This is a genomic window from Robertmurraya sp. FSL W8-0741, assembly GCF_038004005.1.
In the GTDB taxonomy this organism is placed as follows: Bacteria; Bacillota; Bacilli; order Bacillales; family Cytobacillaceae; genus Robertmurraya; species Robertmurraya siralis.
Window position 1 is genome coordinate 1,977,472 of sequence record NZ_JBBOQG010000001.1, and the last position, 57,671, is coordinate 2,035,142.

A 57,671-nucleotide genomic window follows, 5' to 3' on the forward strand; every position below is an offset into this window, starting at 1 on the left:
AATTTCATGGGCGACAATATGCTCATTCTCTATGTTGTACTATGTATGAACTGCTTGTTATGGATCATAACAGGGAAAAAGTTAAGGCTTGTATATTTTTTGATTTCTGGATATCTTGGTTTAGTCCTTCTCACAATATCTATTTTGATCCAAATTTTTTAGGTTAATGCCTAGCTTTTTTAGAAATACAGAGATAATTCACGAATTTTCTTCATACTATCATTGTAAGCGATTGCATCGTCAGGTCAAGGGGGGAGTTTTCGTGAATTTCGAATTAACGCCTGAACAAAATATGATTCGACGTACGATTAAGGAGTTTGCGAAGGAAGAGGTTGAACCAGGGGCAATTGAACGTGATGCGAAAAGGGAATTTCCGAGAGATATTTTCAACAAACTTGGTGAAATGGGGATGATGGGCTTGCCTTTTCCCGAAGAGTATGGGGGAGGGGGAGCTGATACAATCAGCTTTGCGATTGTTACAGAGGAATTAAGCAGGGCCTGTGCATCAACAGGCATCACGTATTCTGCTCATATTTCATTAGGGGGTGCTCCACTCGCATTATTTGGAACGGAAAAGCAAAAGCAGGAATATTTAGTACCCATTTGTGAAGGCCGTTCTCTCGGGGCATTTGGGCTAACGGAGCCTAATGCAGGCTCTGATGCTGCAGGTACGGAAACAGTGGCAAAGGAAGAGAATGGCTCATTTTTCATTAATGGAAGCAAGTGTTTTATCACCAATGCCAGCTACGCAAACCATCTTGCGTTGACCGCTGTGACTGGTCAAGTAAATGGAAAAAAACAAATAAGTGCAATAATTGTTCCAACTGATACTTCAGGGTTTTCAGTTAAAAACAATTATGAAAAAATGGGCTTACACGCTTCAAATACGACAGAACTTGTTCTGGACAATGTTGAAGTTCCGACTGAAAATCTGCTTGGTAAAAAAGGTGAGGGATTTAAACAATTTCTTATTACGTTAGATGGGGGAAGAATTGGAATAGGGGCGATGGCGGTAGGAATTGCTCAAGCAGCCTATGAAAAAGCGCTGCAATATGCAAAAGAAAGACGACAATTCGGAACAACCCTTTCAAAATTTCAGGCAATTCAATTCAAGTTAGCAGATATGGCGATGAAGATTGAACTCGCTCGCAATATGGTTTATAAAGCAGCATGGTTAAAGGACGTTGGGCGCTCTTTTACAAAGGAAGCATCGATGTGCAAGCTCTATGCCTCTGAAATTTGTTGCGAGGTTGCCGACCAAGCGATACAAATTCATGGTGGCTATGGATATATGAAGGCGTACGAAGTCGAACGCTATTTTCGAGATGGAAAATTAACGGAAATTGGGGAAGGGACTTCAGAAATTCAACGGATGGTCATTGCACGCCAAATTGGCTGTTAAAGATTGATTAGAATAAAAAATAACAAAATAACAAATCATAACCGATGAAACTTCACGTTTATTAGTGAAGTTTTTGACTTTTTTTTGAACTTACTGTGATAAACTTTACTTTAGGTCTTTTCCTTCAATCATTTTTCGAGTAAAATAAAAGTTGTTTGTATTTATATTTGTCCTTTTCATAATGGCTCTGCAATAGGATTGAACGAACGCGATGAAATGATCTCATTTTTTGCTCTACGTATGTATAAAGGTTCGTTTTTTGCCTTTAGCTCATTATGGAATTGACTAAATCTATGGGACTGGCGTTTTTTACATAAGGGAGGTTTAAAAGCAATGAATCGGAATCCAATTATTCCATTTGTTTTAATTATGGTCATTGGGGTGGCTGCCATGTTCTTAATGTCTTTTAAAGGTGTTGGAGACATGAAAGAAATTGCGGCTGAGCAAGAAAAAGGCGGTGCAGAAACGGAAGACTTGGCATCTGCAACTCCGGAGGAGCTTTACCAACAAAAAGGTTGTGTTGCTTGCCATGGTGGTAATTATGAGGGTGCCACTGCCCCTGCATTAATTGGTGTTGGTGATAAATTTAGTCAAGAGGAAATTATTGAAATCTTAACGAATGGAACTCAGGGAGGTATGCCTGGAGGACTAGTTCCAGGTCAAGAAGAAGCAATGGCTGAATGGCTTGCAGGATTAGAATAAAACAAAATAGTATTATAAGGTCCTTTGCATATGTAAAGGACTTTTTCTATACTTATAAAATGGACAGCCCCTATAGTATTGAAAAAGTGGTGAAGAGATGAATATTGATAAATTATCGCAGCGTCTGCAAACTGTAGCGGAATACATACCAGAAGGGAGTCGGATTGCGGATATTGGTTCAGATCATGCCTATTTGCCATGCCATGTCGTGAAAAAAGGAATAGTCAGCTATGCCATTGCTGGCGAAGTGGTAGAAGGCCCTTTCCAGTCTGCTAAAAAGCAGGTCGAAGCTGAAGGCTTATCGGATAGGATTGATGTGCGCAAAGGAAATGGACTTGAGGTCATTTCTAACGATGAAGTCGATTGCATAACAATTGCGGGAATGGGTGGAGCGTTGATCGCAAGCATTCTTGACTCTGGTGAAGCAAAGCTTACAAATGTTAAACGACTCATACTGCAGCCAAATTTAAGTGCTAAGTCAATCAGGCTCTGGTTATTGGAACATGGTTGGCAGCTAGTGGCGGAAGAAATTTTGGAAGAAGACGGGAAAATTTATGAAATACTAGTCGCTGAAAAAGGTGAGCCCAATAAGCCTTATCATAATATGAATATTGCAGCGTCTTTATTAATGGGCCCGTTTTTAATCGAGCAAAAAAAAATGCCCTTCGTGAAAAAATGGCGGAGTGAAGTGGCCAATTGGAAAAGAATATTAGGCAGGCTTGAAGAAGCTGCCGAAAATGAAGACAATCAAAAGAAGAGAATGGAGTTAAGCAACAAGATACTGTTGGTAGAGGAGGTATTGGATTAATGAAGAATGCAAATGGCTATGAAGTGATCGAATTATTTGAACAATTTTCACCTAAAGCATATGCGATGGAGGGAGATAAGATTGGCTTGCAAGTCGGCCGTCTCAATAAACCGATTAGCAAGGTATTGGTAGCATTAGATGTGCTGGAAGAAGTTGTCGATGAAGCAATTGCTGCTAACGCTGAACTTATTATTGCCCATCATCCGATTATTTTTCGTCCACTGCAAAAAATTACAACTGAACAGACATCTGGCAGGATCATTGAAAAACTTATTAAGCATGATATTGCTGTCTATGCTGCCCATACCAATTTAGATGTGGCAAAAGGTGGGGTAAATGATCTATTGGCAGATGCGTTAGGATTAACAAATACGGAGGTTCTTGTTCCGACCTACGAAGTGAAACTGAAAAAGCTAGTTGTCTATGTCCCGGAGGAAAACGCAGAAGCACTGAAACAAGCATTAGGAAATGCGGGAGCTGGTGCGATCGGTAATTACAGTCATTGTACTTTTTCCACTAATGGAACGGGGCAATTCCTTCCTGGGGAGAATACGAATCCCCATATCGGCACGCACGGTAAGCTAGAAAGTGTGAATGAGTCTCGAGTAGAAACCATTTTCCCAGCCCATTTGGAAAAAAAGGTTCTCTCTGCTATGTTTAAAAGCCATCCTTATGAAGAGGTGGCTTACGATATTTATCCATTAGACAACAAAGGAGAGGCATTAGGGCTCGGAAGAATTGGCTATATAGATGAAATGTCATTAGAGGAATTTGCCATGCATGTTAAACAGGCATTGGGGGTAACTGGCTTGAGGGTCGTCGGAAACCTAAAAGAGCGGATAAAAAAAGTTGCTGTACTTGGTGGCGACGGCAATAAGTATTTTCGCGCTGCGAAGTTTAAAGGGGCAGATGTTTATGTTACAGGGGACATGTATTATCATGTTGCCCATGATGCAATGATGGAAGGGTTGAATATTATCGATCCAGGTCATCATATTGAAATGATTATGAAACAGGGGGTTGTCGATGTCCTGACTAAAATGTGTCAGGCCAAGGGTTTGAATGTTTCTTTTATCGCCTCTAAACCAAATACAGACCCATTTCATTTTATGTAAATATCTAGGCGCTGACGTCTCTTTGCAACGAATAAAGTGCAGGATGATGCTCAATACTTCTCGCTAAAGTAAATCCGGTCTTATTTAGCAGATGTGTAAAAAGCAATGTTGAAATGATTTATTTATGGCAATGATAAAAAAAGTATAGCCGACAGCCCGGCTATACTTTTTTTACTTTTGGCAAGATTTTACTTAAAGGCACCTTTTTTTCTACATTCCAAGTGGATTGATCGTTTGGATCGAACTGCTCAATAAATGAGATAACTTCCTTTGTTATGGGGGTCGGTGTTGATGCACCTGAAGTAACAGCGACAGTTTCTACATCTTTAATCCAGTCTATATTCAGTTCACTTACATCACCGATTCGATAAGCCTTTGTTCCAGCAATCTCCTCTGAAACCTGTGCTAATCGGTTAGAATTATTGCTCTTTGGATCGCCGACGACGATTGTTACATCAGCAGCTCCTGCCGTTTGCGCTACAGCTTCTTGTCTTACTTGAGTAGCATTACATATTTCGTTATGAAACTCAGCATGAGGGAATTTCTCCTTTAGGAGATCCATAATATGACCAACATCCCATTGGCTCATCGTCGTTTGGTTTGTGACGATCAATTTATCGTGATTGAGTTGAAGTCTATTTACATCCTCTTCTGTCTCAACGAGGTGCACGATGCCAGGAGCAACACCTAGGGCTCCTTCAGGCTCTGGATGACCTTTCTTGCCAATATAGATCACTTGAAATCCTTCTGCTTTTTTTTCTCTTATAAGATCATGAGTTCTTGTCACATCAGGACAAGTGGCATCAATCGTTACAAGCCCTTTTTCCTTGGCTAACGCCCGAACCTCAGGAGAGATTCCATGAGCGGTAAAAATAACCGTACCTTGGTCAACCTTTTCAAGAATCTCTTTACGATTGCTTCCATCTAATGTAATAATGCCTTCTTCTTCAAAAGCATCTGTGACATGCTTGTTATGAACAATCATCCCAAGAATATAGATTGGTCTGGGCAATGTTTTATCTAAAGCAGCATTTCTTGCAATGACCATAGCATCAACGACACCATAGCAGTAGCCGCGTGGAGAAATTTTAATAACTTTCATTTTGAAACCTCCTAAAAGCGAAGATTGCTCTTAATCTATTAGTCAACCTCTCACTTTTAAACAAAAAAGCAGAAATTGATTGAATGCCGTGCAATAAACACAGAAATTATTTTTAATCATTATAACGTATTCTTCTCCTACGAACCTATTATAAAGGATTATGTCTAAAACCTCAATTTGAGGAAGCTGGAAAAAAGAAATGGGAAGAGTGTTGATAGCTCCAATACTGCTGATTTAGAGGGCTTTCTGTAGTGATATGGCCGTAGAAATAGAGGGCAGTTAAATTTTAGACCTTGTCAAGGGACGTTGAGAAGCTAGAATTTAAGCATAAAGATGTTAAAAAAATCGCTGTACAGGGCAAATATCATGCAAAACTAAAGCTTTGCATGATATGGATCAAAATAGTTCTCAAAAGTCGATCATAAAAAAAGAACGCTTGTAACAGCATTCTTTCAGGAAATTATCCATCCATTAAATATATAGTTTTGGGACGGATATATTGTTTTCAGAAGAACTTCTCTTTTGATTTGTTTCTTTATGCTCTTCAGAACTTGAACTTTTTTTCTTTTTCGTTTGGCCGTTGTTTTTCTTCGTGCTTTTTTTGTCTGTCTCTTCTTTTGGAGCATCATCTTCAGTGTCGGAAGGGAGATCTCTGAAGCCTTTATACAGCTTCCATAATGAAGGTAAATTTTTGACTATTGGACCATATTGCTGAACCATTGGACCGATCTGCTGTGCAGTATTGAGCACTTTCTCAGTATTCGCAAGAAATCCCTTTAACGCATTCGGGTCGGTTAAGGTTTTTAACAAACCGCCACTGCTTCCACCACGGCTAGTGGCTTGCCCGGCTGCAGTGGAAGTGGGGAAAGAAAAAGGATTTGAGCTTGCTCTTTGACTCCCGCGATTTCCAAATATTCTGGCCAACAGTCCACCGCCACCGCCCCGTTGCGGTTGTGGCGGTCTAAATCCTATCCTATTCATGGGAGGCCCACCTCTAGGCATCATAGAACGCATGGCTGGGTTTCCAGGTGGAGGGAAAGGAGCTCTCATTCTTGGTGGCATGTTCTTCCTCCTTTCAATCTTTAGCCTTTAGACATATGCATAGATTCTCTCCTATTAAGGTATGCATTTAGGCTGGAATCGTTAAGTACTTTTGCGGATTTCTAAGGAATTTGGTATAAAGGATAAGAAAACATCCTTAATTGGCACAAATAACAATTCTCGATTATAATGGGTAGATGATGTCCGAAAACGGGCGAAGTTAATGAAGGAGTAGAACTATGGCAGAATCGAAATTTAATATATATGGATTTCAACCATTTGTGATGAAGGCTTTACAGAAGATCGGATTTCATGAACCAACCGAAATCCAACAAAGATTGATCCCTCTCGTCCAAAGAGGAGAAAGTGTTATTGGACAGTCGCAAACGGGAACGGGAAAAACCCATTCTTATATTTTACCGCTCATCGATAAAATTGATCCAACCAAAAAAGAGGTACAAGTGGTGATTACAGCACCGACGCGGGAACTTGCAAGTCAAATTTACCAAGAGATTATAAACATAACAGAATTCAGTAATGAAGAAATTTTAACACGTTTATTCATCGGCGGGACGGACAAGCAGAGAACGATCGAAAAGCTCAAGGTTCAGCCACATATTGTCGTTGGTACTCCAGGGAGGATTAATGATTTAACGAAGGAGCAGGCGCTCTTCATTCATAAATCGACTACACTTGTCATTGATGAAGCAGATTTAATGCTTGACATGGGTTTTCTTGAAGACATTGATCAATTTGCTTCAAAAATGCAAGAAAAACTGCAAATGCTCGTTTTCTCTGCAACAATCCCTGAAAAGTTAAAGCCGTTTTTGAAGAAATACTTGGAAAATCCTCAATACATTCATATTGAACCGAAACAATTAACAGCAGAAAAAATTGCTCATTATTTATTGCCCGCCCGCCATCGTAATAAAAAGGAAGTAGTTTATGATGTGTTGACGGCATATAATCCATATTTAGCGATTGTATTTACAAATACAAAAAAAATGGCTGAAGAAGTAGCATTAGCGTTAACAAATAAAGGTCTAAAAGTTGGGCGGATTCATGGCGATCTTAGCCCTAGAGAACGCAAAAAAATGATGAAACAAATTAAGGATTTAGAATTTCAATACATTGTCGCAACAGACTTAGCGGCAAGGGGAATTGATATCGAGGGAGTAAGCCATGTTATTAATTATGAGCTTCCTTCAGATTTAGACTTTTACGTCCATCGTGTAGGGAGGACTGCACGTGCGGGTTATTCAGGTGTTGCCTTAACGATTTACAGTTCGTCAGATGAGGATGCGCTTAATCGGCTAGAAAACCTTGGAATCCAGTTTAAAAACGTTGACTTAAAAGATGGGGAGATCATTGAAATTAGCGATCGCAACAAAAGAAAGAAACGGCAAAGACAGCAGGATGAGATTGATGTTATGGCGAAAGCAATTGTGAAAAAACCGAAGAAGGTAAAACCTGGTTATAAGAAAAAAATGCAATCAGAGGTTGATAAAATTAGAAAGCGTCAAAATCGCTTAAAAAGAAAATAAGTGAGTAATGTTTATGTTAAGGGAGAGATAATGATGTTGAAAATTGGATCGCATGTATCAATGAGCGGAAAAAAGATGCTTTTATCTGCAAGTGAAGAAGCTGTATCATACGGTGCTAATACTTTTATGATTTATACAGGTGCACCGCAAAATACGAGACGCAAAAAAATTGAAGATTTAAATATTGAAGCAGGACGCCAACATATGAAAGAGCACGGCATTGATGAAATCGTTGTCCACGCACCTTATATTATCAACATTGGAAATACGACCAATCCTGATACCTTTGAGCTGGGAGTCCGGTTTTTAAGAAGTGAAATTGAGCGTACAGAAGCGATTGGCGCTAAGCAAATTGTGCTCCACCCAGGTGCCCATGTCGGCGCAGGAGCGGAAGCAGGAATTCAGAAAATCATTGAAGGGTTGAATGAAGTGTTAACCGGAAGGGAATCGTTGCAAATTGCCTTAGAAACAATGGCGGGCAAAGGTTCAGAATGTGGAAGAACATTTGAAGAAATTGCAATGATTATTGACGGGGTAACTCATAATGAGCGTCTATCTGTTTGTTTCGATACTTGCCATACCCATGATGCAGGTTATAATATTGTCGAAGATTTTGATGGGGTATTGAATGAATTCGATAAAGTTATCGGCATTGATCGTTTAAAAGTGCTCCATATTAATGATAGTAAAAACGAACGTGGCGCAAGTAAGGATAGACATGAGAATATTGGATTTGGCCATATCGGATTTAAGGCATTAAACGATATTGTTCACCACCCTCAATTAATGGATATCCCAAAAATTCTTGAAACTCCTTATGTAGGTGAGGATAAAAATAATAAAAAGGCACCTTACAAGCATGAAATTGCCATGTTCCGCGAGAAAGAATTTAACAAAAGCTTGCTAGAAAATATTTTAGCCGAGTAAGTAAGATGGAGAAAGAAATCCGCTCAGGCTGCCCGCAAACGCTCGCTTTCTTTGTTGCTCGTCTTGTCCGGTGCTCATTACCCATTTTGGTAACTCCGCTCCTCCCAAGGCTTCGCGCCTCGAAAACAAACGTTTTCAATCAGCCTGAAGGGAACTGATTTTATTTATTTTTGACTTTGTCTACACTCTGAATCCGCTTCTTCTGAAGTGGATTTCTTTTTGTGTTATTTTGTAAAACTAACAAAAAGACGATTTATCTCGTTTGCTTTTTCGTTACCGACAATGTTGGCAAGTTCATTTATGAGGTTTTTCCTTTCTCCATCATTAAAAATATTAACATTTTTCCCTCTTAAATGGGCGGCGATTTGTTCAGCCTGTTCATTTGTAATGCTTATTTGAAATTGCTTACCGTATTTAAGCAACTCTCTTCCTGTAATGGAATTGATTTTATGATTAATAATTTTCTGGAAGATTTTCAAATGTCCCACACCCCTTCTTCTTTACTTTATGAGCATGGTCATTTAGTTGTGACGGACTGCATAAAGCTTTACAATAAAGATTTGATCCTGTATACTTCTAAATCGAAATGATTCTTTTTTAAATTCGAAGCTGTGAATCAGGCTGTTGAATGGCTTTCCTTCAACCTTGACTTGATTGGGAACCAACAACATTTTCATACATGGCTAATTTCAAAAAATAGGTGATATGATGAATGCCACGCAACCAATTATCGAAATAGACGATTTGTCCTTTCATTATGAAAAGGAAAATGTTTTAGAGAATATACAACTAACGATCCCTATGGGAGCTTTTTTAGCTGTAGTTGGACCGAATGGATCTGGAAAATCTACATTATTAAAATTAATTCTTGGTCTTTTGAAGCTACAAAGAGGAAGTATTCGCCTTTTTGGTGAGGACATTCACCGTTTTAAAGACTGGCAGCAAATAGGATTCGTCTCGCAAAAAGCGAATTCATTTAATAGCGGATTTCCTGCGACTGTTTATGAGGTCGTTAGTAGCGGATTAACCAAAAAGATCGGAATGTTTAAATTTTTGCGGGCTGAGGACCATCGGAAGATTAAGGCAGCGATAGACTCGGTTGGGTTAAACGAGTATCGGAATCGGAATATTGGACAGCTATCAGGTGGTCAGCAGCAAAGGGTTTTTATTGCCAGAGCATTAGTAAGTGAACCGAAACTGCTGATTCTTGATGAACCTACGGTCGGCGTAGATGCACAAAATGTTCAATCCTTTTATGAAATGCTCGCACACTTAAATAAAGAGCGAGGAATTACACTGCTGTTGGTTACCCATGATATTGGTACCATATCTGATAAAGTCTCGCATGTAGCTTGTTTAAATAAATTTTTACATTTCCATGGGAAATCCGAGGAATTTGAACAGCTGCAAATTAATGACATGTCGCAGATTTATGGTCATGATGTTCATTTGCTCTCCCATGAACATCATCATGAAGGAGTTTGAAAATGATCAAGGATATTTTTCAATTTGAATTTTTACAAAATGCCTTTCTGACGGGGATGATTATTGGCGTAATTGCACCATTGCTAGGGGTTTTTATCGTGGTTAGACGCTTATCGCTCATTGCGGATGCATTGAGTCATGTGACATTAGCTGGAATCGCGGCAAGTCTGCTCCTTGAAAAAAAATTCTTAGTGATGAGTGGTCTGAATCCACTGTATATGGGGATGGCGTTTTCTGTTACGGGTTCATTATTTATCGAAAAGCTGCGAACCGTTTATAAACATTATCAAGAGCTGGCGATACCGATCATCCTTTCAGGAGGAATTGGCTTAGGCGCAATCTTCATTTCTTTAGCAGACGGGTTTAATACGGATCTATTTGGTTATTTGTTTGGAAGTGTAAGTGCTGTAAGCAGGGCTGACTTATATACAATCTTATTCATTAGCGCATTTGTGATTATTGCAATTATACTGTTGTATAAGGAACTGTTTTTATTATCATTTGATGAAGAGCATGCGAAAGCGTCTGGCATCGCTGTTAAAAGCATTCATTTCATTTTTATTATTATGGTTGCCCTCGTAATTGCTGCATCAATGAGGATCGTTGGGATTCTTTTAGTTTCTTCTTTAATGACCCTGCCAGTTGCGGCAAGCATCCGGATTGCAAAGGGATTTAAAGAAACGATCTTTTATTCCGTATTATTTGGCGAAACATCTGTTTTGGGTGGATTACTTATTTCTTATTATTTAGACTTGGCACCGGGTGGAACTATTGTTATGATCGCAGTAGTAATATTAGTTGTCACGATCGGCTTAAAGAAAATAAGCTCATCTAGACCTGTTAATAATGGGGTGAAATCATGAATGTAAGTGAAGCGTTGCAATTATTGAAAGAAAAAGGGTACAAGCATACTGGCAAACGGGAAGAGATGCTCGAATTGTTTTCAAATAGCGAAAAATACTTAACGGCAAAGGATGTTCTTGATCAAATGAAGGATGATTATCCTGGCCTGAGTTTTGATACAATATACCGCAATCTTTCAATGTTTGTTGAATTAGGGATCTTTGAAATGACAGAATTATCAGGTGAAAAGCATTTTCGGTTTACTTGCTCTCACCAGACTCATCACCATCATTTTATTTGCTTGGATTGTGGCAAAACGAAAGAAATTGAAACGTGTCCAATGCAAAGTTTAAGTGAAAATTTACAAGGATTTGATATATCAGGTCACAAATTTGAAATTTATGGACGCTGTCCTGAATGCAATGCATAGAGTCTTATTCGTAGGCTCTATGCTTTTTTTACCCTTGCTGGATCCATCTCTTTACCCATGCTTTTGCTTCAAACCAATGATAAATTCTAATGACACCTTGGGGGAGTGGTTGTTGATTGTACGGGGTGTCGAAGAGAAGAACAGGGATTTTGCATTCTTGATGAACAATCACTGCATTATCATGTTTGTCTTCAATAAACAAATCAAGCTGGTAATTTTTAATCAATTCGACCTTATTATGCGAACCGGTTAACTCAATATGATGAAAGGGTAAACCCTCTTTTTTAAACCAATTCTCGGTAATCGCTAATAAATGGGTACTGCGGGCACTAATAAAATAGAGCTCATGCAACTTTTCCCATTCGAGCAAAACGTCTTTTACATGCTCCGCTAAAGGTGATTCTTCATATACTTTTGCTTCAATATTGAGCCACCATTGTGCAAATTCTGAGGCTGGGATGTCAACTAAAAGAGATAGATCGTAATCGACTATGTCTTCTAACGATAATGATAAACCAAAATCTTTGTTCATATACGGGAGGATCGTCTCTGGACGAGTAACGGTCCCATCTATATCGATGCCTAATCTTTTCTTCATCTTCGCTCTCCTTTGTCAATGCTCACATCATCATTTTAACAATTTCAGCTGAAATTATGTAGCGCAATTTTACATCCTTCTTTGACAGACTTTAACACTTTTAAAATGACTCGCTCTGAAAAATAATATAAATGCTCCTATAAAGAAAGCGAGGGATTTTAAATATGGCAGATCAAGAACGCAAGGTCCCCGTCACTAATTTGCGAAAGGATGACTGGGGATTAGAATCGTATGAACAAACAAAGACTGCAGATTATTTAGAGGAAACCTCAGCTGAAATGGCTGCTCCAGTAACTTTTGACAGAGAAAATAAGGAAGAGCGGGATGCTGATGCAGGTGCGGGGGGAACAGGACTGGGCTTTGCCGCGATCATCCTCTCGATCTTATCTTTATTTGTTTCTCCGATTTTGTTTGGGGCAGTAGGCATCGTGCTTGGATTTATTGCACGTCGCAGAGGAGCACAAAGTCTCGGTAGCTGGGCGATTGGGATCGGGGCTGTATCTATTATTTTAGGGATGTTTATTCTTCCGTTTTTTTAAGCTTTTCAAGCTAGGAGCACTTGAAAGCTATAAAAAATACGAGGCTCGGCATACAGCCAAGCCTCGTATTTTTATTGAGCAGTTTCCACTTTTGCTTCTGCTTCTTTTTTAGCAAAATATTCGGCCGCAATTTGATCAATTTCTTTTTTCAATTCCTCAACCATTGTTTCCTCGGGAACTTTACGAACAATTTTTCCTTTGCGGAAGAGGAGTCCTTCGCCACGGGCACCTGCAATACCAATATCTGCTTCCCGGGCCTCACCTGGACCATTTACCGCACAACCAAGCACCGCTACTTTTATAGGGGCTTTAATCGTTGAAATATATTCTTCAACTTCATTTGCGATGCTTATTAGATCGATTTCGATTCGACCGCATGTCGGACAGGAAATTAAAGTTGCTGCATTTGAAGATAGTCCAAATGATTTGAGAAGCTCTCTAGCCACTTTAACTTCTTCAACAGGATCGGCACTTAAAGAAATCCGTAATGTATTTCCAATTCCTTTGCTGAGGATTGCACCTAAGCCAGCAGCACTCTTTACTGTGCCGGCGAATAATGTTCCGGATTCTGTTATTCCTAAATGTAATGGGTAATCAAAGGCTTTTGCCGCTTTTTCATATGCTTCGATCGCTAAATTTACATCAGACGCTTTCATGGAAACGATAATATCATGGAAATCGAGATCTTCTAAAATTTTAATATGGTGAAGGGCGCTTTCCACCATGCCATCAGCAGTCGGATAACCATATTTTTCAATTATGCGTTTTTCAAGGGAGCCAGCATTAACTCCAATGCGAATAGGAATTCCTTTTGCTTTAGCGGCTTTCACAACAGCTTCTACTTTTTCTCTCTTACCGATATTGCCTGGGTTAATGCGGATTTTGTCGGCTCCTCCTTCGATTGCTTTAAGTGCCAGCTTGTAGTCAAAATGTATATCGACTACTAAAGGGATATTAATTCTTTTCTTAATTTCAGCGATGGCATCAGCGGCCCGCTCATCTGGACATGCAACCCTGACAATTTGACAACCAGCTTCCTCTAATCGATTGATTTGTTCTACAGTAGCATCCACATCATGCGTTTTGGTTGTTGTCATACTTTGGATGACAAGTTCATTATTGCCTCCAATTGTTAAATTACCAACTTTGACAGGACGGGTTTTTGTACGATGTATAATTTCACTCAAAAGTGATTCTCTCCTTTTTTTAAAAGAAATAAGCACCTGAATCAAATCCGTTAAGTAGGACAATACGAAGTTGATTCATCTATCATTATAATGCTAATATGAGTTAATTGTATCAGTGAAGGGTTTACCTTGACAAGAAACTTACTGGTTTAAATGGATTATTCATATATTTTACTATAATCTGGAAATTTGTAAACTTTACCAATTTGTATTTTATTCGCTTCAGTTCCATTATTGAGGATGCGAAAATCCTTTGTTATTTCATCTATCGGAACAGGGATTGGACCATTTAATTGTTTTTCGATAATGGACAGGACTGTTTCCCCGCTTTGCACTTCTTTATCAAAGTAACTGATACTGGATTGCCAATTTGTAGGCATTTCACTTTGAGCACTCGTATTTGTTTCAATTGCCATAGGGAGTGTTCCTTTACTCAAGTCATAGTAAATGGAAAAAATAGTTGCGACGATTAAAAGTAGGATGAATAGGCGTTTCATTGGTCTAACTCCTTTATCGGGTTTTTTCCATATATATGCTCGTCCAATTTATAATAGTACAAAAATGGAAGTAACAGGTATTTGGCATTATTATTTGAAGTTTATTTGTCTGTGGAAGAACTATTGAAACAGGATTCATGTTCCATCCCGTCATTCTAACCTTTCTTTTTTAGGATGAAGATGTGCAGTTAAGAAAACTGTTAATTGCACATTGAGTTTTCAATGATGTTTTTGCAAGGATAAGGGAATGAATTTTAAAGTTTCGCTTATAGAAGAAGAGTGCGCGGTGCCCTGCCCTGTATGTCGTTTGAGGAAGCGTATAAAGAGACTGTTTCGATTTTTATGAACTCTCTAAAATGACAAAAGACAGTGAGAGTCATCTCGCTGTCTTTTGCTGAAAATCAAAAACGCATTTATAGTTCTGCTTCTTTTGCAGAAGGAACTTCTTTTAATGCTAGGAACAATACAAGTACAGAGACGAGCCAATTTAACCAAAAGCCATATGGAACAACTGTACGGAAGATATCCATAATCATGAAAAATACTGTAGGCAGAACAATACTATAGGCAGCCATTCGCCATATATGACGATACTTGAGCTCCTCGCCTTTTCTATAAATCATGACTCCGATTAGGGCCAAAACGGAAATTCCAATAAATTTCATCGCGCTTGCAAAGAGATAAATAAAGATGATTAAAATGGGGATGGCAATAGCTAAAAGAGAGTCCAGGGAATTGACAAAACTGGCTATATCACTCTTTGTTAAAGCGATGTCCATTGATGAATAAGAAAAATGATCATTAGCACTGCCTGGGATGATAATGGCAAAGTCATTTTTTAAAAGAGCAATGGAATTAATGGAAAGATCTAAATCATTTAATTCAATTTCTCCAGTTGAGTCGAAAATAACGGTCAAATCTGGATGTTCAATTTTGACAGGAGCGTCATGATCAGAAATTAATTCACCATCCGCAATGGTGAAATCTGGTATGTCCTTATCGATCGATTGTTGCATGACATTAAATCCATTCACAATATCCGTACTAATCTGTATAGAAGTAGGAATAATGGAAATAAGGACGAGCAAAAAGACAAATAAAATCGTTTTGCCTATTCCTTGGTGTCGCCATGATGCAATGCTTTTTGGAGAGTATATGCTCAAGATGAGCTGCTTAAAAATATTCATGTGAAACCACCTTTTAGTTATTCTTTATTCATTTTAGCCTGTGCTAAACCCCAATACAAGATATTCGTATAAGCTTTTTTGTATAAACGATATTAACAACTGCTAATAAGGCTCTGATGTCTGAAAGGGGAGGAGAAGTTCTCATGATTTATCAGTCAAGCGCTCTTTTAAGTATCCACTAATGTAAAGAGAACCTTTTTCTTTCCTTATAGCTTTGATAAAACGATTTTTAGCTCATTTCGTTCGAAATTTGGTTTCACACGAAATGATCTAAAAATCGCCAAAAATACGTAATATTCCCTTTTGAATAATATTATAATAATTATTGTTTGTAATTTGTTTGTAATATAACGTTGATTTATTAAGGGATTGTAAATTTACATCATAAATTATTTACATTGTTACAAACGATAACGCATAATAGGAGAGTCGGTTTTGTAAATATACTCATTAACGAGCACTTAAGCGGTTCAAATACTGATGACAGAGATAAAATTTGGAAAGTGAATCGAGTTCGTTCTTACTCTGAAGCGTATTTTTATGAGATTGATGCGAGAACTTTTTTATTACTTTTTCTTTATTTCATGTAATAGGGGTTGAAGAGTTTGGAGTTTGATGTTCAACAGATGATATTTGAGTTTCTTGGTGGACTAGGGATTTTCTTGTTTGGCATAAAGTATATGGGCGATGGTCTGCAAAAATCTGCTGGGGACAAGCTTAGAGATATATTAGATCGATTCACGACCAACCCTTTAATGGGAGTGCTGGCTGGGATTATTGTTACTGGATTAATACAATCGAGTAGTGGAACGACCGTTATTACAATTGGTTTGGTTAGTGCTGGCTTTATGACTTTACGTCAGGCAATTGGAGTGATCATGGGTGCCAATATTGGAACGACCATAACGGCTTTTATTATTGGCATTGATGTTGGCGCATATGCCTTACCTATTATTGCTCTAGGATCTATATTATTATTTTTCTTTAAAAATAAAAAGGTACACAGTATAGGACAAATTGTTTTCGGTTTTGGTGCCTTATTCTTTGGACTTGAGCTGATGAGTAGCGGAATGAAACCGTTAAGTGGTTTAGAGACCTTTCATGAATTAACAGTAAGCATGAGTTCTAATCCAATTCTTGGAGTTATAATTGGAACCGTCTTTACTGTGATTGTCCAAAGTTCTAGTGCTACAATAGGCATTTTGCAAGGCTTATTTGCTGAAGGTTTAATTGATCTTAATGCTGCGCTGCCAGTATTATTCGGAGATAATATTGGAACAACAATAACAGCTGTTCTAGCATCGATTGGAGCTTCTGTAGCAGCAAAACGCGCCGCAGCAACCCATGTGTTATTTAACTTAATCGGTGCAACGATTTTTATGATATTTATCACTCCTTTTACAATCCTAATTGAATTTTTGCAAGATAAGCTACATCTTAATCCGGAAATGACAATTGCTTTTGCACATGGTATTTTTAATACAACGAATACATTGATTCAATTCCCGTTTATTGCGGTTCTTGCCGTGATTGTGACAAAATTGATTCCAGGTGAGGATTCTGTCTTTGAGTATAAAGCGAAGCATTTAGATCCGGTTTTCATAGAGCAGTCCCCTTCCATTGCGTTGGGACAAGCGAAAGAAGAGGTCCTGAGAATGGGGCAATTTGCTGTGCTAGGATTGACAGAGACGAATAATTATATGAAAACGAAAGCGCAAAAACACTCAGATACAGCAGCTCAGCTTGAAGATGCGATAAACAATTTAGATAGAAAGATAACGGAATACTTAGTGGCATTATCATCTAGCTCTTTATCAGAAACAGAATCAAATGAGCATTCTACTTTAGTTGATACCATTCGTGATATTGAAAGAATTGGTGATCATTATGAAAACGTGCTTGAATTAGTTGAATATCAATTAGCCAATAAAGTAAAAATAACTAAACCGGCGATGGATGAGCTTGAGGAAATGTTCCAATTAACGATCTCTACTGTTAAGGAAGCAGTCAATGCCTTAGATCATAATGATAAAGAACAGGCACGAAACGTCATTAAGAAGGAAGAGCAGATTGACAAGATGGAAAGAAAATTGCGCAAGCAGCATATTCTTCGCTTAAGCGGCGGGGAATGCAGCGCCCAAGCAGGTATTGTGTTTGTTGATATAATTAGCAATCTTGAAAGAATCGGCGATCATGCTGTAAATATCGCTGAAGCTGTGTTAGGAGAAAGACATTAAATTATGAAAAACTCGCTCTTTTTGGCGAGTTTTTCTGATCTCGTTTATAATTTATGTGAATGATGGAAAGGAATTGATAAAATGGATATTTTGTACTGGATTATTATTATTGCGCTTTTTGTCATTTCATTTATTGGATTGATTTATCCGATTGTTCCAAGTGTTTTGTTTATTCTTGGAGGATATCTTTTATATGGATTTTTCTTTAGTTTTGAACCATTTAATTGGTTTTTTTGGATTATTCAGGGTTTATTCATTCTATTATTATTTGTCGCTGATTTCGTCGCCAATTTGCTGGGAATAAAAAAATACGGAGGTTCAAAAGCTGGAATTTGGGGCAGTACCATTGGAATATTGATCGGTCCATTTGTTATTCCTTTTCTTGGGATTATTATCGGTCCTTTTTTAGGGGCCGTCATGGCGGAATGGATGATTAATAAAAAAGGGTTTAAAGAGGGGCTAACGATTGGATTTGGTTCTGTCATCGGTTTTATTAGCAGTGTTGTAACAAAAGGATTAATTCAAGTGTTGATGATCATTTATTTCTTTGTCATTGTGTAAAAAACAATACTAGCTCAATTTTTTATGGGGCCAGTATTGTTTTTCTTGCAAGCTGGTTTTAATATCTCGGGCTCTAAACTTATCAAGCAATTGAAAGGAAATTCAGTGCGAACAATGTTTCGAGGTAGTTGCCGTTTTGTTAATTTATCCCGCAAATTTCAAACGGACAGTTTTGACAATCCACGCTTTCTTTTAAATAATTAATGTTTTTAATAATGAGCTTTTGCTGATTATAAGAGATGATATCTTTTTCACGAAGCTCTTTTAACATCCTTTGTATAACTTCTCTCGTTCCATAAGTAAAATTGGCAAGCTCCTGGTGTGTCAGCGGTAAATCAATCAGTATTCCCTCATCCGTCATAACGCCATAGCTATTGCATAAACGAATGAGAATGGAATAGAGTCCGCCCTTTTTCCCATTCATCATCAGATCCTGGCATTTCATTTGCGCTTTCAAATAACGGGTGCTTAACCATGAGGATAAGGCATTTAAAAGATTTTGATTGCTATGCACAAATTCTTCGAAATCGGCACGTTTAATCATAAGCATTTCACAGTCTGTAAAAGTTTTTGCGTAAAAATGATATTTGGCTTGTGGTTTGAATAGTTGATATTCAATAATTAATTCTTCTCCTGATAAAATTTTCAGGATGAATTCTTTTCCTTTCATATGAACACGGCCAAGGGCAACGCTGCCACGCAGTAATATAAAAATATAATCAACTGAATCTCTTTCATTAAAGAGGATGGTTCCAGCTTTATATTTTTGAATGGTTTCTTTATCAATAAATTCTTGTATGAGGAGGCTATACAGAGAAACGGTGGACTCTTTCATACGATCTCACTCCTATGTTCAAAATTTTCGATAGAAAGGTTATCGTAAATAGTATAATGAAAATGACCTTTCTTTCTTTTTAAGGGACACCTCGATTTCGAAAGAATACCTTTTAACAGGTTGAAATATGCCAAATCAATTTGGTCGAAGCAGATTGTATAAAAAACATTGTGATATTCTTCACTTTAGAAAAATTTATCGATACTGTCAATATCGTCAGGAAGCTGAAATCTCTATTAATACAGTGATTATGACTTAAAACGTTGATATATAAGGAAATAGAGACTCTTGACAAATTATCGAACTTTGTGATAAATAGTGTTGAATTTAAGAAGGAAAAAAGAACCTGCATGTGGAATACTATCAGTTGAATAGGAAATAATAGTTATGTTACCTAAGTCATTATGTTTGAAAGGAATTTCTAACTTTGGTAATCTTAATTTAAACACATTAGGAATATTCTTAATATAGAAAAGGGAATATTTCTAAAATCATTTCTATTACATAGGGAGGAATTAACAATGGCTTTTGAATTACCACAATTACCTTATGCTTATGATGCACTTGAACCGCATATTGACAAAGAAACGATGAACATTCACCACACAAAGCATCACAACACATATGTTACAAATTTAAATAATGCGTTGGAAGGTAATGAGGAGCTTCTTTCTAAGTCGGTTGAAGAAGTTGTTTCAAATCTTGATGCGGTACCGGAAGCTGCACGCACAGCAGTACGTAATAACGGTGGCGGTCATGCTAACCATTCGTTATTCTGGACCATCCTTTCACCAAATGGTGGAGGTGCACCTACTGGAGAATTAGCGGATGCAATAACTGCTAAATTTGGAAGCTTTGATAATTTCAAGGCCGAATTCACAAAAGCAGCAACAACACGATTCGGTTCTGGTTGGGCTTGGTTAGTTGTAAATAATGGAGAATTAGAAGTAACAAGTACGCCAAACCAAGACTCTCCATTAATGGAAGGCAAAACACCTGTACTTGGACTTGATGTTTGGGAGCATGCCTACTATTTAAATTATCAAAACCGCCGTCCTGACTACATCGGTGCTTTTTGGAATGTAGTTAATTGGGATGAAGTGGCTAAGCGTTACAGCGCAGCGAAATAATTACTACTGCAAAAAAAGCAGGGGATTTTCCCTCTGCTTTTTTTGATCTTGATTATTGTGTATAATCATGCTCCTTTTGTTAGAAACTACCCCTTAGATATAAAGGGGAGAATTAAATGAGTAAAATAAATAAACTGCTTGGTGATGTAGAACTAACAAGAGATCTGTCTTTATTACTAATGATTGGCGGATTATATTCCCTCAGCATTGCTCTATCCAATACATTCGTGAATATATATTTATGGAAGCAATCAGGTGAATTTCGCGATTTGGGAATGTATAATCTGGCTGTCGTTGTATTACAACCGATTACATTTATTCTTGCGGGAAGGTGGGCTAAGAAAATTGACAGAGTGATTGTGCTAAGGATCGGCGTCATTTTTTTAGCTCTCTTTTATTTGACCGTTTTAATTATCGGCACCGCTGCTTCTAAATATTTATTACTGCTTGGCGGTTTATTAGGTGTTGGATACGGGTTCTACTGGCTTGCTTACAATGTACTTACCTTTGAAATTACGGAGCCGGAAACGAGGGACTTTTTTAATGGCTTCCTCGGAATTTTGTCTTCTGTTGGCGGGATGATTGGACCGATAGCAGCAGGTTTTATTATTGCAAAGATGGAAAAGTTTATTGGTTATTCAATCGTATTTGGAATTTCATTAGGCTTGTTTTTTTTAGCTGTGATTCTAAGTTTTTCTCTGAAAAGGAGACCGGCAAAAGGAAAATATTATTTTATTCGAATCTTGCAAGAAAGAAAACAGAACAAAAATTGGCAATTGATCAATCATGCCCATTTCTTTCAAGGTTTTAGAGAAGGTACGTTTGCTTTCATTATTTCCGTGTTTGTCTTTATTGCTACTGGCAGTGAGCTATCGTTAGGAACCTTTGGGTTGATTAATTCGGGAGTTGCTTTTGTCGCCTATTACTTCGTTTCTAGAATGATAAAAAAAGAAATGAGGAAAAGAGCAATATTAATCGGAGGCATTATTTTATATTTATCCATTTTTATCATTGTCTTCGATCCAACCTATATGAAGCTGCTGATTTATGCTGGAGTAATTGCTGTCGCCTATCCGCTCCTACTGGTGCCATATATGTCGATGACATACGATGTCATTGGCCGTGGTTGGAAAGCAGCGGAGATGAGAATAGAATATATTGTCGTAAAAGAGATATTTTTAAATGCTGGCAGAGTCATTTCGATTTTATTATTCCTGCTGGGAATAGCATTTTATGATCCGGAAAAGGTGATCCCGCTCCTATTATTGCTGCTTGGAGCAGGACACACATTGATCTATTTTTTTATTCGAAAAATAAAACTTGCTTAATGAAGGGAAGGGGGCAATTAACCTCTCCCTTTTATTATGTTTCAATGTGCGGATGTTTCAGGGAAAAGGACTTTTGTTTAGATGAAATGTTAGAAGAATCGCGATCTTCTACCTGTTCAATAAAAACCGAAGCAAATTCTGTTAAAACATAAAATGCTCCTTCATGGAGTTGTGTAAAAAGGAAAAATCTTTTATTGCATAAGAATAGAAATTTCAAGGCCTTTCAATTACAATTAAACTATTGTATAAAGCAACTAGGAAGTAGGTTTGACAAAATGGTTCAAAATAAAAAAAAGAAGAAAAAGAAAATTATTCCAGTTCGGTTGAATTTGTTGTTTTTTGTTGTCTTTTTTCTATTTTCTATTTTGATTCTCCGTCTTGGGGTGGTCCAAATAGTGTATGGGGATGACTATAAACGCGAAATCGAAAGAACGGAGGATATTACGGTAAACAATCCGGTTCCAAGAGGGAAAATGTACGATCGAAATGGTCATGTAATTGTAGATAACACTCCGAAAAATGCAATTACCTATACGAATTTTGGAGCAAGTCAAAGTGAAATGCTTGAAGTGGCAGAGAGGCTAGCTCAATTGATCGAATTGAAGCCTGATAAGGTGCAAGAGAGGGATAAAAAGGATTATTGGATAATCAAAAATCCTGATCGTGCTGCTGAAAAAGTATCTGAGGAAGAACATGAGGCATTAAAAGAAGAGCTTGAAACTAAAGAATATAATAGTAAAGTATACAGCCTTCAGCTTGAACGGATTACAGATGAAGAACTTGAAGAGCTAACGGAAGATGATTTAGAAATTTTAGCGATTTATCGAGCGTTTAGTAGTGGTTATGCTTTGACACCGCAGATTGTCAAAAATGAAGATGTAACGCAAAAAGAATTTGCTCTTGTCAGTGAAAATTTGCAATACCTTCCTGGTGTTGATACGACGACAGATTGGGAACGTTCTTATGCATTTGGAAATACATTGAGGACAGTGCTAGGAAAAGTAACGGACTCAAATGAAGGAATCCCGAAAGAAGAGCTTGATTATTACTTAGCGAGAGATTATAACCGAAACGACCGAGTTGGCAAAAGTTATATTGAAAAGCAATATGAGGATGTGCTCCACGGTCAAAAGGCGAAAGTAAAGAATATTACCGATAAAGCAGGGAAAGTGATTGAAACCGAGGTGATTTCCGAAGGTCAACGAGGAAAGGACCTTGTTCTAACCATCGATATGGATCTTCAGCTGGAGGTTGAAAAAATCATTGAAGAAGAACTAAGGGCTGCGAAAAAATCACCAAGAACAGGATTATTAGATCGGGCATTTGTCGTTCTGATGGATCCAAATACTGGTGATATTATAACGATGGCTGGCAAACAGCTTGTTCGAGACAAGGAAACAGGTAAAACCGAAATGCAAGACTTTGCATTAGGAACGATTACGACTTCCTACAATGTTGGCTCAACGGTGAAGGGGGCAACGATCCTTACTGGTTATCAAACGGGAGCGATCAGACCTGGAACCGTATTTTACGATGCACCATTGAAAATTGCTCAAACACCTGAAATGAGTTCTTGGAAGAATTTTGGAAATACAAATGATATCCGTGCTTTAAGAGTTTCGTCCAATGTTTATATGTTCAAGACAGCTATTGAAATTGGTGATGGCCGTTATCAATACGAAAAGCCGCTACCAATCAATACGGAAGCTTTTGATACGATTCGTGAATCTTTTGCCCAATTTGGACTTGGAACAAGGACAGGCATTGATTTGCCAAATGAAGCAACTGGCTATAAAGGGCCTTTAAAAGACCCTGGATTATTGCTCTTTTTATCAATTGGACAGTATGATACGTATACTCCAATGCAATTGGCACAATATGTGTCAACGATTGCCAATGGGGGAAATCGAATTCAACCGCGCATCGTTAAAGAAATTCGTGCGCCATTAATGGAGACAAACGAGCTAGGGCCTGTAATTGAAGAAATAAAACCAACTGTTCTCAATCGGATTAAGCTTGAGAACGGCTGGATGGAAAATGTGCATGAAGGATTTCGTCAAGTTACCCAGCATCCTGAAGGAACTGCGTATGGAAAATTTCATGATGCTTACTATTCACCCGCTGGAAAGACGGGAACGGCACAAGCCTTTTATGATGGTCCTGAAAGAAGCAAATATGCTGAGCCACCAGAAGTGATGAATTTGAGCTTTGTCGGCTATGCTCCTCATAATAATCCAGAAGTGGCCATTTCTGTTGTCGTTCCGTGGGCATATCAGGGAAGAAGCGGAGGACACTCTGCCAATACGATTATTGGACGCAGAGCTTTGGATGCCTATTTTGACTTAAAGAAAACGAGAGAAGAAGCGAAGCTTCACAATACATCCATTGTTGAACAAGAGAATGCAGATGATGATCAGGAACAAACGGAAGAAGAATAACTGTTGCACAAGAAGCTGTGTCAAAAGGTCGTTAAAACGACTTTTTGATGCAGCTTCTCTTTTTTATTTCAAAAATGAAGAGGCTTTATTTGATAATGTCGGGCAAATGGGGAAACCAATGATAAGTCTTTTAATAGAGAGCGGAGGGATGTTCATTTATATTTGAATTGCGCCAGGAACATATTGTCTTTAATCAAATAGTGTGTCCACAAAAATCGACTTTTACTTACATTTACTGCATATTTACACAAGCTTTACAATTTATTAAAACCCTTTTTACAGTCAAACGTTATGCTAATATGCGTAGGACAAAACCACCAATACTCTTAGGGGGAATTAAAGAAATGAAAAGTCTTAAAAAACTAGGTTTATTTTTAATCCTAGCAGCATTTATCGTTGTAGCGACAGCATGTGGTGGCTCAGATGATGCTGATGAAACAGAAGGCAACGAAAACAGCAGTACTGGAAATGAAACTCCAACTGAAGAAGTAGCAGATGAAGGACTTGAAGGTAGCGTTGTTATCGATGGTTCAGGTACTGTCTACCCATTCATGGCAAAAATGGCTGAGAACTATATGACAAACGAACAAGAAGGCGTTTCAGTAGAAGTAGGCCGTGCTGGAACTTCTGCAGGATTTAAAAAATTCTTAGTTGATCAAGGCGGAACAGATTTCAATGATGCCTCTCGTCAAATCAAAGACGAAGAACAAGCAACAGCTGATGAATTAGGAATTGAAGTTCAAGAAATTAAGGTAGCTTTAGACGGTTTAACATTCGTCATTAATCCAGAAAATGATTGGGCAAAAGAATTAACAAAAGATGAGCTTATCAAAATTTTCTTGGATAGCGAAGGAATTAAAAACTGGTCTGACGTTCGTCCTGATTTTCCAAATGAACCAATTTCTAAAATGGGTCCAAACGAGAACCATGGAACTTACGAATTCTTCTGGGAAAAAATTCTTGAAGAGCAAGATTTAGATGCGGACACAAATCTTCAACAAGAATATTCAATTTTAGTTGATCTTGTTTCCAAGGATAAAAATGCTATTGCGTTCTTCGGGTATGGATATTATGAAAACAACAAAGATAAACTGCAAGCAGTACAAGTTGACTTTGGAAATGGTCCTGTTGAACCGAATTTAGATACAATTGGTGAAAGTGAAGACTTTGCTTATAGCCCATTCACACGTCCAGTATTCACATACTTGAATGTAAACATGGCAAAAGAAAAGCCACAAGTATTAGACTTTGCTATCTATGCTGTTGAAAATGCTCAAACTGTTGCAGCAGAAACAGGATTCGCACCATTGACAGATGATGAAGTTAAAGCTTCACTTGATGCGTTAAATGCATTAAAATAATTCATTTTTGAAAGATGAGATGGGGAATTTCCCCTCTCGTCTTTCAGGTTTATATAAATGCCTTCTTGTATATAAATAGGGTCAAATTCTGGAAGGGGAACGTTACGTTGGAAAAGTCGATTGGTCAAGTAAGAAAGATGATCGAAGAAAATAAGAAAACTGCATCTTTAACGAATGTGGTAGAAAAAGTAATCCCGAAAACATTATTTGTTATTGCTGTAATTTCCATTTTAACGACATTGGGTATTTTAGTAACGCTATTGTCTGAAACTGTTGCGTTTTTTAAAGAGATCTCATTCATTGAATTTTTTACAGGTACAGTATTAAAGCCTCTAGGGCAGAATGCGCAGTTCGGTGTTCTCCCTTTACTTACAGGTACATTAATCTCCTCAGCTATAGCGATGGTCGTTGCAATACCGATTGGCTTAATGACAGCCGTTTATTTAAGTGAATATGCATCTGAGAAAGTACGGAAGGTTGTAAAGCCGATTTTGGAAATCCTTGCAGGAATTCCAACGATTGTATACGGCTTTTTTGCGCTTACATTTGTTACTCCTATCTTAAGATCTTTAATTCCAAGTTTAGAACCAACAAATATTTTGAGTCCTGGTATTGTCATGGGAATTATGATCATCCCGATGGTAGCATCACTTTCAGAGGATGCGCTTGGTGCAGTTCCGAACTCGATGAGGGAAGGTGCTCTTGCACTTGGAGCAACGAAATTAGAAGTAACATGGAAGGTAATTGTTCCCGCGGCAATTTCAGGGATTGTAGCATCATTTGTTTTAGCTATTTCCCGAGCAATTGGAGAAACGATGATTGTGACAATTGCAAGTGGTAGTTCGAAAAACTTTACCTTCGATATTACACAGTCTATGCAGACGATGACCGCTTATATTGTAGAGGTAACTGGTGGAGATGCTCCGGCAGGTTCAACACTCTACTATAGTTTATATGCAGTTGCGATGACGTTATTTGTTTTCACCCTTGTGATGAACCTAATTGCCCAATATATCTCTCGTAAATTTAGGGAGGAATACTAAACATGAAATATTTTGACTCAGGACAAATACAGAAAAAATTAGGTTCCCGTTTACTTTTGAATCAGGTTGCCAAAAGATTATTCTTCCTAGCCACTTTAGTAGGGCTAGTAGTCCTTGTCATCCTAATTTATCGCGTTTTTTCAGATAGTCTTGGATGGATTGATTTTGAATTTCTTTCAAATAAGCTCTCAACAGATCCGCAGAAGGCAGGAATTCTTGGGGCAATAAGCGGAACCTTCTGGCTCATGGTCGTTGTTGCACCCGTTACTTTTTTTCTTGGAGTTGGAACGGCTATTTATCTAGAGGAGTTTGCTAAAAAAGGGCGCTTCCAGTCGTTTATTCAAACGAATATTTCCAATCTTGCTGGTGTGCCGTCAATTGTTTTTGGTTTGTTAGGCTTAACCGTTTTTGTAAGAGGACTAGGTTTAGGTGCGGTTGTCTTGGCCGGTGGACTTACAATGGCATTGCTTGTTCTTCCGATTGTTGTCGTTAGTGCGCAAGAGGCGATTCGAGCGGTTCCTCAATATTTGCGGGATGCTTCATATGGGATGGGAGCCACGAAATGGCAAACGATCAAAAATGTCGTTTTGCCGGCAGCAATTCCAGGGATTTTGACAGGAATTATTTTAGCATTATCGCGGGCCATTGGCGAAACAGCTCCATTAGTTGTGTTAGGTATTCCAGCTCTTTTAATCCCGCTTCCAGAAGGAATATTCGATAAATTTACAGTAATGCCATTGCAAATTTATTACTGGACAATAGATGCTGCACTAGTGACGGAATATGCAAATTTAGCTGCTGCTTCAATCGTTGTTTTATTGTTCATCTTATTTTTAATGAATTCGGTAGCAGTTTTTATCCGCAATAAATATCAGAAGAGATATTGATGAAGGGAGTGAAAAGAATGGCAGTGATGACAAAAGTGAAGAAGAACTTTGTGAGTCCAGCAAATATAGGAACTCTTGAGCCTGCCCAAAAGAGTAAAAAGGTTGCCTTTCAAACAAAGGAGCTCAATCTTTGGTACGGCGAAGATCACGCATTAAAGAACATTAATCTTGATATTTTTGAAAATGAAGTGACGGCTATTATCGGACCGTCCGGATGTGGAAAATCCACCTTCATCAAGACGTTGAATCGTATGGTTGAATTAATTCCTGTTGTAAAAATTTCAGGAGACATCTTATATCGGGAAAAAAGTATTTTGAATAAATCTTATAAGGTTGAGGATTTACGTACACGCGTTGGAATGGTCTTTCAAAAACCAAACCCTTTTCCAAAGTCGATTTATGAAAACATTGCATACGGCCCTAAAATCCATGGAATTCGAAATAAAAAGATTTTAGATGAAATTGTTGAAAAAAGCTTGCGTGGTGCAGCAATTTGGGATGAAGTGAAAGATAGACTGCACGAAAATGCATATGGATTATCTGGTGGGCAACAACAGCGAATTTGTATTGCACGCTGTTTAGCAATTGAGCCAGACGTTATTTTAATGGATGAGCCGACTTCTGCACTTGATCCAATCTCGACTTTGAAAATTGAAGAACTTGTTCAGGAACTAAAGAAAGATTTTAGCATTATTATCGTTACTCATAATATGCAGCAGGCTGCCCGTATTTCTGATAAAACAGCATTCTTTTTAAATGGAGAAGTAATTGAATTTGATGCAACAGATAAAATCTTTTCTACCCCTTCAGATAAACGTACAGAAGATTATATAACTGGGCGATTTGGATAAATTGCATTGGAGAGGATGTAGGTTTCATGGTCGTAAGAGAACAGTTTCAGCTTGATCTGAATGAATTACAAGCGAAACTCCTTGAGCTTGGGAGACTGGCAAATCAAGCTTTGGAGAATTCAATCGAGGCCCTGGAGACGTGTAACCTTGAAAAGGCTCTTAAGGTCATTGATGATGATTCAGAGGCGGATGCTTTGTATGAGGAAATTAATGATTTTGCCATCCTATTAATAGCAAAGCAGGCTCCCGTGGCAATCGATTTACGACGGATCATTGTCGCCATAAAGATTGCTACTGATATTGAAAGAATTGGTGATTTTGCCGTCAATATTGCGAAATCAACGATCCGAATTGGAAATGAAGAACATGTGCGCACATTTCAGCAGGTAAAGAAAATGTATAGTATTACAAGAGAGATGCTAAACCTATCACTTCAGGCTTTTGGTAACGAAGATGTTGTCAGTGCGAAAAAGGTTGCAGATATGGATGATGAAGTGGATGAATTATATGGTTCGTCCATCCGCGAGCTTCTAGAGTTACATCGTTCGCATCCTGATAACATTAGTCAAATTACCCAATTATCGTTTGTTTGTCGCTACTTAGAGCGAGCGGCGGACCATGTGACAAACATAGCAGAGAGCATTTTCTACCTCGTCAAAGGGAGACATTATGATTTAAATGCATGAAATGAAGAAAGATGGGAGTAAACAGGCTTCCTTCTCAGACTGGAGACAAACTCGATGAAACCAAGTTTGCCTCTAGTCTTTTTTGCCGTTGAGGAAATATGGATTTCATAGTTTATATAACTATGGAGAAGAGGCTGAACTACCTTCGTCACACAAATGAAATATTCGCATGCCGTAAAGAATCGCTTGAACGAGTCTTTGCTGATGCAAAAGAATGCGATGGACTACCTTATGGGATTAAAAACAAGTTCATACAGGCAACGCTTACTTTTAGTGCCATGAACTTAAATAAATTGGCTAATTGGACTTGGCAATTTGCTTGAGTACGACTCAAACTAGTTGAGTGGAGTGGAAGGTGCTTGCTTCTTCGGGGATTTGCGGTCAGGTAAGACCCGAAGGAGCGACTGAGAGGCCACTGAAAAACTCAGTAAAAATGGGGAGTTGTCCATTATACTGACTTTTTTAGTGGTATTAATGGAGAGGAAGAATTCGGACAGAATGGGGAAAGCGAGAAAGATATTTGTCCGAATGAGAGGTGTATTCGGACAGAATGGGGAAAGCAAGGAAGAGATTTGTCCGAATGAGAGGAGTATTCGGACAGAACGGGGAAAGCGAGAAAGACATTTGTCCGAATGAGAAGTGTATTCGGACAGAATGGGGAAAGCGAGGAAGAGATTTATCCGAATGAGAGGTGTATTCGGACAGAATGGGGAAAGCGAGAAAGATATTTGTCCGAATAAGAGGTGTATTCGGACAGAACAACGCGTGAAACTTTTAAGGTCAAGTCCGAATAAGCTCCCAATTCGACTAACCAGAATAAATGAAGTCTGCAGGAGTCCAATATTTAAAACAATCTGCCATAAACAAACGTCATTTGCGTTCTCCCTCGACAGAACTGAGGACAGCAGTTCTAGAAATTCTGCAAAAATAGACGGCTGAAAACTTTTCAAGTGGCTCAAACGACTGCTTCGGAGGCTCACCGCCCACCGGAAAGCAAGCGCCTGGGGCGGAAATCAACGTATATTAAGCGCAATTCCATCCAAAAATGCCAAGAGGCATCGAGAAGTAGTAATCTCGATGCCTTTGGTGACAAAATATGAAGGTAGCAAAATGCTTCTCTATTTTCTTATTTGTTTTTTGTGATGATTTTACTGATCTCCTCATAGGTCATTTCGCTGTTGAGCTCAAAGCTTCCAATCTGAACCTTCGTATGGTAGCCATGCTCGATTAAATACTGTTCAAATTCGCCAGCGTTTTCGATGATTTGCTCTTTAGCAAGAATATCTGCTATTTTCTTTGTGCTCATGTTTAGCTTAATCTCTAATGTGATTTGCTTTTTTTCTTCAATGGGAGTTTCTTTATTTGTCTTGGTTTCTTTCGCTGGAGGCTCCATTTGCTTATTCTCTAAATCGTTAAATTCTTCTTTAGTCAAAACAATAAATCCCGCCTCTGTTATTCTTTCTTTTGAACTATTTATAGGTATTTCCGGTTCACGTTCTAAAACAGTGAAATGGAGCAGAACAACAGCGAGAATAATCCCAAGTGCAAAAGCTCGCAGTGTATGTTTATTCATATCTCACACCTGCTGATAGTTCATTAATAATATCTTTCACATCCTCTTTTGTTAACGAGGATTGCTTGGCGATTTGGGCAACGGATACCCCTTGTTGTGCTAGTGACCAAACTTGATTTTTAATGATCGCATGGATCTCCTTTTTAGGTTCTGGAAATGAAGAAACAGTTTGAAAATCCCGATCGTCGATGAGCAATTCTTCCTCCAATACTTTGATTTTTCTTTTCAATTGATAAATTTCTTGAATTTGCTGCATTGAAAATTGATCAAGTTCATTTTTTATCTCTTTATAGGGGTCTTTTATAAAGAATGAAATAATAAATAGCAAAATAGATAATCCAAGTAAACCAGGTACTATATATTCCATTGTCTTTCACCTCTTTATGTTGGTCAGTTCGTACGAAGACCATTTTACCATTTAAATCGACGTTTTTCGATGGTATTGACGAAAGAAACTAATAATTGCTATTTTACAGGGAAAATTGCAGATTTATAACGAGTGAAAGTGGTCTCCAAATGAAAACAAAAAATGACAAAATGCGTTTATTGTGGGCTCCCGCTATCAGTGCTAACATAAAGGAGAGCTCATTGAAATGTTTTTTTCTGACATTATTGAATATTTAGGCTTTGTTATATGTCGGTATTGATTTTGGCTTACGTCCTTCAGTTATGCAGAAAGATATGTGAAACCAAGGTTTCACATGAAATAAGCAAAAAAGTTTTCTCAACAATATGGTTTAACAAAGCCAATATCTAAAAAATTCATAAGAAATCATGATGATCGCAAATATGCAATTGGGAATATCAAAATAAATATGATGAGAAGGGGAAGTAATGGAAGCAAATATAACACTTAATACAATAACCAGTACTGAACGTGAAAATAATGTTTATAGTGGATTGATGGCGACACCTGGCATTTGGATCGGTGGGAAAATATATTGGCTTAGGGATAGTCGGGAAAAGCTTATTTCTGAAGAGAATATATCAGTCATTGTGAAAGAACGTTCCATACATTCAAAAACGAAAATTCATGAGATGTTTATAAAAAATCATGGGGACGAAATAAGGGATATTAAGGTGCTCTTTGTTCACCACTATCCGGAAATCTCAAAAGAGGTTCTTACCTTTGTTGCTCCGGTGGAAAAAGCGATATTTCATATAATGAATCCACTGCTTTATTTAGTCAATGGATACTGTCAAGGCAAGACGATGGATCAAGCTACAGTACAACCGATGTGGAAGGTTAATACAGAAAATATATGGCAATCGCTTGGAAGAGGGGTTCTTCAGTACCAGCCAATGGCTAAAGGGATGATGGCGAGTATTTTTTCATTGGATGGAACGATCGCCGTTAATGAAACCTGCAAGGCAAGTTCTTGGACGGTAGTAGGGGAAAGTAAAAAAGAAGCGCTGCAGCTTAATCAAGCAATAAAAAAAGCTTTGCTGTTTATATGAACAAGAAGAAAAAACGCACTAGCATTTCCTTGCAAAAAGTGATATTATAGAAAAGTCGTATGTGGAACAACAGTTAGATAGTAGTTTGGAGGGAAATTCATGCGTGTAAACATTACTTTAGCTTGCACTGAATGTGGAGAGCGTAACTATATTTCGAAAAAGAACAAGCGCAACAATCCAGATCGTCTTGAGCTAAAAAAATATTGCCCAAGAGACAAAAGAAGCACAACACATCGTGAAACAAAGTAAACAGTGGGAATCTATTTCCTGCTGTTTTTTTATGATTTAGGAAAGGATGTTCATTCTTTTATTTCGTACATCTATGACTGATACAAGCCGCTTATATAATTTCTTAATAAACTACTTGTGGAGGCAAAGCATGGAAGAGAAAACAAAACTGCGAAAATCTTTACAAGCACAGTTACAAAAAATGTCTAAACCTGAATATGAGCATCTCTCGTACAAGATTGCACAAAATTTATTTTCGACTTCGCTCTGGCAGGAGGCCAAAGTGATTGGCATTACAATCTCTCGAGCACCTGAAGTCGATACATATCAAATTATTCGAAAAGCCTGGGAAGAGGATAAAGTGGTTGTCGTGGCTAAATGTGAGCCCCAAAAAAGAAGGATGCATTTTCGGGTCTTGACCGCATTTGAGCAGTTAGAAAGCGTTTATTATGGGCTATACGAACCAATTGTTGAACAAACGCTAAAAGTCGAGAAGGAAAAAATTGATTTATTGATCGTACCAGGATTAGCCTTTACGAAGAGCGGATATCGCCTTGGCTTTGGCGGCGGGTACTATGACCGATTTATGGCGGATTATCAAGGAAACAATGTAGCATTGGCTTTTCCGTTGCAATTGCTTGACGCTCTTCCTATCGAGAGTCATGATATACCTGTCAGACAAATTGTGACGACAGAGGAGATTATATCTACCCATGAATAGCTTTTTCTACTTTATCATTATAATTATAGCTGTCTTCTTTGGATATGTCGGGCGTTTTTTAACCCTTTCTGGGAGTATTGCAGCAGCATTTGTTGGTATACTAACGGTGTTAGGACTACATATAGAAGGTTTGTTTCTATTAGGGTTATTTTTTGCTACTTCAAGCTATTGGTCTAAGTACAAGAAGGACCAAAAAGACCAAGTAGAAGAAAGGTTAGCAAAAGGTTCGCGCAGAGATTGGCTACAAGTCATTGCGAATGGTGGATGTGCTGCGCTAACAAGCCTTCTCTATTATATAACAGGTGAGCCGTTATATGTAATCGCTTTTTGCATCTTGATTGCAACCTCAAATTCAGACACTTGGGCTTCGGAGATCGGTACACTTAGCAAAAAACTTCCACTTAGTGTACGATCATTTCAATTGGTGCCAAAAGGCACTTCAGGAGCCATCAGTGCATTAGGAACTTTAGCTGGAATTGCAGGCTCGGCGCTCATTGCAATTGCCTCGCTATTTTTATTTGCCTTTTCCATTGAAATTGCATTTTTAGTGTTTCTGTTTGGCTTTTTTGGAAATTTACTCGATACGGGACTCGGAGCTTTATTTCAAGCAACCTATCGCTGTAATCACTGTTCGCTTGAAACGGAGAAAACCTACCATTGCGGTCAAAGGACAGAAAAAATTAGAGGGTTTTCATTATTAAATAATGATGTTGTAAATTTATTATCGAGTTTGCTAGCAGCGCTGCTGGGATGCATCGTGATCAATGAACTTTATTATTTTTGAGGAGGTTTTTTATTTTGATCGATCGTGTTAATCGAGTTGTCTTAATTGGTACTGGTGCAGTAGGTTCAAGCTACGCTTTTGCGTTAATTAATCAAGGAGTCACTGAAGAGTTAGTCCTAATTGACTTAAATAAGGAAAAGTCTGAGGGAGATGCGATGGATTTAAACCATGGAATTCCATTTGCTCCATCGCCAACAAAAATTTGGTTTGGAAACTATTCTGACTGTCAGGACGCTGACCTTGTCGTTATATGTGCAGGGGCTAATCAGAAGCCTGGAGAGACTCGCCTTGACCTCGTTGAAAAAAATACGCGAATTTTCAAAGGGATTGTGGATGAGATAGTAGCGAGTGGCTTTCAAGGTATTTTTCTTGTTGCGACAAATCCAGTTGATATTTTAACATATGCTGTTTGGAAGTTTTCGGGCTTTCCAAAAGAACGGGTCATTGGATCGGGGACGATTCTAGATACAGCAAGATTCCGTTATTTACTAGGCGATTACTTTAAAGTAGATACACGAAATGTTCACGCTTATATTATTGGAGAGCATGGAGATACGGAACTTCCTGTCTGGAGCCATGCTGATATTGCAGGAAGAAAGATATCTGATTGGATTGGTACGAAGGATGAGTATCAACAGGAGCATTTAGAGCAGCTATTTTTGAATGTGCGTGATGCTGCATATCATATTATTGAACGTAAAGGTGCTACTTACTATGGTATCGCAATGGGATTAGTTAGATTGACGAAGGCGATTCTTCAAAATGAGAGTTCAGTGCTTACTGTGTCTGCTTTTCTTAATGGTGAATACGGGCATGAAGATGTCTATATCGGTGTACCGGCAGTGGTTAATCGAAAAGGGATTCGGGAAATTGTCCAATTAGATTTAGATGAAACAGAAAAGGTAAAGTTTGCCCATTCAGTCTCAGTTTTAAAGAAAACGATGGGACCTGTTTTAAGTAACTAGATTTATTTTTTTGAGAAAGATTTGGGTGATTGACAGTCCCTGTCTTTGCTCAATTTGTAAGCTTCACAGTCAAAAAATTATTCCAGGTTTTTCGGATAAAAGCCAAGAAAATATCTCAAACTATTTCCATAGGAGGGATATAAATGGGTCGTTTAGTATCATTGCTTCTCATTGGAATCGGAGGCTACTGGGTATTTCAGAATCGCTTTCGCCTTGCCAACTTTTTACTGGGAAATAGCATGATGAGAAGGGTTTTAGTCTCGTCCTTTATGCGCATTCCCCTCGTTCGTAATCAGATGTTTAGCAGTCTATTTTCAGGCGGAGCACAAAAACAATATGGAAATAGTTAATTTAAGAGAGGCTGTATCAACAGGTCGTTGGAAACGACTTTTTGATATCAGCTTTTTCTTTTGTGTAGGTTTTTGGGTATTTTTGGTTATTGGATAGTGATTAAAAGAGGGCTTTCGCCTTTTTTGCTTTATGCCCATTCTCCTTTTCTCATTTTTTTACATGGATTTGTTATATGCAGGTGTTGTTTATTTCGTGTGAAAGCGTTGTTTCACAAAAGCTGGGTCAAAAATCGATCATCAATATTGTTGAACAAAGCAGATAAATCATGGGAAAGTGGCTGTATCTACGGTTAGATTGTCATCTTTTTAATCGCGTAAGGGGCTATTCTTATAAAATTCCACAATATTTGTTTATAATGGAGGTAATGAATGGACTCTCTGAATGAATAAGATTTGTGATGTGAAAGTAGGGGGAATTTTTGATTAATAACGAACGCTATTTATTTTGGAAACTTGCTCATGGATTTATTGTTGAGCTTGGCTATAGAATGATCAAGTTATCCAGTGATCAAAATGAACTATGGTTGGAAAAAAGAGAAAATAGACAAGCTCAAATAGTTCGCTTGCTTCATTATGATATTGATTGGAGTAACTGGTTGCAGCAGGATATTGAACGAACCGCAGTAAATGGTGAAAGAATCCGAAAACAAATGACAAGGGGCGAGCTTCAAGTTGCGAATATTTATGTTTCGTCCTATCCACCTGTTGATGATTATGAATTTCGGCTGTTAAAGCCTTACTTTGATCCGGTACAAAATAAGACGAAGGTAACGTCCTCTCTAATTGCAAATTCTAATTATATCGAGGAAATCCAGCGATTAGAAAAGCTTTTCAATATGGAGCTTAACATTTCCGAGCAAATCCCTGTGGAGGAGGAAGCGGTTGAAAAGCTGAAAAGAGAGGTTTTAAATACTGCTGTTCAACGTGAAAGACAGGAGAAAGCTCTTTTTGAACAAGGAAAACCATTTTTTACATATATGTTTATTGCGATTCAAGTCTTGATGTTTTTAGTACTTGAGGTGTTTGGTGGGAGCACCGACACAAGTACATTAATTCAATTTGGCGCAAAATTTAACCCGCTTATTTTAGAAGGAGAGTGGTGGCGTTTCCTCACGCCAATGGTTTTACATATTGGTTTTCTTCACTTAGCAATGAATACGCTGGCCTTATTCTATTTAGGGACGGCGGTGGAAAGAATATTTGGCAGGGGTCGCTTCTTGTTCATTTATATTTTAGCTGGTTTTGCCGGTACTGTTGCGAGTTTCATTTTTAGTCCTAATCTTTCTGCTGGTGCCAGTGGTGCCATTTTTGGCTGTTTTGGTGCTTTGCTTTATTTTGGCGCCACTTATCCCAAATTGTTTCTTCGAACAATGGGACTTAATATTTTTGTCGTCTTAGCGCTCAATTTATTATTTGGTTTTACTGTTCCCGGAATCGATAATGCAGGTCATATTGGTGGTCTTATCGGTGGCTTCTTAGCTTCAGGTATTGTTCATTTTCCAAAAAAGCGGAAGATTGCACTGCAAGCGATTTGTTTAGCGCTAACTCTTGTTGTAGCAGGTGGGATGCTTCGATATGGTTTTGAAAATCCAAAGCAGGTTTTAGATGAAACATCTGTATTAGTACTTGTTCAAGATTATTTCGAATCAGAAAGATTTACAGAAGCGTACCAGCTATTAAGTGATTTTCCGAATAGGGAGGAGCCGTCTGCTCAATATTATTTTTTATTGTCCTTTTCTGAAATAAAGTTGGAAAAGTTTGACGAGGCCGAAAAATCACTTTTAAAAGCAATAGAAGTAGAGCCAAATTTCCATGAAGCACACTATAATCTTGCCCTTGTTTATTTACATAAGCAGGAATTTGAAAAAGCTAAGGTTCATGCAGAAAAAGCGGTGGAAATTAACCCAACGGATGAATATCACCAGTTGTTAAATCAATTTAATTGATTTCAAATTGTCGACAAAAGGCATCGAGACTCTCGATGTCTTTTGTCAGTTCTGGATGGAATTGTGATTAAAATCCGAATGATCTCCGTTTTCGATCACTGCTTTTAATAAAGCCTAAAAGAAAAAAACGATAAAACTAAATAAATGTTAGTTCACCTTATTAATTCCTCAAGGATGGCAGAGTATTTTTTTTCCTTGGAATGTCTAAGCTGAAGAGGACATTGTTGGAAAAAGGATTTGAGGTGGATTATGGAGGAAAAAGCTAAGAAACTTGTGCATGCCAACATAGACGAAAACATCAGCTACTTAAAAGAACAATTGGGTGTTGAAAAGAGCTTCGATGTTCTGCAGCTGGATGTGGAGTATGCTGAAAGAAAAATGGCCTTTTACTTTATTGATGGATTTGTCAAAGATGATATTTTACATTTAATCATGAAATTTCTTGCAAAATTATCAAAAGAAGCACTTGAACCAAATACTTTACACAAGCTAATCAAAACGTATCTTCCCTATGTTGAAGTGGAAGTTACCGATGATTTGGATAAAGTCGTAGAGATGGTGTTGGCAGGACCTACTGCCTTGGTCGTCGATGAAATCAAACAAGTAATCTTAATTGATGCTCGTACGTATCCGGCAAGGGGCCCAGAAGAACCAGATATAGAAAGAGTTGTACGCGGCTCAAGGGATGGATATGTGGAAACGCTTGTTTTTAATACGGCCCTTACAAGAAGAAGGGTACGGGATCGCACGTTAAGAATGGAATACATGCAAATTGGCCGACGTTCTAAGACAGATATTGTCATTAGCTACATTGAAGATATTGCCGAGCCAAATATGGTGCAGGAAATAAAAGATTCACTTAGTAAAATTGATACGGACGGCGTGCCGATGGCAGAGAAAACGATAGAGGAATACATTTCAGGTCGCCATTGGAATCCCTTTCCGGTTGTTCGTTACACAGAGCGGCCGGATACAGCAGCTAGTCATCTTTATGAAGGTCATGTTTGCATCATTGTTGATGGTTCTCCTAGCGTCATTATTACTCCCTGTACGTATTGGCATCATTTGCAGCACGCCGAAGAATATCGAAACAAACCGATCATTGGTTCTTATTTAAGATTTGTCCGTTTTGCGGCTGTGTGGGCATCCATTTTTCTTCTACCCCTATGGTACTTATTTTCGATCAATCCCAGTCTTCTTCCTGATGCTCTATCCTATATCGGACCAAATGATAAAGGGGAAATTCCGCTGTTGCTTCAATTTATATTTGTTGAAATTGGCATTGACATGTTAAGAATGGCAGCGATCCATACCCCTTCAGCATTAGCGACAGCACTAGGGCTTGTGGCAGCGTTGATGATTGGACAGGTAGCCGTTGAAGTCGGTTTATTAACGAATGAGGTTATTTTATACCTATCTATTGCTGCATTGGGAACGTTTGCAACTCCGAGCTATGAAATGAGCCTTGCAAATCGGCTTGTAAGGATTTTTCTGTTGCTTGCTACCGCTGCTTTTCATTCATATGGTTTATTAATTGGTTCCGTTTTGATTGTTATATTCCTTGCTCGGATGCAATCATTTGGAATCCCATATCTCTGGCCGTTTATCCCGTTTCATTTTCGCGCGTTTGTCGATGTTATGTTTCGATCACCAATTCCGCTAAAAAATCGCAGGCCAAGTGTTTTGCATCCAAAAGATCCTGATCGTTAATATTATAGAGAACATTGAACAACTGTGTAACAATTGCTTGAGGACCTTAAAAAATTGAATTATACTTGACTCGGAAGATATAATTTAGAAATTAAAGAGGTCTAATATGAAAAGCATTTACGATATACAGCAATTTCTCAAAAGGTTTGGGACCATTATCTATGTAGGTGACCGAATTGCGACTCTGGAGCTAATGGAAGAGGAGCTAAAGGATTTATATCAGTCTCAGCTAATAGAAACGAAGGAATTTCAATCAGCGCTTCTACTATTAAGACATGAAATTCGAATGTTGAAGGAAGAAGGAACAAATCCTTCTTAAAAGTGGCTATAGATTCGTTTGTTTGCTTAGAGGCAAATTAAGCAAAGTTTTCACAAGATAAACGTCAATTAGCGCTTAAATCAACATGATTAATGTCATGCAACTATGAAGCAACAACTATTTTTACGCTGCTTCATGTTATTCGGGTACATGTTCTGTAGTTCGCTTATGTGATTCAGCGCTTCGACCTCTTTACATTCGGCAAAGGAGTTTGTGTTATGAAGAAATGGGTAGCAGGAGTAGATTTAGGTGGTACTTCAATAAAAATCGCATTTATTGATACGCTGGGAACGATTATCTCAAAGTGGCAAATTCCAACGGATAATCGGGAGAAAGGAAAGAACATTACGATCGATATTGCGAGAACGATTGAAGAGAAATTAACTGAGCTTGGTCAATCAAAGGAAATCCTCGAAGGAATCGGGATGGGAGCACCAGGACCTGTAGATTATGTGAACGGAATCCTTTACAATACGGTTAATTTAGCGTGGGAGGATCATTATCCGTTGCGGGATAAACTTGAAAAAGAGCTCTCCCTTCCTGTCTATATAGAAAATGATGCGAACTGTGCTGCACTAGGAGAAATGTGGAAGGGTGCGGGAGCTGGAGCTAAGGATTTAGTTTGTGTCACATTAGGAACAGGGGTTGGCGGCGGTATTATTACAAACGGAGAGATCGTCCAAGGGGTAAGTGGTTCTGCTGGAGAAATCGGCCATATTACGTCTGTTTCCCGTAACGGGGCTCCCTGCAATTGTGGAAAAAAAGGATGCTTGGAAACGGTCGCTTCCGCAACTGGTATCGTAAGATTGGCAACTGAAAAGCTGGAGAAAGAACGAGACAACGAAGGAAAGTTAATGAAAATATTCAAGGCAAACGGAAAAATTGCCGCGAAGGATGTTTTTGACTGTGGCCGTGAAGGAGACGAGCTGAGCCTTGAAGTGGTTGAGGAAGTAGCCTATCATCTAGGATTGGCGCTCGCCAATTTAGGGAATACCTTAAACCCTGAAAAAATAGTTATCGGTGGCGGTGTATCAAAAGCGGGAAATATTCTATTAGATAGGGTTAAGGCTTATTTCAATGAGTTCGCCTTTTCAAGAGTAAAGGAATCTACAACAATTTCGATTGCGACTCTGGAAAATGATGCTGGTATTCTTGGTGCAGGGTGGCTGGTTGTAAACCGTATGTAATAAAGCTGTTAAAGGCCATTTGCACCCTATTGGTTATCAAACGGGAAGAATAGCCTAAAATAAAGACAAATTTTGCAGAGTTTACGAGCAAAAAGTTTTCCCGTGTATTTTCTACACAAAAGAACGAATAATATGAATAAAGCAGGCTGACAAAAGTAGTGAACCATCACCTTTTGAGCCTGTTTTTTTATAATTAAATGAGCAGGAATCGGGTATTGTTCATGTTGGATAAGTTTACTAAAATGAAACTTTTTAGCCATTCAAACGTCTATAATATATGTGAGGTATTACGCATGGACATTACATAATTTTACAAAAACAATTTTAACTTTGGTTTGATCTTTTGTAAAAAAAGTATTAAGATTATCTTTGATTATCAGTAAATACCTAATATTGTAAAAATGAAAGGTTCTTGCGGTAGGGGGGGAATTATGCGCTATTTAAAAGATTCCAAAGTATCGATAACCGTGCTTGCCATTATACTTCTATGGATCAAGACATATATCGTCTATAAAACTAGTTTTGAAATAAATATTGAGAACTGGAGACAAGAATTAATTCTCTTTATCAACCCTCTTAGTTTCCTTATGTTTATATTAGGGCTTAGTTTACTAATGAAAGAGAAAATTCGCAATCGCTATATTTTAATTACAAGCTTTTTAATTTCAACCGTTTTATTCGCCAATGTCGTTTTTTACCGTTTCTTCAATGACTTTTTAACGCTTCCTGTTCTTATGCAAACAAGCAATATGTCTGATTTAGGAAGCAGTGCAGGAGAATTGATTCATTTTCGGGACTTAGCTTATTTTATTGACTTTTTCATTTTGCTCCTGGCAATAAAGTTCAAGCCTGCATTTTTGGAGAATCGCAGTTATGGAAAAGTTGGAAAAAGAGTATTTTTTTTAGTGGCAATTGCTATTTCTTTTGCTAATTTAGGTTTGGCCGAAACAGAAAGGCCACAGTTATTAACCCGTACATTTGATCGAGAAATGCTCGTTAAAAACATCGGTACGTATAATTACCATTTATATGATTTATTTTTACAATCAAAATCGTCTGCTCAACGAGCGTTAGCAGATGGAAGTGAACTTGTCGATATTGAAAACTATATCCGGGCGAATTATAAGAAGCCAGATGAAGAAATGTTTGGAATTGCAAAAGGGAAGAATGTTATTTTAATATCGATGGAATCAACGCAAAGCTTTGTCATTAATAACACGGTTAATGGGGAAGAGATCACTCCATTTTTAAATGACTTTATCAAGGAAAGCTACTACTTTGAGAACTTTTATCATCAAACTGGGCAAGGAAAAACGTCAGATTCTGAATTCCTTGTTGATAATTCCCTGTATCCTTTAGGGAGAGGTGCTGTCTTTTTTACCCACTCAGGAAATGAATTTGAGGCAAGTCCGAGCATCTTGAATGAAAATGGCTATTTTACAGCTACGCTTCATGCCAATAATAAAAGCTTTTGGAATCGTGATATCATGTATGATTCATTAGGCTATGAACGTTTTTACGAAATTAATGATTATGATGTGAATGAAGAAAACTCTGTTGGCTGGGGACTCAAAGATGATGATTTCTTTCAGCAATCAATTCAGCATTTAAAAGAGATGCCACAGCCTTATTATGCTAAATTTATCACGCTTACGAATCATTTTCCGTTCGAATTAGATGAAGAAGATAAAATGGTTCAACCATATACTTCAAATTCGAAAACATTGAATAATTATTTTCCGACCGTCCGTTATCAGGATGAAGCACTTAAAAACTTTATTCAAAGCTTAAAGGATGAAGGAATTTACGAAAATTCGATTATCATTCTTTACGGTGATCATTATGGAATTTCTGAAAATCACAATAGAGCAATGGGAGAATACTTAGGAGAAGAAGTTACCCCATTTGTAAGCGCGCAATTGCAGCGAGTACCGCTTATCATTCATATACCTGGCCATAAAGGTAAAACGATTTCGACGGTATCGGGGCAAATAGATTTAAAGCCGACGATCCTTCACTTATTAGGGATTGATACGAAAAGGGACTTCAATTTTGGAAGTGATTTGTTTTCAAAAGATAAAATGGAGTTTATCGTGCTTAGGGATGGCAGTTTTATAACTAAGGATCATGTTTATACTCGTGAAACGTGCTATGACAAAAATACAGGCGAGGTCACCGATGGGAGTGGCTGTGAGCCATATTATGAGAAAGCGAAATATGAATTAGAATATTCGGACAAGATTATTTACGGTGATTTGCTTCGTTTTTATGAAAATTTAGCAACCGACGAGAGTCAATGATAATCTATGTTGAAGTAGGGAAACACGAAAAGCCGCAATCAGAAAGTCAAATAAAAACGACTTTTTGGGTGCGGCTTTTTTATTTGGGTAAGTTTTTGTGGCGGCAACGGTATCAAGGAGAGCGCATTTTTACGGCAGCGATTGAAACTTTAGTGCTTCCGAAGAAACTTTAACATTACTTTTATTTTTAAATCAACAGCTCGTGCGAGGAAGTGAACTAAACTATACTTAAAGTTATTGGTTGTTTCCATAAAATTCTCAACGAGAAGGTGAGATCAATGAGTTGCCGCTCAGGGTTAAGAGTTAGATGCGAAAAAGGTATAAATACAAATGTTAAAGAGGCTTGTTTGGATTTTGCTGAATGGCTCCGGCTAAATATGGAATTTCCCATAAGAGTGGTAGTATATATAAAAAAGAATTACCAAATTAAAACCATTGATGGGAAAGAATGGGTTAGTGCGACCTTTTTTGCACCTTACGATAAAAGGGTTGAGCCCTACATTAGAGTTGCGACTGGAGACTATGAGGAGTTAGTGGAGGAAAGGGGCACGGAAAACGCTATTTATGCAATCCTAAATAGTATGGCGCACGAGCTTGTACACTATCGGCAATGGCTGGATGACAGGGAATTGGATGAAGGAGAGGCAGAAATTGAAGGTTCTAAATTAGTTGATAATTACTATGAAGGTAGCGTGTTTTTCGAAGAGGTAGTTCAACAAAAAAAAGTTTGGACAATCACAAACGATGAATGGGTAGCTACTGCTAACAATGATGAAGGAGAAACATTAATGCCTTTTTGGTCCGCTAAAGCAAGAGCGGAACAAATCATAAAACTTGTTCCTGCTTACCATAAATTCCGTGTACAGGAAATTACTTTAGATGATTTTTTAAATATTTGGATCAATGGTCTAAAAAAAGATAATCGTCTTGTTGGGATTAACTGGTGTGGAAAGAGATTAATAGGGCACGAGATGGATCCAAATGAAATTTTTGAGCGCATCCATGAGCAGATTAAATCAGTAAATGAACTGGGCTAATAATTTTGCATACTTGGATATACTCATAATATTGAAAATGAAAGAGTATCAAGTAGATCATTCACTTCCTTTTAGTATTCTTTCGGATAAATTAGGTGACGTAATCTACTTCTCTTTACATTAGGCCTTGTTAAACAGAATGGTTGATAAAATGATTTTTAGCTTAGTTGTAGTGAAACCAAAATTCACACGCCTTTCATTATTACTAAAAGGCTTTCTCTCCTTTCATGAAACGATAGAAGAAATCTCGCTTTTCCTTTTGAAAAAAGATAGTAGTCATAATAATCTCTTCCATTCATAATATGTATCGTATTCGCGCAATGATTCTGTGAGAGGAATGATTGAGCTAATAAGTAAGGAGGAGAAGAGAGTGCAAGTTCAAATTCGCAAAGGTGATAGTTTATGGTATTACAGCCAGCTATTTCTCATTCCGTTAAATTTGCTTACCGATTCGAATCCCAGCATTAATCCGACGGCTCTTCAAGTTGGGCAACATATTAAAATTCCCGGGTTTGTCGGTGAACCTTATACAATTAAAAGCGGCGATACTTTCTGGAAATTAGCAAAGCGGCGCAACTTGGAAGTTGATGCTCTCCTGTTACTAAATCCGAATTGTTCTCCGAATTCTTTAAAAATTGGTGATACAGTTGTTCTTCCAAGAAGAATAATCGCTCCATTAAAAGAACGGCAAATTCCTTATCATTCTGCATTGCTAAGTAATGATCTTTCAGTACTAAGCAATGTATACCCTTTTATGCAAATAAATACGATTGGCTCCAGTGTCTTAGGAAAGCCAATTACAGAGATTCGTCTCGGGAGAGGTCGGAAGAAGGTTCACTTCAACGCTTCCTTCCATGCCAATGAGTGGATCACTACACCGATTTTGCTAGACGCTCTCAATGCATTTTTATTATCTTTAACGAACAGTTCTTCCATCCGCGGCATATCTTCTTCTCCCTTATATGAGCAAGTAGAAATATCGATTGTGCCGATGGTAAATCCAGATGGAGTTGACCTTGTTTTAAATGGGCCCTCATCAGAGAAACGAGATGAACTAATTCGACTCAATAAAGGAAGCGACGATTTTTCCGGTTGGAAAGCGAATATTGCCGGAGTCGACCTTAATAATCAATTTCCGGCAAATTGGGAAATTGAAAAAGAGAGAAAGGAAGAGAAGGCACCAGCACCAAGAGACTATCCGGGTGATGCTCCTCTTACAGAGCCTGAAGCAGTAACGATGGCAAATTTAGCTACAAACCGAGGGTTTGATCGCATGCTTGCTTTACACACTCAAGGAGAAGAATTTTATTGGGGCTACGAGGGACTGGAACCACCCGAATCACAAATACTGGCACAAGAATTTGAGCGTGTGAGCGGTTATAAAGCGGTTCAGTATATTGACAGCCACGCTGGCTATAAGGATTGGTTTATTCAAGAATTTCGCAGGCCTGGTTTTACATTGGAACTGGGGCTCGGTACGAATCCACTTCCATTATCACAATATAATGAAATATATGAAGAATTTTTAGGAATATTTTTAGCAGCGTTGTATATGTAAAAGGGTGATGTTTTTGAAGGAAGTGTTATCACTTTATAGCCAATCGATTCTATTTGTGTTAAAGAATATAGAAAAAGAAAAGTCCGTTTTGGGCTTTTTTCTTTGCACTGTGTTCGAAATCAACAGGATTGTATTAACATTACAGAGACGCATAAACTAAAAAGAAAATCGTACGTAGACTGTCTAACCGAGACAAAAGTAACAAATTGTAACAATTTGAAATATAATTGAAACATTTTTACTTAAATATCGTATTATTAATGTATATCGTTTTTTGAATGGGGGGGTAGATATGTGTATATATTGGCAAAACGAGAAGTCGGCTCAAGAAGCTGCGTAATTATCCTGTTTTTCATAGTGATATTCCTATTAGTTGCTTGTCAAAGGAATGAGCAAACGAGTCCATTACCACCAGCAAAAGACGGGGTAGATATGGAAAAGGATGTGAATGGAAATCGAGATTTCTCGATAGAACCTCTTGATGTTGAGGCTGGTTCTTTTCATTCCATTGGCGGTTGGCTCAATGATGAGACCATCTTTTACATAACTGATTCGAGTACTGGTTCAAACGTGTATACACATCATCTAAACAATGGAGATAAAAAGCTGCTCTTCGAAGGCAACTCCCCCATTGTTTCTACATTAGTTAGTCCCTCAAGGGAATATTTGCTTATACACTCAGCACCATCTTCAAATGAAGCATCACTCACCATTATTAATAAGGATGGGGAAAAAATCATGGAAGAAAATCTTCCTTCTTCCGAATTGAATATTCAGTGGAACCCATATGATGAAGCTTTCATCCTTATTACAGCGTTCACAGTGGATTGGGATTTCGCTGTTTGGAATCTTAATCTGGACAATCATACGTTGTCACAGGTGGCTCTTCCACAGCCTTTTGCCTATTGGACTGAAAGGCAAAAACTTTTATATTTAAATTGGGATTTGGATAGCCCGTCCTTAGATGCCGATCTTGTCGCCTATGATTTGCAAACGGGAGAAAGCAACGAATTGTTAAGCGATGTTTTACAAATCAGTACATATCGCGATCTTATTGTAGTAGTTAAGGTGGATGAATTGGATGAAAAAAAGTCTGAGTATTTATTTCTGACAAACGAATTTGACGGAGATTTTTCCTTTTCAGCCCCCCATCTTTCTAGCTATTCAGAATGGGTTGTCCCTTTTTCTGATTATAATCGAAAGACGGATTCCTTCCTAACTTATCAGCCTTTATATTCAGTTGAAGCCGATGTTTATAACGAAGGCTTTCAACTCGTGAGATATCATCTAGATACTGGTGAAAAGGAAATTATGATGGAGGATATGGAGAATACCCCAATTGCTTGTTCTCCGAATGGAAGTAAGTGTTTAACGGGATTTTACTATGAAAAATTGCTTGATTTGGAAAATAAAAAAGTTCATTCCTTGGTGGAAAGTGAGCAATAGAAAAGATGGCAAATGAAAAAGGACTGCTCCCAGTCCTTTTTTGTTTGAATTAATGGCCAGTAGGAAATCCATTTTTCAAAATAGTCATGATCGTGAACCATCCAAAAACAAGAAATGTCCCTGCGCCAAATAATAAGCCTAGTCCATTTTTGTTTTTAAGAGCAGATAATGTGCCATATCCAGCAAGTATTGCTACTAAGCCAAAAATGATCATTAATCCCATTGTATAGCCCCCTTTAAGTTTTTAATTATCAGTTCTTAAGCTTTGTTAGATATGGATCTAACATTCATTATGATTATACCCATAATGAAAATCGTCAATCTCTATGTAAGATTTTAATATCATTGCATCCGTTTTTATTTTATAGGTTTTGTTCAAGTTTGTCGAGGTCTAATCATGACACTTCCATGAATTTTACAGAGGTTCTTGGGAAAGAGCTTGAAAACAAGCGTTGCACCAATTACGATGTTATATGTAAGATAGTAGTGTATTTTAATAAATGGAGGTGTATAGATTGAACTGGGAAAAGTTGCCACTTGGTCCGTTACAAACAAATTGTTATGTACTAGCAAACAGCAAGAAAAATTGTATCATCGTTGATCCAGGAGAAGAAGGAGTGCGGTTAACCAATCATCTTCAACAAAGAAAGCTAACACCGCAAGCGATTCTTTTAACTCATGCCCATTTTGATCATATTGGGGCAGTTGATTATATACGAAATGCTTACAATATTCCCGTCTATCTACATAATAAAGAAAAGAACTGGCTTATCGATCCCACTTTAAATGGCTCCCATTTATTTATGATGGGGGAAATTAAGATTAAGGAAGCAGATCATCATTTCAGTTCAGAATGTGAAATGACAGTAGGGGATTTTATATTTGAAGTGTTTGAAACACCAGGACATTCACCTGGCAGTGTTTCTTTCTATTTTAAGGATGATGGAGTGGTTGTGTCAGGAGATGCTCTTTTTCAGGGCAGCATCGGAAGAACGGATCTTCCGGGCGGGGATCATACGCAATTAATGAAAAGTATTCATGACAAATTACTCGTTTTACCTGAAGAAACTCAAGTGCTTCCAGGACATGGGCAGCCTACGACGATTGGGGAAGAAATGGATAGCAATCCATTCCTTAATGGTTTTTAAAGACAATTACCTCTTTTTTTGCGATAAGAAAAGCCCTTCTCAAAGGAGAAGGGCTTTTCTAGGGGATGTTCTATTCATTCAATGGGAGGGGATAAGTTTTAGCTACTATTAAAAGGATATTATAAAGTTTTCACTGTGTCAATAGTGTAAAACGAAAGGGGGAAAACGATGCTCTCATATGTAAAAGAATTAATTAAAGCTCGACCGGAGCAGATGATTACCTATGCGGAGTTGATCGGAGAAGCGCTCTATCATCCACAATGGGGCTATTATATGAAACAAGGTGAAAAAGTTGGTAAAAAGGGAGACTTTATTACAACGAGTAATGTTTCCGATATATACGGCCGCATTATGGCAAAATGGTTCTTGAAGCTGAAAGCAGAACGGCAGTTGCCTGGAGTTGTATGTGAGCTCGGAGCTGGAAACGGTCGTTTTGCAGCGGCTTTTATTGCGGAATGGAATAAAAGCTGTGATGAGCACTTGTCATATTATGTTGTAGAGACAAGCCCCTATCATCGAAAACTTCAAAAAGAACTACTTGGTACAAGTATCCAGCAGGTTGAAAGTATAGATGCCCTAAAGCCTTTTAACGGTTTCATTTTTTCAAATGAATTATTCGATGCCCTTCCTGTTCATGTTGTCGAGTGTCATCATGATCTTCTTTTTGAAGTGATGATCACGGTTGAAAACGATCAATTAATGGAAAAACGAATTCCTTTAAATAATAACGAGATTGGAATGTTTATGAAGCAAAGTAAGCTCAAGCTAAATCATAAGCAAAGAATTGAAATACCTTTAGCAATGGGAAGAATGATTGCTCGCATGGCAGATGTAGTTGAGAGCGGCTGGTTTGTGACAGTGGACTACGGCTATAGTGATGAAGAATGGGGAGAGGCGTTTCATCGTGAGGGAAGCTTAAGAGGATATTATCAGCATGAACAAATACGAGATGTTTTGAAATTTATTGGTGAGATGGATATTACAAGTCATGTTCATTTCGATTCACTAATACGAATTGGCGAAAAACATGGATTGGAATTTGTCAGTAAGCAAAGACAGGACCAGTTTTTAATATCGATTGGGATTCTTCAGGAGTTGGAGAATCATGTTGATCCTAATCCTTTTTCAGAAGTTAGCCGCCGCAATCGTGCCATTAGGAGCCTCATTATGCCTTCAGGAATGAGTGCCTATTTTCACGTTGTAGTACAAAAAAAAGGTATATAAAAAAGCGATGGTATTCCATCGCTTTTTTATATTAAATATGAGATAAGTGCCTGCTTCGCTTTTAGTGGCCCGCTCCAGGAGTCATTAGGAATGTCGTATAGTAGGTAAATCCTACAAAAAAGACAGTTAAGTATGCCCCAAAAATATAAATATACATACGCTCAGTTAGTTTTAGGTAGCTTAACAATACGAAAAATCCTGTTTGACCAAAGAAAATTAGAGATGTTATGTACATATCGCCCAAGAAAAACATAACGGCAAAGATGCCAGTCCAGAATCCCATTACTCTGTACATACGATCCATAGATATATCCTCCCTTTTCCTATAAGTCCATCACTACCATATTATAAGTAAACGGCAATGAAAAGTAAATATTAGTTTGTTTCAAAAAAGTGAACGCATACATGTATGTAGCAAAATCTAGCTTCAGCAAAAAATGTCAGAAGGCTAGATTTTGTTGGGTTTGAATATAGTGCACCTATGATTCATCTTGTGGTGGAACATTGAAAAGGATACTCCTAGTTTGAAACTAATGCATGATAAGAGCAGGAGTTGCATCCGTGCAGCATATTTTCTTTTTCTATTAATTCTACTGAGTCAAAAAGAGCTTCAAACATTCCTCTTAAGAATTCATAGTGTGTCTCACAGATCGTTTTTGTATGCTCTTCTGCGACTTCTTTAAATGGACAATTAAAAATTTGGAAAAATATTTTGGTATTATCTTCGTTCGTTTCAAATTCTGGATAGAAGCCTGCCATCGTCGCTGCACTTTTAAGGAAATGCAGCTTTTGTTCAAATGATAATTGATCACTTTCTTGGTTGCGCTTCATCTCTTGCTCGATCATTTCAGTTCCAAATTTTTTCCCTGTTGCATACAAAGCTATTTTACCAGCTTCACCAAGACCTACAAAAGTTTCCATAGCAATTTTTGAAAGCAATTAGTAATCTCTGAAAGGAAAATTCAATTGAATAACATCTTCAGAGAGACGATACAATCTGCTCGGTCTTCCGCCTTTGCCTGTTTTCTTTGTTTCTGACATCAGCATATTGACGTCTTCAAGCTTTGATAAATGTAGTCTTGCCACATTCGGATGGATGTTGAAATTATCTGCAATTTCTTGAACGGTTACATCTTGATGCCTTTTTGTAATGTATTGGTAAATATAGTAACGAGTTGGATCAGATAGTACGTTCGTTATTTTTAATGTCTTCTCCACAAATTTCACCTCGAGGCGCATGATTTATTCCATTATAATACAGTAATCATTAGTTAACACTGTAATCACTATAAGTTTAGAAAATGTTCACATTTACATGTCAAAATCATGAACAGATCTTTATTAATTATAGGTCAGTGTTGATTTTTGGATCATTTTCTCTGGTGCTGAGGATCTGGTCATAAAGGCTTTAGTCGTTGGGCAATGAACATGCGGCTGAAATTATAGACATTTTGTGAACTGGCAATTTTTTTGCAGGAAATGTGAGAATAACGTCGAATTAGCTAAAGTATATCAATAAAAGGTGGTGTTATTATAGTTGAAATCAATTGAAATGATTGCCGACAAAATTGTAAGTGATGCGGTTAAAAACCATGCATCAGACATTCATATTATTCCTCGGAGAGACGATACGCTAATCCAATTAAGAATGGCGAACAGATTAATTCCAAGATTTCATTTGCCAAAGGAAGATTGTGAAAGGTTGGTCTCCCACTTTAAATTTACCGCATCGATGGATATCGGTGAAAAAAGACGTCCCCAAAGCGGAGCATTTTCTGTTAAAGTAAATCAGAAATATGTTGGACTGCGCTTGTCCACATTGCCTGCCAATCAAAAAGAAAGCCTCGTGATTCGCCTTCTCCCTCAACAGCAACAAATTCCCTTTTATAAAATTTCCCTTTTTCCTGCAGCAACGATGAAACTTCTAGCGCTCTTAAACCATGCACACGGTTTAATCCTTTTTACTGGACCGACTGGTTCTGGAAAAACAACGACATTGTACTCCTTATTAGACGAATCCTCCCACATTTTTAACCGCAGTGTTATCACACTAGAAGATCCCATTGAGAAAGAAAATGAATCAGTTTTGCAAGTTCAAGTGAATGAAAAAGCAGGAGTAACCTATTCAACCGGTTTAAAAGCCATATTACGCCATGATCCCGATATCATTATGGTGGGGGAAATTAGGGATAGTGAAACGGCAAAGATTGCGGTTAGAGCTGCGCTTACAGGACATTTAGTCCTAAGCACGATGCACACACGAGATGCTAAAGGAGCTATTTATCGTTTATTTGAATTTGGGGTTGAACGAATTGAAGTAGAGCAAACACTTGTTGCGGTTGCTGCACAAAGGCTGGTGGAATTGGAGTGTCCATATTGTGAAAGTGATATTTGTTCACCCTATTGCTTTTCTAGCAGTCAATTAAAAAGAGCGAGTATTTTTGAGCTACTGACCGGGAGAGAGTTAATGCGTGTCATACACGGACAAGAAACGAATTCTTATAAAAATCTGAAAAGCATTATTAATAAGGGAATTGCTTTAGGTTATATTAAGGAATCTGAATATGAAAGATGGATCATAGATGAAGAATCATAAATGGAGAATGAAGGAACAGGCAGCATTTTTAAGGAAGACAGGTGAGCTTTTAGAGCGAGGCTATCCGTTGGCAGAAGCGATCCGTTCATTAACCTATCAAATGAAAAGCAGGCAAAAGGAAGACATTGCTCAAGCGTTACTCCATTTACGAGAAGGCCATCCTTTTCATCAAATTCTTCACAAGTTAGGCTTCAATCAAACATTAGTTGGATATGTTTATTTTGCTGAGGAACACGGTTCATTGGCTGATGCATTTCGTGAAGGCAGCACGATGATTCTTAAAAGACAAGACGACGTTGAAAAGCTAAAAAAACTGCTTGTCTATCCAACGATACTGATTGCCGTCACTTTATTTCTTTTTTTCTTTGTGGAAAAAGTATTGCTCCCCCAATATATCTTGTTGTTCAGCTCCATGAATTTAAAACCTAACATATTCATGAGAATGGTTTCGTTTATCGGAGAAGCTTCTCCATTCTTCGTCATCCTTCTTTTACTATGTTTGCTCCTCTTACTTAGCTATTACTTCATGACTTTTAGAAGACTTCTTCCCCTCAAGCAAAGAGCGCTTATTGCTAACATTCCATTTTTCGGCTCATTCTATCGTTTGTTCACAACGCATTATTTCAGTGTGCAGCTCAGCTATTTACTAGCTGGCGGCCTTTCTATTCATGAAGCACTGAAAGTGTTTGAAAAATATGTGCAAAGCCCGTTTTATAAGCAAATTGGGCAAGAGATGCAGCTTTTTTTAATGAGAGGGGAATCATTTGAGGCCGTTTTAACGCATTATGATTTCTTTGCAGGAGAGCTGTCGTTCATTGTTAAACATGGTCAGGAAAATGGGAAGCTCTCAGAGGAACTTCTTTTCTTCAGCAAGCATTGCCTTGAGAAGCTGGAGAATAAAACAGAAAAAGCGTTTAAAATTGTTCAACCAATCCTATATTCACTCATCGGACTTATTATTGTTTCGATGTATTTAGCGATACTGTTACCAATGTTTCAACTGCTGGATGGATTTTAGAAAGGAGTATTTTTGATGAAAAAAATTTTAAAACAGGATGGCTTTACCTTAATTAAGGCAAAAGATAGTCAGGATCGATGTTTAGCTGTCAAAAAAATACACGAGCAAAATGCGTTCACATTAATAGAAATGATGATCGTTCTTCTTGTCATTACCGTCTTATTAATAATTACAATTCCCAATATTACGAAGCATAATTCTACCATCAATACGAAAGGCTGTAAGGCTTTGGTAAAGATGGTGGAGGCACAAGTACAAGCATATGAAATGGATAAAAAAACAGTGCCTACTAGTATGGAGGTTTTACAATCGGAAGGATACCTAAATGAAGAGCAGGCGACGTGTTCAAATGGAGCTCGAATTACGATTGATGCAAAAGGCGAGGTAAAGGTTACAAGTGGGACTTAAAAAGATGAAGGGTAAGGAGCAGGGGTTTACCATGCTGGAGGCGTTGTTTGTGTTGAGTATATTTTTGCTCATGATATCTATCTCATTTCTTTCCTTAAAGCCCCATCATTTCCAACAAGAGAAACAGTTGTTTTTCTCACAGCTAAAGGCTGATTTTCTTTATGCACAACAATATGCAATCACCAATCAAAAGCTTGTAAGAGTCAATTTCATAACCGCGGAAAATTATTATTATATACGAAAGCAAAATGGTGAACTTCTTCTCAAACGGGAATACGCAGATAACATCATGGTCAGAGCTGGTTCGCAAAATCTCCACTTTTATTATCATTCGAATGGAAATATTAGCACGATCGGGGCCATTTACATTTACATTGGGGAAGATGCTTATCAGCTTATGTTCCAATTAGGTCGGGGGCGGTTCTATGTTAAAAGGATGTAGAGGCTTTTTCTTAGCTGAACTTTTTCTCTCCCTAACGGTCTGGATGTTAATGTGTCTTACACTTCTTCCTTTATATTTACATGTTAGTAAGCAATCGTTAGATATCCAAAAGGAAATCTCTGCAACTCATTTAATGTACGAGGTGCTTCAACACTATCTACAGGACGGTTTTATGGAAAGTGGCATAATCCATAGAGAAAATGAATCTTTCCGTATTCATTGGGAGACAGGATTGAATTCTCCGATAAAGGTGTGTATTAAATATGAAAACTCTTTTGCAGAAGAGAGGGAGAAATGCGAACGACTTGAGTGAGAGTGGTTTCACGATGCTAGAGATGCTTTTTTCATTCTCGATCTTTTGTTTAATGATCTCCTTCCTGCCGCTATTATTTCAAATTATTTTTTATGATCATGCGGTGGAGGCTAGAATTCAGAAAATGGAATGGGAGTTATTTATCAGTCAAACGAAGAAGGATATTCAATCAAGTGATCACGTTGAGGTAGTAAATGGTGAATTAATTTTAATAAAGGGAGAAGAGAGCATTTCCTATCAAAAATATCAAAATGTTTTAAGAAAACAGGTAAATAGGAAAGGACATGAGGTTGTTCTTCAAAATGTTGCTTCTGTCACTTTTTCAAAGGAGGAAAACGCAATCACAATAGAAGTGAAAGACTTATTTCACCACTTTAATCAGGCGACGATCTTTTCTTTTATTAGCTCTGTAGAGAATGGGGTTGAAGAAGAATGAATGCACGAGGATTTACCTTTCCTGTAACCCTTTGTATTTTGCTTTTATTTTCATCCTTTTTAGCTGTTCACTTTCAGCAATATGTGATGGAAAAAAGATTTCAATTTGAACTTGCGGAGTTTGAGAGAAACCAATTTATGTTTCTCCAATCTTTAAAAAAGGTTGAAATATTGTTAATTACAGAAGAGCAATTTAAGAAAACGGGGCAATTCCATTATGAAAACGGCACTGTTACGTACCAAATCGAAGAACTTGACCCTGAGCAACTGCAAATTTCATTTCGATTATTTACTTCATCTCAAGGGGAACTTACAGGAGTAGGGTATTTTGATCAGGAACTGCAAAAAATGGTGAAATGGACGGAACGAAACTAAGCTCTTTAGCAAATTTCTGTCTACTTTGTTGTTGGTGGTAATAGAATATTTATTTTCGGATATACTGCTACTGACAATGAGTCTGTTAGGAGTGCCGATAAAGTGAAAACAAATGATTATGTAAAGTATATTACAGAAACAGTCGTGAAATATATTGACCAGCCAAAAGACGAGCGAATAAAGATTAAGCAAGAAAGAAAAGGTGGCAAGGCAAGCTTTTGGTACCGTTGGTTTGGTCTCCTGCCGTATGCATTTATAAGCATGAAGAAGAAAAGAAGATAAAGTCCCATTGAAGCAAGGGACTGGAGAATGAACGCATTTTATACCATTCGATTTTTTGCTGCCTTTTGCTGACAAGCTGTGTACATCACTTATATACTTATATAGTGGTGTACTTTTTTGTTTGCGTTGGTTCTAAACTGATCGCATGTTCTACTACAACCTTAAGTGAAACGATGAGAGTTTGAAATATGTACTCTCGAAATGATTGAATGAATGGGTGCAGCGGCAAATCGTATTGGAGCAATATATTATCGAACATATAATTTGTTATGCGAAAAAATGCCATTTTTCCCATAAAAGGATAGATGAAATGGAAGTGTTCGTCTATCCTTTTTCTATGTTTTAATAAAATGTGTCTGTTTCAATTTTAATGACATAACTTAATTATTGATTTAAATAAAAAATTTGCGTAGCTTTTTCCTTATACTGCCCGATCGGTCAAATAAAAGAGACCTCCATTGACGATAGAAATTTTCACATTAGGCTCGTATTGGTCTTGAAGGGCCTTTTTTTCATTCTCATATGTTTCGCCTTTTTCATCAACTTCTATTTCCTCGTAAAAATGTTCCAGCAGTTGTAAATCTTTATTCCAACGCTCCCTTGCTTCCACAGCCCAATTGTCATCCTCCTGTTCAATTTCTCTCACTAATTGATTTTTAATTCTTGAAACACCGCTTTTCGGCATGATAAGCGGTGAAAGAGTAAATGAATAATCAGGGATTTTCGGTGTAAGTTGTAAATTTAGAAGACGATCATGGAAATTTTCTACAATTTGTCCATTGATAAGCTGCAAACCAAGTGATTTAAACACATCCCTTTTTCGATCACATTGATAAGAGATGCGAACATTAAGACCTAGCCACGGTTTTAATGGAACTTGCTGACCTGATGTAAAGCGATGATTTTCGTATAAACGAATGTAAGCAGCCAAGTTTTTCGTTGATTGAAAGATTTGGTGAAGGCGAGGGGAGCCAAAATGAATGACTTCTCCTTTAATATGCTCTGGCGCTGCTTCTTGATTGGTGATAAAGGTCAGTTTCATCGGATTGGGTACTCCACCTGTTTTTTCTAGATAATGCCAGTAAAACGGTCGATTCATCAGTTCCTTGTCTAATTCAATCGTTAATTGCACCGTCATATACCCTTTTTCTTCCTCGATAATCTCACAGCCGTTGGCCTGAAAATAATTTTTAAGAAACCGTTGAATTTCCTGCTGCTGCATTCGTTTCACTCCCCTTCATTTCTTCGGCAAATTGAATCATTGAAGCAAGATTATCCATCTTAATTTTCATTTCTCCTTCTGAGGTAGAGTGGCCGAAGATATCGATTAAGTAATCCTCAAAGTTGCCGAACTCAAGCTTGGAGAGAATATCATCAAGTTCGCCCACGACTTTTTCAAATAAAGAAATTTTTTCGTGCAGAAGCTTTAATACATGCTCTTCCACCGTTCCTTTAGTTGCGAAGTTATAGATGTGAACATCCTTCTCTTGACCAAGGCGATGAACCCGGCCAATTCTTTGTTCGAGCCGCATCGGATTCCAGGGTAAATCAAAGTTGATGATATGATGACAAAATTGAAGGTTAATCCCTTCTCCACCTGCTTCTGTCGCGATTAATACCTGTGCGTGTTTTTGGAACAATTCGCGCATCCAATCCTTTTTTCCGCGCTTAAATCCACCTCTAAATGGAACGGAAGTAATGCCATTTTGTTTTAAAAACCATTGAAGATACATTTGCGTTGCCCTATATTCAGTAAAAATGATCACTTTATCATCAATATTTCGAATCAGCTCGAGAGCCTTTTCTGCTTTTGAATTCCTTTGGATTGCCTGTACCTTTTCCGCGAGTGTTTGAATTTGCTGCTCGTATGCAGGACTTGGTGACTCCTGTTTCGCAAGCATGTTTTTCAAAGTTACGAAGACAGCTTCACGGCTGCTGCATGCTTCCCTTTGCAACGTCATGATTGAAAAAGCGCTCGTCGCCATCCAATTATCCTCACTCCTTAGCTCAGAAATGGCATCATACAATTGCTGTTCTTCCTGTGAAAACTCGATAGGAATTGTTTCTACATGCCGATCAGTCCATTCAATGCCGGTGTCTGCTCTGCGATTGCGAATCATCACTTTATTGACTAATTGTTTTAAATGCTCATTATCATCTAATGAACGTGAATTTCTTTTATATTTTTCATAAAAAGCGGACTCATTCCCTAAATGTCCAGGTTTTAATAGGGAGACAAGATTAAAGATTTCACTTATGCGATTTTGGATAGGAGTGGCTGTTAATAAAAGACAAAATTTCTTTTTTAAACTTTGGACAAATTCATAGTTTTTCGTTTTATTATTTTTTAGTTTATGAGCTTCATCGATAATAATTAAATCATAATCCTGTTGGAAAATGATGTCGCGATGAGGATTGCGCTTGGCTGTGTCGATCGATGATACGACGACATCATATTGCTCCCAAACGTAGCTTTTCTTTTGGGCGACTGCTGGAATATAAAATTTACTCGTTAGTTCATTGGCCCATTGTGTGACAAGGGATGCAGGGACTAAAATTAAGGCTTTTTTTACGAGCCCTCTAATCATATATTCTTTTAAGATTAGGCCTGCTTCGATCGTTTTTCCTAATCCGACCTCATCGGCTAATATGGCTTTCCCATTCATATCTTCCACAACTCGCTTTGCTACTTCAAGCTGATGCGGTAATGGTGTTAGCTGAGGGAGATGTTTTGGAGCCTGTAAGCCCTCAAAATCATCAATGACCGTGTGTTTTTCCACTTCGATTGCCAGTTTGTATAAGTCCCAATTCCCCCAAGGACCGTCATCTTCAATTTTTTGAAAAAAACCATCTGCCCATGATGTATCGAATTGTATTTCTACCGTCATAGTATTTGCTCCTTTTAACTCGTGTTTTCTGTGAATAAATGAAATGATTATGAACTCTTGTTTTCGAAACTTTGTCATATGTCAGTGATGACTTTTCGATTATTTTCTCTCTGATTCCATGGAAAACCTGTTTTCTTATGGCTTTTTAGCATAACTGAAAGGTATATGAAACCTTTGTTTCATACATAATGATTCT

General features: G+C 37.8%; 59 protein-coding genes and 1 pseudogene (1 of these 60 running past the window's edge). 45 read left to right on the forward strand and 15 right to left on the reverse strand.

The window, feature by feature from the left end:
* The 5 genes from NST02_RS09520 to NST02_RS09540 all read left to right on the forward strand — a co-directional run.
* Nucleotides 1-162, forward strand: partial view of a hypothetical protein gene (locus tag NST02_RS09520; protein WP_137743852.1) — the end only. It extends 375 nt beyond the left edge of the window; the window shows 162 of its 537 coding nt (coding positions 376-537); its start codon lies beyond the left edge, outside the window; its stop codon occupies nucleotides 160-162.
* Nucleotides 163-262: 100 nt separating this feature from the next.
* Entirely contained in the window at nucleotides 263-1,402 is a 1,140-nt protein-coding gene (locus tag NST02_RS09525; RefSeq protein WP_095306848.1) for an acyl-CoA dehydrogenase family protein, read from the forward strand.
* Nucleotides 1,403-1,735: 333 nt separating this feature from the next.
* Complete coding sequence (gene cccA, locus NST02_RS09530) at nucleotides 1,736-2,104, forward strand: cytochrome c550 (RefSeq protein WP_340948810.1); 369 nt, start codon at nucleotides 1,736-1,738, stop codon at nucleotides 2,102-2,104.
* Nucleotides 2,105-2,201: 97 nt separating this feature from the next.
* The gene (locus tag NST02_RS09535) at nucleotides 2,202-2,912 is read left to right on the forward strand and encodes a tRNA (adenine(22)-N(1))-methyltransferase (RefSeq protein WP_137743851.1); all 711 of its coding nucleotides are present in this window, start codon (nucleotides 2,202-2,204) and stop codon (nucleotides 2,910-2,912) included.
* Nucleotides 2,912-4,027: a Nif3-like dinuclear metal center hexameric protein gene (locus tag NST02_RS09540; RefSeq protein WP_095306845.1), complete on the forward strand. Its 1,116-nt coding sequence runs from the start codon at nucleotides 2,912-2,914 to the stop codon at nucleotides 4,025-4,027. Before NST02_RS09535 ends, NST02_RS09540 begins: the two co-directional genes overlap by 1 nt.
* Nucleotides 4,028-4,187: 160 nt before the next feature.
* Here the strand turns inward: NST02_RS09540 and NST02_RS09545 are convergent, their stop codons facing one another.
* Nucleotides 4,188-5,129, reverse strand: coding sequence for a 4-hydroxy-3-methylbut-2-enyl diphosphate reductase (locus NST02_RS09545; protein ID WP_340948813.1), 942 nt, complete (start codon nucleotides 5,127-5,129; stop codon nucleotides 4,188-4,190).
* 471 nt (nucleotides 5,130-5,600) lie between these two features.
* The gene (gene vrrA / locus NST02_RS09550) at nucleotides 5,601-6,110 is read right to left on the reverse strand and encodes a VrrA/YqfQ family protein (protein WP_340948815.1); all 510 of its coding nucleotides are present in this window, start codon (nucleotides 6,108-6,110) and stop codon (nucleotides 5,601-5,603) included.
* Nucleotides 6,111-6,409: 299 nt separating this feature from the next.
* On the opposite strand from vrrA, the gene NST02_RS09555 reads away from it, so the two are divergent.
* Nucleotides 6,410-7,714: a DEAD/DEAH box helicase gene (locus tag NST02_RS09555; RefSeq protein ID WP_340948817.1), complete on the forward strand. Its 1,305-nt coding sequence runs from the start codon at nucleotides 6,410-6,412 to the stop codon at nucleotides 7,712-7,714.
* A gap of 33 nt (nucleotides 7,715-7,747) precedes the next feature.
* Nucleotides 7,748-8,641: a deoxyribonuclease IV gene (locus tag NST02_RS09560; protein WP_095306842.1), complete on the forward strand. Its 894-nt coding sequence runs from the start codon at nucleotides 7,748-7,750 to the stop codon at nucleotides 8,639-8,641.
* A 224-nt stretch (nucleotides 8,642-8,865) separates the two neighbouring features.
* Here the strand turns inward: NST02_RS09560 and NST02_RS09565 are convergent, their stop codons facing one another.
* A complete protein-coding gene (locus NST02_RS09565; RefSeq protein WP_408014797.1) occupies nucleotides 8,866-9,129 on the reverse strand; it encodes a DUF2624 domain-containing protein in 264 nt (87 codons plus the stop codon).
* Nucleotides 9,130-9,349: 220 nt separating this feature from the next.
* Between NST02_RS09565 and NST02_RS09570 the strand changes: the two genes are divergently transcribed.
* The 3 genes from NST02_RS09570 to NST02_RS09580 are packed head-to-tail and all read left to right on the forward strand — an operon-like array spanning nucleotide 9,350 to nucleotide 11,399.
* Nucleotides 9,350-10,126: a metal ABC transporter ATP-binding protein gene (locus NST02_RS09570; protein ID WP_137743849.1), complete on the forward strand. Its 777-nt coding sequence runs from the start codon at nucleotides 9,350-9,352 to the stop codon at nucleotides 10,124-10,126.
* Between the two features lie 2 nt (nucleotides 10,127-10,128).
* Nucleotides 10,129-10,989 (forward strand): metal ABC transporter permease, encoded by an 861-nt coding sequence (locus tag NST02_RS09575; RefSeq protein ID WP_095306839.1) that lies wholly within the window; start codon nucleotides 10,129-10,131, stop codon nucleotides 10,987-10,989.
* Nucleotides 10,986-11,399 carry a Fur family transcriptional regulator gene (locus NST02_RS09580; protein ID WP_095306838.1) on the forward strand — a complete coding sequence of 138 codons (414 nt, stop codon included), beginning with the start codon at nucleotides 10,986-10,988 and terminating at the stop codon, nucleotides 11,397-11,399. Before NST02_RS09575 ends, NST02_RS09580 begins: the two co-directional genes overlap by 4 nt.
* Nucleotides 11,400-11,427: 28 nt before the next feature.
* Here the strand turns inward: NST02_RS09580 and NST02_RS09585 are convergent, their stop codons facing one another.
* The gene (locus NST02_RS09585; RefSeq protein ID WP_212933164.1) at nucleotides 11,428-11,997 is read right to left on the reverse strand and encodes a hypothetical protein; all 570 of its coding nucleotides are present in this window, start codon (nucleotides 11,995-11,997) and stop codon (nucleotides 11,428-11,430) included.
* 164 nt (nucleotides 11,998-12,161) lie between these two features.
* On the opposite strand from NST02_RS09585, the gene NST02_RS09590 reads away from it, so the two are divergent.
* Nucleotides 12,162-12,536, forward strand: a complete 375-nt coding sequence (locus NST02_RS09590; protein WP_137743847.1) for a DUF4190 domain-containing protein — start codon at nucleotides 12,162-12,164, stop codon at nucleotides 12,534-12,536.
* A gap of 71 nt (nucleotides 12,537-12,607) precedes the next feature.
* On the opposite strand, the gene ispG is transcribed toward NST02_RS09590, so the two are convergent.
* From ispG to NST02_RS09605, 3 genes are all read right to left on the reverse strand, one after another.
* Complete coding sequence (gene ispG / locus NST02_RS09595) at nucleotides 12,608-13,714, reverse strand: flavodoxin-dependent (E)-4-hydroxy-3-methylbut-2-enyl-diphosphate synthase (RefSeq protein ID WP_244988884.1); 1,107 nt, start codon at nucleotides 13,712-13,714, stop codon at nucleotides 12,608-12,610.
* A gap of 167 nt (nucleotides 13,715-13,881) precedes the next feature.
* Nucleotides 13,882-14,220: a hypothetical protein gene (locus tag NST02_RS09600; protein ID WP_340948820.1), complete on the reverse strand. Its 339-nt coding sequence runs from the start codon at nucleotides 14,218-14,220 to the stop codon at nucleotides 13,882-13,884.
* 413 nt (nucleotides 14,221-14,633) lie between these two features.
* Complete coding sequence (locus NST02_RS09605) at nucleotides 14,634-15,407, reverse strand: DUF1189 domain-containing protein (RefSeq protein ID WP_095306833.1); 774 nt, start codon at nucleotides 15,405-15,407, stop codon at nucleotides 14,634-14,636.
* Between the two features lie 605 nt (nucleotides 15,408-16,012).
* On the opposite strand from NST02_RS09605, the gene NST02_RS09610 reads away from it, so the two are divergent.
* Nucleotides 16,013-17,644 carry a Na/Pi cotransporter family protein gene (locus tag NST02_RS09610; RefSeq protein ID WP_211344116.1) on the forward strand — a complete coding sequence of 544 codons (1,632 nt, stop codon included), beginning with the start codon at nucleotides 16,013-16,015 and terminating at the stop codon, nucleotides 17,642-17,644.
* A gap of 81 nt (nucleotides 17,645-17,725) precedes the next feature.
* A complete protein-coding gene (locus NST02_RS09615; RefSeq protein WP_095306832.1) occupies nucleotides 17,726-18,205 on the forward strand; it encodes a DUF456 domain-containing protein in 480 nt (159 codons plus the stop codon).
* Between the two features lie 139 nt (nucleotides 18,206-18,344).
* Here NST02_RS09615 and NST02_RS09620 read toward each other — a convergent pair whose 3' ends face one another.
* Nucleotides 18,345-19,040, reverse strand: a complete 696-nt coding sequence (locus tag NST02_RS09620) for a Crp/Fnr family transcriptional regulator (protein WP_095306831.1) — start codon at nucleotides 19,038-19,040, stop codon at nucleotides 18,345-18,347.
* Between the two features lie 521 nt (nucleotides 19,041-19,561).
* On the opposite strand from NST02_RS09620, the gene sodA reads away from it, so the two are divergent.
* The 8 genes from sodA (at nucleotide 19,562) to phoU (ending at nucleotide 28,764) form a co-directional block, all read left to right on the forward strand.
* Nucleotides 19,562-20,170 (forward strand): superoxide dismutase SodA, encoded by a 609-nt coding sequence (sodA, locus tag NST02_RS09625; protein WP_095306830.1) that lies wholly within the window; start codon nucleotides 19,562-19,564, stop codon nucleotides 20,168-20,170.
* A gap of 116 nt (nucleotides 20,171-20,286) precedes the next feature.
* The gene (locus tag NST02_RS09630) at nucleotides 20,287-21,498 is read left to right on the forward strand and encodes an MFS transporter (RefSeq protein WP_095306829.1); all 1,212 of its coding nucleotides are present in this window, start codon (nucleotides 20,287-20,289) and stop codon (nucleotides 21,496-21,498) included.
* A 275-nt stretch (nucleotides 21,499-21,773) separates the two neighbouring features.
* The gene (locus tag NST02_RS09635) at nucleotides 21,774-23,936 is read left to right on the forward strand and encodes a peptidoglycan D,D-transpeptidase FtsI family protein (RefSeq protein WP_095306828.1); all 2,163 of its coding nucleotides are present in this window, start codon (nucleotides 21,774-21,776) and stop codon (nucleotides 23,934-23,936) included.
* Between the two features lie 344 nt (nucleotides 23,937-24,280).
* Nucleotides 24,281-25,297, forward strand: a complete 1,017-nt coding sequence (locus NST02_RS09640; RefSeq protein ID WP_095306826.1) for a PstS family phosphate ABC transporter substrate-binding protein — start codon at nucleotides 24,281-24,283, stop codon at nucleotides 25,295-25,297.
* Nucleotides 25,298-25,434: 137 nt separating this feature from the next.
* Nucleotides 25,435-26,340, forward strand: a complete 906-nt coding sequence (gene pstC, locus NST02_RS09645; RefSeq protein WP_095307090.1) for a phosphate ABC transporter permease subunit PstC — start codon at nucleotides 25,435-25,437, stop codon at nucleotides 26,338-26,340.
* Nucleotides 26,341-26,342: 2 nt separating this feature from the next.
* Nucleotides 26,343-27,227, forward strand: a complete 885-nt coding sequence (gene pstA / locus NST02_RS09650; RefSeq protein ID WP_095306825.1) for a phosphate ABC transporter permease PstA — start codon at nucleotides 26,343-26,345, stop codon at nucleotides 27,225-27,227.
* 17 nt (nucleotides 27,228-27,244) lie between these two features.
* Nucleotides 27,245-28,078: a phosphate ABC transporter ATP-binding protein PstB gene (gene pstB / locus NST02_RS09655; RefSeq protein ID WP_095307082.1), complete on the forward strand. Its 834-nt coding sequence runs from the start codon at nucleotides 27,245-27,247 to the stop codon at nucleotides 28,076-28,078.
* 26 nt (nucleotides 28,079-28,104) lie between these two features.
* Entirely contained in the window at nucleotides 28,105-28,764 is a 660-nt protein-coding gene (gene phoU / locus NST02_RS09660; RefSeq protein WP_340948825.1) for a phosphate signaling complex protein PhoU, read from the forward strand.
* 1,126 nt (nucleotides 28,765-29,890) lie between these two features.
* Here the strand turns inward: phoU and NST02_RS09670 are convergent.
* Nucleotides 29,891-30,337, reverse strand: coding sequence for a hypothetical protein (locus tag NST02_RS09670; RefSeq protein WP_340948826.1), 447 nt, complete (start codon nucleotides 30,335-30,337; stop codon nucleotides 29,891-29,893).
* The gene (locus NST02_RS09675; RefSeq protein WP_095306821.1) at nucleotides 30,330-30,704 is read right to left on the reverse strand and encodes a hypothetical protein; all 375 of its coding nucleotides are present in this window, start codon (nucleotides 30,702-30,704) and stop codon (nucleotides 30,330-30,332) included. The genes NST02_RS09670 and NST02_RS09675 overlap by 8 nt, the downstream gene beginning before the upstream one ends.
* 467 nt (nucleotides 30,705-31,171) lie before the next feature.
* Between NST02_RS09675 and NST02_RS09680 the strand changes: the two genes are divergently transcribed.
* The 14 genes from NST02_RS09680 to NST02_RS09745 all read left to right on the forward strand — a co-directional run bounded on the left by NST02_RS09680 (nucleotide 31,172) and on the right by NST02_RS09745 (nucleotide 46,346).
* Nucleotides 31,172-31,795 carry a hypothetical protein gene (locus NST02_RS09680; protein ID WP_095306820.1) on the forward strand — a complete coding sequence of 208 codons (624 nt, stop codon included), beginning with the start codon at nucleotides 31,172-31,174 and terminating at the stop codon, nucleotides 31,793-31,795.
* 99 nt (nucleotides 31,796-31,894) lie between these two features.
* Nucleotides 31,895-32,044, forward strand: a complete 150-nt coding sequence (rpmG, locus tag NST02_RS09685; RefSeq protein ID WP_095306819.1) for a 50S ribosomal protein L33 — start codon at nucleotides 31,895-31,897, stop codon at nucleotides 32,042-32,044.
* A gap of 130 nt (nucleotides 32,045-32,174) precedes the next feature.
* On the forward strand, nucleotides 32,175-32,744 hold the full coding sequence (locus tag NST02_RS09690; protein ID WP_095306818.1) for a 5-formyltetrahydrofolate cyclo-ligase: 570 nt from the start codon (nucleotides 32,175-32,177) through the stop codon (nucleotides 32,742-32,744).
* The gene (locus NST02_RS09695) at nucleotides 32,737-33,528 is read left to right on the forward strand and encodes a DUF92 domain-containing protein (RefSeq protein ID WP_137743839.1); all 792 of its coding nucleotides are present in this window, start codon (nucleotides 32,737-32,739) and stop codon (nucleotides 33,526-33,528) included. Before NST02_RS09690 ends, NST02_RS09695 begins: the two co-directional genes overlap by 8 nt.
* A 14-nt stretch (nucleotides 33,529-33,542) precedes the next feature.
* The gene (locus NST02_RS09700) at nucleotides 33,543-34,493 is read left to right on the forward strand and encodes an L-lactate dehydrogenase (RefSeq protein WP_095306816.1); all 951 of its coding nucleotides are present in this window, start codon (nucleotides 33,543-33,545) and stop codon (nucleotides 34,491-34,493) included.
* 143 nt (nucleotides 34,494-34,636) lie between these two features.
* Entirely contained in the window at nucleotides 34,637-34,843 is a 207-nt protein-coding gene (locus NST02_RS09705) for a hypothetical protein (RefSeq protein WP_095306815.1), read from the forward strand.
* A gap of 419 nt (nucleotides 34,844-35,262) precedes the next feature.
* Nucleotides 35,263-36,789, forward strand: a complete 1,527-nt coding sequence (locus tag NST02_RS09710; protein WP_137743838.1) for a rhomboid family intramembrane serine protease — start codon at nucleotides 35,263-35,265, stop codon at nucleotides 36,787-36,789.
* A gap of 249 nt (nucleotides 36,790-37,038) precedes the next feature.
* The gene (locus NST02_RS09715) at nucleotides 37,039-38,499 is read left to right on the forward strand and encodes a spore germination protein (protein WP_095307073.1); all 1,461 of its coding nucleotides are present in this window, start codon (nucleotides 37,039-37,041) and stop codon (nucleotides 38,497-38,499) included.
* A 106-nt stretch (nucleotides 38,500-38,605) separates the two neighbouring features.
* A complete protein-coding gene (locus NST02_RS09720) occupies nucleotides 38,606-38,818 on the forward strand; it encodes a YqgQ family protein (protein WP_095306813.1) in 213 nt (70 codons plus the stop codon).
* A gap of 218 nt (nucleotides 38,819-39,036) precedes the next feature.
* Nucleotides 39,037-40,005 (forward strand): ROK family glucokinase, encoded by a 969-nt coding sequence (locus NST02_RS09725; protein ID WP_340948832.1) that lies wholly within the window; start codon nucleotides 39,037-39,039, stop codon nucleotides 40,003-40,005.
* A 431-nt stretch (nucleotides 40,006-40,436) separates the two neighbouring features.
* Nucleotides 40,437-42,305 (forward strand): LTA synthase family protein, encoded by a 1,869-nt coding sequence (locus NST02_RS09730; RefSeq protein ID WP_340948834.1) that lies wholly within the window; start codon nucleotides 40,437-40,439, stop codon nucleotides 42,303-42,305.
* Between the two features lie 278 nt (nucleotides 42,306-42,583).
* Nucleotides 42,584-43,342 (forward strand): DUF2750 domain-containing protein, encoded by a 759-nt coding sequence (locus tag NST02_RS09735; protein WP_212933169.1) that lies wholly within the window; start codon nucleotides 42,584-42,586, stop codon nucleotides 43,340-43,342.
* 370 nt (nucleotides 43,343-43,712) lie between these two features.
* A complete protein-coding gene (locus NST02_RS09740; RefSeq protein ID WP_095306809.1) occupies nucleotides 43,713-44,900 on the forward strand; it encodes a M14 family metallopeptidase in 1,188 nt (395 codons plus the stop codon).
* A 294-nt stretch (nucleotides 44,901-45,194) separates the two neighbouring features.
* The gene (locus tag NST02_RS09745; RefSeq protein WP_340948837.1) at nucleotides 45,195-46,346 is read left to right on the forward strand and encodes a YqgU-like beta propeller domain-containing protein; all 1,152 of its coding nucleotides are present in this window, start codon (nucleotides 45,195-45,197) and stop codon (nucleotides 46,344-46,346) included.
* 49 nt (nucleotides 46,347-46,395) lie between these two features.
* On the opposite strand, the gene NST02_RS09750 is transcribed toward NST02_RS09745, so the two are convergent.
* The gene (locus NST02_RS09750; RefSeq protein WP_095306807.1) at nucleotides 46,396-46,569 is read right to left on the reverse strand and encodes a DUF2759 domain-containing protein; all 174 of its coding nucleotides are present in this window, start codon (nucleotides 46,567-46,569) and stop codon (nucleotides 46,396-46,398) included.
* A 292-nt stretch (nucleotides 46,570-46,861) separates the two neighbouring features.
* Between NST02_RS09750 and NST02_RS09755 the strand changes: the two genes are divergently transcribed.
* Nucleotides 46,862-47,494 carry an MBL fold metallo-hydrolase gene (locus NST02_RS09755; RefSeq protein WP_095306806.1) on the forward strand — a complete coding sequence of 211 codons (633 nt, stop codon included), beginning with the start codon at nucleotides 46,862-46,864 and terminating at the stop codon, nucleotides 47,492-47,494.
* A gap of 168 nt (nucleotides 47,495-47,662) precedes the next feature.
* The gene (locus NST02_RS09760) at nucleotides 47,663-48,718 is read left to right on the forward strand and encodes a class I SAM-dependent methyltransferase (RefSeq protein WP_340948839.1); all 1,056 of its coding nucleotides are present in this window, start codon (nucleotides 47,663-47,665) and stop codon (nucleotides 48,716-48,718) included.
* A gap of 61 nt (nucleotides 48,719-48,779) precedes the next feature.
* Here the strand turns inward: NST02_RS09760 and NST02_RS09765 are convergent, their stop codons facing one another.
* Both NST02_RS09765 and NST02_RS09770 read right to left on the reverse strand, forming a co-directional pair.
* Nucleotides 48,780-49,022 (reverse strand): DUF2626 domain-containing protein, encoded by a 243-nt coding sequence (locus NST02_RS09765; RefSeq protein WP_095306804.1) that lies wholly within the window; start codon nucleotides 49,020-49,022, stop codon nucleotides 48,780-48,782.
* Nucleotides 49,023-49,237: 215 nt separating this feature from the next.
* Nucleotides 49,238-49,936 (reverse strand): annotated as a pseudogene (locus tag NST02_RS09770) (helix-turn-helix transcriptional regulator).
* Nucleotides 49,937-50,255: 319 nt separating this feature from the next.
* Here NST02_RS09770 and comGA point away from each other — a divergent pair.
* The 8 genes from comGA (at nucleotide 50,256) to NST02_RS09810 (ending at nucleotide 54,587) form a co-directional block, all read left to right on the forward strand.
* A complete protein-coding gene (gene comGA, locus NST02_RS09775) occupies nucleotides 50,256-51,314 on the forward strand; it encodes a competence type IV pilus ATPase ComGA (RefSeq protein ID WP_340948843.1) in 1,059 nt (352 codons plus the stop codon).
* Nucleotides 51,301-52,332 (forward strand): competence type IV pilus assembly protein ComGB, encoded by a 1,032-nt coding sequence (comGB, locus tag NST02_RS09780; protein WP_340948845.1) that lies wholly within the window; start codon nucleotides 51,301-51,303, stop codon nucleotides 52,330-52,332. The genes comGA and comGB overlap by 14 nt, the downstream gene beginning before the upstream one ends.
* A gap of 12 nt (nucleotides 52,333-52,344) precedes the next feature.
* Entirely contained in the window at nucleotides 52,345-52,740 is a 396-nt protein-coding gene (comGC, locus tag NST02_RS09785) for a competence type IV pilus major pilin ComGC (protein WP_280526654.1), read from the forward strand.
* A gap of 4 nt (nucleotides 52,741-52,744) precedes the next feature.
* Nucleotides 52,745-53,182, forward strand: coding sequence for a competence type IV pilus minor pilin ComGD (gene comGD, locus NST02_RS09790; RefSeq protein WP_095306739.1), 438 nt, complete (start codon nucleotides 52,745-52,747; stop codon nucleotides 53,180-53,182).
* The gene (locus tag NST02_RS09795) at nucleotides 53,166-53,495 is read left to right on the forward strand and encodes a hypothetical protein (RefSeq protein ID WP_095306738.1); all 330 of its coding nucleotides are present in this window, start codon (nucleotides 53,166-53,168) and stop codon (nucleotides 53,493-53,495) included. The genes comGD and NST02_RS09795 overlap by 17 nt, the downstream gene beginning before the upstream one ends.
* On the forward strand, nucleotides 53,446-53,931 hold the full coding sequence (gene comGF / locus NST02_RS09800) for a competence type IV pilus minor pilin ComGF (RefSeq protein ID WP_268951611.1): 486 nt from the start codon (nucleotides 53,446-53,448) through the stop codon (nucleotides 53,929-53,931). The genes NST02_RS09795 and comGF overlap by 50 nt, the downstream gene beginning before the upstream one ends.
* Nucleotides 53,928-54,305, forward strand: coding sequence for a competence type IV pilus minor pilin ComGG (gene comGG / locus NST02_RS09805; protein WP_095306736.1), 378 nt, complete (start codon nucleotides 53,928-53,930; stop codon nucleotides 54,303-54,305). The genes comGF and comGG overlap by 4 nt, the downstream gene beginning before the upstream one ends.
* A gap of 102 nt (nucleotides 54,306-54,407) precedes the next feature.
* Nucleotides 54,408-54,587, forward strand: coding sequence for a YqzE family protein (locus NST02_RS09810; protein ID WP_095306735.1), 180 nt, complete (start codon nucleotides 54,408-54,410; stop codon nucleotides 54,585-54,587).
* Nucleotides 54,588-55,008: 421 nt separating this feature from the next.
* Here NST02_RS09810 and NST02_RS09815 read toward each other — a convergent pair whose 3' ends face one another.
* Together NST02_RS09815 and NST02_RS09820 are read right to left on the reverse strand one after the other, a co-directional pair.
* Entirely contained in the window at nucleotides 55,009-55,809 is an 801-nt protein-coding gene (locus NST02_RS09815; protein ID WP_095306734.1) for a YqhG family protein, read from the reverse strand.
* The gene (locus tag NST02_RS09820) at nucleotides 55,778-57,475 is read right to left on the reverse strand and encodes a DEAD/DEAH box helicase (RefSeq protein WP_340948854.1); all 1,698 of its coding nucleotides are present in this window, start codon (nucleotides 57,473-57,475) and stop codon (nucleotides 55,778-55,780) included. Before NST02_RS09820 ends, NST02_RS09815 begins: the two co-directional genes overlap by 32 nt.
* Nucleotides 57,476-57,671: the final 196 nt, after the last annotated feature.

Excerpts from the sequence above, each read along its gene's own strand:
- cccA (WP_340948810.1), top strand. The coding sequence starts at position 1,736 with ATGAATCGGAATCCAATTATTCCATTTGTTTTAATTATGGTCATTGGG.
- NST02_RS09535 (WP_137743851.1), top strand. The coding sequence starts at position 2,202 with ATGAATATTGATAAATTATCGCAGCGTCTGCAAACTGTAGCGGAATAC.
- NST02_RS09540 (WP_095306845.1), top strand. The coding sequence starts at position 2,912 with ATGAAGAATGCAAATGGCTATGAAGTGATCGAATTATTTGAACAATTT.
- NST02_RS09545 (WP_340948813.1), bottom strand. The coding sequence starts at position 5,129 with ATGAAAGTTATTAAAATTTCTCCACGCGGCTACTGCTATGGTGTCGTT.
- vrrA (WP_340948815.1), bottom strand. The coding sequence starts at position 6,110 with ATGAATAGGATAGGATTTAGACCGCCACAACCGCAACGGGGCGGTGGC.
- NST02_RS09555 (WP_340948817.1), top strand. The coding sequence starts at position 6,410 with ATGGCAGAATCGAAATTTAATATATATGGATTTCAACCATTTGTGATG.
- NST02_RS09560 (WP_095306842.1), top strand. The coding sequence starts at position 7,748 with ATGTTGAAAATTGGATCGCATGTATCAATGAGCGGAAAAAAGATGCTT.
- NST02_RS09570 (WP_137743849.1), top strand. The coding sequence starts at position 9,350 with ATGAATGCCACGCAACCAATTATCGAAATAGACGATTTGTCCTTTCAT.
- NST02_RS09575 (WP_095306839.1), top strand. The coding sequence starts at position 10,129 with ATGATCAAGGATATTTTTCAATTTGAATTTTTACAAAATGCCTTTCTG.
- NST02_RS09580 (WP_095306838.1), top strand. The coding sequence starts at position 10,986 with ATGAATGTAAGTGAAGCGTTGCAATTATTGAAAGAAAAAGGGTACAAG.
- NST02_RS09585 (WP_212933164.1), bottom strand. The coding sequence starts at position 11,997 with ATGAAGAAAAGATTAGGCATCGATATAGATGGGACCGTTACTCGTCCA.
- NST02_RS09590 (WP_137743847.1), top strand. The coding sequence starts at position 12,162 with ATGGCAGATCAAGAACGCAAGGTCCCCGTCACTAATTTGCGAAAGGAT.
- NST02_RS09600 (WP_340948820.1), bottom strand. The coding sequence starts at position 14,220 with ATGAAACGCCTATTCATCCTACTTTTAATCGTCGCAACTATTTTTTCC.
- NST02_RS09605 (WP_095306833.1), bottom strand. The coding sequence starts at position 15,407 with ATGAATATTTTTAAGCAGCTCATCTTGAGCATATACTCTCCAAAAAGC.
- NST02_RS09615 (WP_095306832.1), top strand. The coding sequence starts at position 17,726 with ATGGATATTTTGTACTGGATTATTATTATTGCGCTTTTTGTCATTTCA.
- NST02_RS09620 (WP_095306831.1), bottom strand. The coding sequence starts at position 19,040 with ATGAAAGAGTCCACCGTTTCTCTGTATAGCCTCCTCATACAAGAATTT.
- sodA (WP_095306830.1), top strand. The coding sequence starts at position 19,562 with ATGGCTTTTGAATTACCACAATTACCTTATGCTTATGATGCACTTGAA.
- NST02_RS09630 (WP_095306829.1), top strand. The coding sequence starts at position 20,287 with ATGAGTAAAATAAATAAACTGCTTGGTGATGTAGAACTAACAAGAGAT.
- NST02_RS09635 (WP_095306828.1), top strand. The coding sequence starts at position 21,774 with ATGGTTCAAAATAAAAAAAAGAAGAAAAAGAAAATTATTCCAGTTCGG.
- NST02_RS09640 (WP_095306826.1), top strand. The coding sequence starts at position 24,281 with ATGAAAAGTCTTAAAAAACTAGGTTTATTTTTAATCCTAGCAGCATTT.
- pstC (WP_095307090.1), top strand. The coding sequence starts at position 25,435 with ATGATCGAAGAAAATAAGAAAACTGCATCTTTAACGAATGTGGTAGAA.
- pstA (WP_095306825.1), top strand. The coding sequence starts at position 26,343 with ATGAAATATTTTGACTCAGGACAAATACAGAAAAAATTAGGTTCCCGT.
- pstB (WP_095307082.1), top strand. The coding sequence starts at position 27,245 with ATGGCAGTGATGACAAAAGTGAAGAAGAACTTTGTGAGTCCAGCAAAT.
- phoU (WP_340948825.1), top strand. The coding sequence starts at position 28,105 with ATGGTCGTAAGAGAACAGTTTCAGCTTGATCTGAATGAATTACAAGCG.
- NST02_RS09670 (WP_340948826.1), bottom strand. The coding sequence starts at position 30,337 with ATGAATAAACATACACTGCGAGCTTTTGCACTTGGGATTATTCTCGCT.
- NST02_RS09675 (WP_095306821.1), bottom strand. The coding sequence starts at position 30,704 with ATGGAATATATAGTACCTGGTTTACTTGGATTATCTATTTTGCTATTT.
- NST02_RS09680 (WP_095306820.1), top strand. The coding sequence starts at position 31,172 with ATGGAAGCAAATATAACACTTAATACAATAACCAGTACTGAACGTGAA.
- rpmG (WP_095306819.1), top strand. The coding sequence starts at position 31,895 with ATGCGTGTAAACATTACTTTAGCTTGCACTGAATGTGGAGAGCGTAAC.
- NST02_RS09690 (WP_095306818.1), top strand. The coding sequence starts at position 32,175 with ATGGAAGAGAAAACAAAACTGCGAAAATCTTTACAAGCACAGTTACAA.
- NST02_RS09695 (WP_137743839.1), top strand. The coding sequence starts at position 32,737 with ATGAATAGCTTTTTCTACTTTATCATTATAATTATAGCTGTCTTCTTT.
- NST02_RS09705 (WP_095306815.1), top strand. The coding sequence starts at position 34,637 with ATGGGTCGTTTAGTATCATTGCTTCTCATTGGAATCGGAGGCTACTGG.
- NST02_RS09715 (WP_095307073.1), top strand. The coding sequence starts at position 37,039 with ATGGAGGAAAAAGCTAAGAAACTTGTGCATGCCAACATAGACGAAAAC.
- NST02_RS09720 (WP_095306813.1), top strand. The coding sequence starts at position 38,606 with ATGAAAAGCATTTACGATATACAGCAATTTCTCAAAAGGTTTGGGACC.
- NST02_RS09725 (WP_340948832.1), top strand. The coding sequence starts at position 39,037 with ATGAAGAAATGGGTAGCAGGAGTAGATTTAGGTGGTACTTCAATAAAA.
- NST02_RS09730 (WP_340948834.1), top strand. The coding sequence starts at position 40,437 with ATGCGCTATTTAAAAGATTCCAAAGTATCGATAACCGTGCTTGCCATT.
- NST02_RS09735 (WP_212933169.1), top strand. The coding sequence starts at position 42,584 with ATGAGTTGCCGCTCAGGGTTAAGAGTTAGATGCGAAAAAGGTATAAAT.
- NST02_RS09750 (WP_095306807.1), bottom strand. The coding sequence starts at position 46,569 with ATGGGATTAATGATCATTTTTGGCTTAGTAGCAATACTTGCTGGATAT.
- NST02_RS09760 (WP_340948839.1), top strand. The coding sequence starts at position 47,663 with ATGCTCTCATATGTAAAAGAATTAATTAAAGCTCGACCGGAGCAGATG.
- NST02_RS09765 (WP_095306804.1), bottom strand. The coding sequence starts at position 49,022 with ATGGATCGTATGTACAGAGTAATGGGATTCTGGACTGGCATCTTTGCC.
- comGB (WP_340948845.1), top strand. The coding sequence starts at position 51,301 with ATGAAGAATCATAAATGGAGAATGAAGGAACAGGCAGCATTTTTAAGG.
- comGD (WP_095306739.1), top strand. The coding sequence starts at position 52,745 with ATGAAGGGTAAGGAGCAGGGGTTTACCATGCTGGAGGCGTTGTTTGTG.
- NST02_RS09795 (WP_095306738.1), top strand. The coding sequence starts at position 53,166 with ATGTTAAAAGGATGTAGAGGCTTTTTCTTAGCTGAACTTTTTCTCTCC.
- comGF (WP_268951611.1), top strand. The coding sequence starts at position 53,446 with ATGAAAACTCTTTTGCAGAAGAGAGGGAGAAATGCGAACGACTTGAGT.
- comGG (WP_095306736.1), top strand. The coding sequence starts at position 53,928 with ATGAATGCACGAGGATTTACCTTTCCTGTAACCCTTTGTATTTTGCTT.
- NST02_RS09815 (WP_095306734.1), bottom strand. The coding sequence starts at position 55,809 with ATGCAGCAGCAGGAAATTCAACGGTTTCTTAAAAATTATTTTCAGGCC.
- NST02_RS09820 (WP_340948854.1), bottom strand. The coding sequence starts at position 57,475 with ATGACGGTAGAAATACAATTCGATACATCATGGGCAGATGGTTTTTTT.